Origin of the sequence: Salinispora sp. H7-4 (assembly GCF_013416675.1) — a bacterium.
GTDB lineage: Bacteria > Actinomycetota > Actinomycetes > Mycobacteriales > Micromonosporaceae > Micromonospora > Micromonospora vitiensis.
The window spans coordinates 1-57,179 of record NZ_JABZED010000033.1; the positions used below are offsets into that span (position 1 = coordinate 1).

Sequence of the window (57,179 nt, forward strand, 5' to 3'; positions counted from 1 at the left end):
TGGCTTTCCAAACACCCTGTTGAGTTCTCAAAGAACAACCACACACCATCCGAACCCCAAAGGGCCCCTCCGGAGGCAACCGCTCCAGCCCGCCACTCTCGCGCCAGGCACTTTTACTACGTTACCCGGTGGTTTCTGCCGTGTCAAACCGCTTTGCTGCGATCTGTCGACTTCGTCCACTATTGGGCATCACAACATCAACGACTGTCCGTCGCCTCCGTCGTGATTTCGGCAGACCGGCCGCTTGCGGTTTCCCGCTAGCGCGCCCGGCTCCTGCCGGCGGCTAACCTTACCCGGTCGGTTTCGCCTCACCAAATCCGCCTATCGGCGAGTCTGGGGCACCGCCCAAGCGAACAGTCCGGGCCATGAGGCTCGGTCAGTCCGAGAGGTTGCTTCCAGCGCTCCGGCCGCTCGGGGCGACCGCCCCGTTTCTGTCCGTTCCGCGCTGGCAGAGAGAAAGTTACGCGTCCGAGGGAGTTGCCGTCAAATCCGCCGGACGCGTCCCCGGTCACATCATCAGGATCTCGCTATTTTCGCAGCTCAACACCGGCGAAGGAACGCTTCCCCCGACGCAGGACCAGGTAGCGGCCGTGCAACAGGTCCGCCGGGGTGACGACCGCGTCGGTCGAGGACACCCGGTTGTTGTTCAGGTAGGCACCCCCCTCGGCGATCACCCGACGGGCCTCCTTGTTGCTCGGCACCAGACCAGACTCCTTGAGCAACCCGACCACGTCGGGCAGCTCGTCGAGGTGGACCAGGCCCGCCTCGGCCAGGGCGGCGCGCAGCGTCGCGGGTGCGAGTTCCGCCAGCGACCCCCGCCCGAACAACGCCTGGCTCGCGGCGACCACCTGGGCCATTTCCCGCTCGCCGTGCACCAGGGTGGTCAGCTCCTCGGCGAGCGCCCGCTGGGCGACGCGTGCAGCGGGTCGCTCCACGGCCTCCTTCTCCAGGGCCTCCAGTTCGGCCCGGGAACGGAAGCTGAAGTAGCGCAGGTAGCGGACGACGTCGCGATCATCCGCATTGACCCAGAACTGGTAGAACGCGTACGGACTGGTCAGCTCCGAGTCGAGCCAGATCGCCCCGCCCTCGGTCTTGCCGAACTTCGTACCGTCCGACTTGGTGACCAACGGCGTGGTGAACGCCTCCACCGGCCCCGCGCCCCGGCGACGGATGAAGTCGACGCCAGCGGTGATGTTGCCCCACTGGTCGGAGCCGCCGAACTGCAGCTGACACCCGTGGCGTCGGTGCAGTTCAAAGAAGTCGTTGGCCTGGAGCAGCTGGTAGCTGAACTCGGTGAAGCTGACCCCGCTCTCCAACCGGGCCCGGACCACCTCGCGCGCCAGCATCCGGTTGACCGGGAAGTGCTTGCCGACGTCCCGCAGGAACTCCACCACCGACATCTCGCCGGTCCAGTCCAGGTTGTTGACCAGCTGCGCCGCGTTCGCACCCTGGTACGACACGAAGGGGGCCAGCTGGTCCCGAATCCGGGCCACCCATCCGGCCACCACCTCGGGCGGGTTGAGAACCCGCTCGGCGCTCTCCTTCGGGTCGCCGATCTGCCCGGTCGCCCCGCCCACCAGCAGCAGCGGCCGGTGGCCGGCGAGCTGGAGCCGCCGGGCGGTGACGACCTGCATGAGGTGACCGACGTGCAGGCTCGGCGCGGTCGGGTCGAAGCCCACGTAGAAGGCCGCGCCCGGCCCGTCGAGCAACGCGCGCAGCTCGTCGAGGCCGGTGGAGTCCTGGATCAGGCCACGCCACCGCAGGTCATCGAAGAGTGTGTCCCGCTCTGCCGGCGGGGGGTTGGTGTCGGTCACAGTCTCCGATTCTCCCCCATGACCAGCCGGCACGGCGATCGGGATTACCGGCCCGCTATGCTGGCCGCCCCGCAATGACGAAGGGCTATGCCGTGGACGAGCCAGATCTGACCGGCGGCTTCGTCGGCCTGTTGGGATTGAACTACGAAGAGGTCAGCGCCGACCGGGTGATCCTCCGCTGGCAGGTCCGCCCCGAGCTACACCAGCCGTACGGCATCCAGCACGGCGGCGTCTACTGCTCGGCGGTCGAGACGGCGGCGAGCATCGGCGGGGCCACCTGGCTGGGCGACCGGGGGCAGGTCGTCGGCGTGTCGAACCAGACCGACTTCCTGCGCGCGGTCCGGTCGGGTGAACTGACCGCCGTTGGCACCCCGGTCCACCGCGGCCGTAGTCAGCAGCTGTGGCAGGTGGAGATCACCGATGACGGGGACCGGCTGGTGGCACGCGGCCAGGTCCGGCTGCAGAACCTGACGGCGACCGGATAGCCACAACCGGTGGCCCCCGCTATGCGGCGACGGGGAGGTCCAGCACGTACGCGTCGCCCTGCCGGCGGAAGCCGAGCCGGTGATAGTAGGGGGCGACCATGCCGGGCGGGGTGACGACCTGCCGGAACCCCTTGTCGGTGAAGAGGCGGCTACGCCGGTACACGAACTCGCCCGGGGTGAAGTCCCGGAACCGCTGGGTGACATAGTCGAGGTCGACCTGGGCCACCCCGCCCGGCTCCGCGTGCGCCAGCACCACCCCGACCACCTCGTCGGCCTTGACGACCAGGAACGCGGACCGCTGCTCGCTTCGGTGCCAGGTGAAGCCGGGGTTGAACCGGGCGATGTCGGCGGCGTGCACCCGCAGCGTGTGAGCCAGAAACTGGTCGTCGACGCCCACCTCGACCACCTGGTAGGTCGCGGCGTCGTGGCGGGTCGTCAGCATGCCACGCAGGTGCCACACATTGATGACAGCCAGCACGACGTTCAGGCCAACCATCGGCCACACCGGGACCGCCGCGTTGTAGCCGATCAACACGACGCACCCGACCAGGTTCAGGGCGCGCAGCCGGAGAACAGCGGTCTGCAGCAGCGACCAGACCAGCACCGCGGATCCGGTCCAGCCGATCAGTTCCAGCCAGTTCACCTCGGAGAGAGTAGTACCTCAGCTCCGCGCGGGTGCCGGGGCCGGGCCGGCGAGCTCCAGGATCCACTCCTGGACCTCCACGCCCCGCCCTGGGGCGTACCCCTGATCCTCGCCGGTGACGACGAAGCCGCACTTGCGTAGCACGGCGAGGGAGGCGCGGTTGTCCTTGGCCACGCGGGCGTGCACGGGCCGGCGGGGCAGCTCACCCAGGAGGACGACGAGCGCACCGGTCGCGTACCCCCGGCCCCAGCGACCCGGGTCGATCCAGTAGCTGACCTCGGTCCGTCCGTCGGCGGGGAAGGCGTTCACGTGGCCTACCACCTCATCGACGACCACCACCGTCCGCGACACCACCGTCGAGTCGGCGCGGATCCGCGCCCAGTGCGCGTCGAACGCGGTGCGGTCGGCGGGGTCGGCCGGGCCGAACGCCGCCATCCAGTTGGCCTCGGTGTCCTGCTGGTGGGTGAAGAAAGACGGAAGATCACTATCGAGTACGGGACGCAGGCGCAGATCGGTGGGCATCGCGCGATGGTAGCGCCGTTCGAGGCTGCCCCGGCGGGGGACCAATGGCCCCCGGCTCGGGCCGACCGCCCCTGATTGGGCGGCTACCGGACCGGCAGGCTGAGGGTGAGCCAGCTGAAGGAGGCAGACATCATGACGAGAAACGCCGGAGCCCCGGTCGTGGTGGGCGTGGACGGTTCCGCCGCCGCGCTGGACGCCGTCCGGGTAGCGGTGCGCGAGGCGGAGTCGCGGCAGCGCCCGCTCCGGGTGGTGCACGCCTTCATCTGGCCGTTGACCGGTGCCCCGTTGACCCCGGTTCCCGGCGCCCCGGTCACCGCCGGGCTACGCAACCAGGCCGAACAGTACGTGCGGGAAGCGGTGGAACAGGCCCGCAAGATCTCCCCCGAGCTGCGGATCACCGGCGTCGTGGTGGACGGTGCGCCGACCCCGGTGCTGGTCGAGGAGGCGCAGGAGGCGGTGCTGACGGTGCTCGGCCACCGGGGTCTGGGCGGCTTCGCCGGGCTGCTACTCGGCTCGGTCACCGTGCAGGTCGCTGCCCGGGCGAAGGGCCCGGTACTGGTCGTCCGCGGCGAGCCGCGGGCGGACGGCCCGGTCGTGGTGGGTGTGGACGGTTCGCCGCTGTCCACCGCGGCAGTCGCCTTCGCGTTCGAGGAAGCGACCCGCCGGGACACTCCGCTGCTCGCCCTGCACGCCTGGCTCTTTCCCACCCCGGTCGGACCGGGGGACATCCTGCCCCTGGTCTACGACCTGGACGCCGTCGAGGGCGAGGAGGAGCGGACCCTCGCCGAGTCGCTCGCCGGCTTCGCCGAACTGTATCCGCAGGTGCAGGTGCGGCACCGGGTCGTACGTGGCTCGCCGGCCCGGGTGCTGGTGGAGGCGTCGAAGGGCGCGCAGCTGGTGGTCGTCGGCGCACACGGGCGTGGCGCCCTCGGCGGGCTGCTGCTCGGCTCGGTCAGCCACGCCGTCCTGCACCACGGGCACAGCCCACTGGCCATCGTCCGGCACCCCGCCGGATGACCGCACCGGCGCGGTGAGCGGCTACGTACCGGTGTGGACCACGCCCTGACAGCCGCCGCTGACGTCGTTGCCGGTAACCGGGTCAGCCACGCCGGCCCGGGGGACAATAGGTTCGATCGAGCCTGAAAGAGGTGCTGATGAACCGAGCCGTGGTGGTAGGGGTGGATGGCTCGCCGCCGAGCCTGGTGGCGGCGGAGCACGCCGCCCGCGCCGCGATGCGGCGATCGCGTCCGCTGCACCTGGTGCACGGCTACCTGCACCCGTCCGGGTACGGGGTTCCCATCAACCCGTACGAGTTCGGAGTTCCGGCCCCGAACGACGACGCGCAGTCGATGCTGGACCGGGCCGCGACCGAACTGGCCGACCGCTGGCCCACGCTGACCATCCACGCGCGGCAGGTCGCCGGCGGGCCGGGAGCCACGCTGATTGAGGAGTCCCGCCGGGCGGAGCTGGTCGTGGTGGGTAGCCGGGGGCACGGCGGCTTCGCCGGGCTGCTGCTCGGCGCGGTCGGTTCGCAGGTCGCGGCGCACGCGCACTGCCCGGTACTGGTGGTCCGGCCCACCGAGAAGCCGATCGGGGCGGGCGGACCGGTGCTAGTCGCGGTGGACGGGTCGGAGTCGGCGGAGGTGGCGGTCGGGCAGTCCGCCGACGAGGCCACCCGGCAGCAGACCGAGCTGGTGCTGGTGCACGTGCACACCCCCGGTGCGACCGACGCCACGAAGGTGCTGGACACCGCGGTGGCGTCGGCCCGCGGCAGCCATCCGGGGCTGACCGTGACCGCCCGACAGCTACGGGCGGAGAAGCCGGACCAGGCACTGATCGACGCGAGCCGGGACGCTGCCCTGATCGTCGTCGGGAGCCGAGGGCGAGGCGGATTCACCGGGATGGTGCTCGGCTCGGTCAGCCAGTCCCTGGTGCAGCACGCCCACTGCCCGGTGCTGGTGGCGCACGCGTACGGCCGAGGACGCTGACCGGTTGGCCTTCAGACCCACGAGAGGAAGCGGCGATAGAGGTCGGATGCTTTATTGACCTGCGAAAGTTGTGCATCCGCCTCGGCCAGTAGTGCGCTCAGATAGACACGCAGCGCAACCAGGTTGTCGCGGTACTCGATCAGAAGGGCGGCCCGGGCCGACTGGCAGGGCCACTCGGCCCGGCAGGTGCCGCAACCCCACAGGGGACGCATGGGTAGGTGTGGCCGGTCGGCGACGTGGTCGCCCGGTTCTGGGCGTGGGACCTTCGGGCTGGTCGTCATCGCAGCACCCGGAGCACGATGGCGGCCACAATGATCGCCAGGATGAGCGCCGCGATCAGTTGGTGCCGGGTGGTGGCTGACGGCGGGGGCGTGTTTGGCGGCCTCGACCGCACCCGGTCGCCGTCGGGCAACGGCGGCGTGCCGTACGGGTCGGGATGGGCGCGCCGGTCGGCGGGCGGGGTGTCGTCGGCCATCACAGCCTCCTCAGCCCGTTGAGCACAGCCTCAAGGATATCGATACCCGGGTGCGAGGTGTAGTACACCCGCGCACGACCCACGGCACGACCGTGAGCCCCGGCACTCAGCAGCTGCCCTGAATCCTTTTCCGGCCCCGCATCCTTCGGTCCGTTGTGGTTGATCGAATAAGTGGGAGCGGTCCCGGTGATCCCAACTGGTAGCTGTTCGGCTGTGGCTGGCAAAGCAGACTCCCGGACGTGAGTGGATGTTGATGGACCGCTCCCACACCCGCTGGATATGGGAGCGGTCCGACAGCACCTCCGGCGGGCTCGGACACCTCCACCGGCTTGCGCCGTCTACGAAGCACCATGGCGGAGGGTTGTGGCGCAGCAACACCGCGTAGCACTATGTGCTCAGAACATCTGGGACGAACACAATGGGGTCTGGAATGAACCGTGTCGTACAGATTGCAATGGCCGAGGCGGGCGAAACCGCCGACAGCATCGCTGCTCAGGTTGGAGTTGACCCGAAGACCGTTGCCCGTTGGGTAACCCAGGGACGGATCCCACAGACGCGGCACCGTGCCCAGGTAGCCGAGATCCTCAAGCGGGACGTATTGGATCTCTGGCCGGACGCCCAGAGGCGCAAGGAGCCCGTCTGGTTCCGACCGTGGGCCGAAGTCGAACGAGACGCCGTAGGGCTACGGTGGTTTGAGTCGGCTGTGCTGCCTGGGCTGCTACAAACCGAGGAGTACGCCCGCGCCGTCCTCAGCAGCGGCCCCCTGGTCAACGATGTGGAGAACTACCTCGGCAACCGACTGCAGCGGCAGGCCGCCGTGTTCGAGCGTCCCCGACGGCCGCTGTCCGTTTTCGTGATCGACGAGGCCGCTCTGCGCCGTGGCACACGAGACATCATGGAGCCTCAGCTTGATCACCTCATGATGATGGCCCAACAACCCAACATCATGGTGCACGTACTACCGCTTGACGCCGGCCTACACCCAGGGCAAGCCGGACCGTTTGTCATCGCCACCTCACCGGACGGTGATGATATCGGCTACGTGGACGACCAGGCCGCAGGCCGCATCACCAAGGACGTTGCGATGCTGTGGGCGGTCTGGGATACCGTAAGGTCGGTTGCGCTTCCGCGTAGCCAAACCATCGATTTCCTGGGAGCGCGATCATGGTTGACCTGAGCAGCGCCCAGTGGCGCAAGAGCACCCGTAGCAGCTCCAATGGCGGGGCATGTGTCGAGGTCGCCGACAACCTTGCCGGCATCGTCGGCGTCCGGGACAGCAAGGACCCGACCGGACCAGCACTGGTCTTCGGGCCGGCAGCATGGCGGGCATTCATCGCGCGGCTCCCCGAACAGCACTGACCCACCATCAGCGCGAAGGCCCGGCCCGTGCGAGCCGGGCCTTCGCACCAGTGTCCTGAGTCGTTTGGTTCGGCTGCGGTATGTGGCGAGGTGGGTGCGCTGAACCCGCTGCCGTTCAGGTCCAGCCCTCAACCTGCTGCGACGCGGATACCGAGACCGACCAGGATCGCACCGGTCAGCCGGTCGAGCGCCCGGCGCGCCCGCAGGGTACGCAGCAGCCGGGCCGCCGTGCCCGAGACGACGGTCCAGCCGGCGAGCCAGCAGGTGTGCAGCACCGCGTGCGCCGAGGCCAGTATCAGCATCGGGATCAGCACCGAGCGGTGCGGGTCAAGGAACTGCGGGGCAAGGGTTAGATACACGGCGGCAGCCTTGGGATTGAGCACGTTGCCGAGCAGCCCCTGCAGGTACGGGTGGTGCCCGCGCCACGGCAGCCGCCGAGGCCGACGGGTGGACAGGTCGTCCAGCGTGGCCGAGTCGGTCGGGTGCCGGCGAGGGTTCGCCGACCAGAGCAGCCAGAGACCGAGCCCGACCAAATAGCCAGCGCCAACCAGCTTCACCATCCAGAACGCCTGCGACGAGCGCAGCACCAGCGCGGCGAGACCGACGGCAGCGAGAGTCGCGTGCACGTAGATCCCGGTGACCGTACCCACGATCACCCACCAACCCTGCCGGCGCCCACCGGCGGCGACCCGTGCTACGACCAGGGTGAGGCTGGTCCCGGGCGTCATGGTGATCGGTGCGAGGGCAACCAGGAAGCCGAGTACGGAGATCCCCTGCATACTCAGACCACCACCCGGTAGTGGGTGGTCAGCAGCCCCTCGTCGTCGTAGACGTGGAAGGCCACCCCGGGCGGCTGCCGCAAGTCGACCAGCGGCCCGTCGCCCTCCCAGGGCAGCCGGAGCGTGGAGACGACGCCGGGCGCGATCCGCAGTGGCCGACCGGCGAAGGTGCTCGCGGCGGCGGTGTGGAAGTGCCCGGTCAGTACCGCGACGACCTGCGGATGGGCGGCCAGCAGTTCGGCCAGCGGCTCGGCGGGAAGCAGCCGTATCGAATCGATGACGGGGTGGTGTAGTTCGACCGGCGGATGGTGGAAGGAGACGAAGACCGGTGTCCCAGCCGGCACCGAGCCGAGTTGATCGGCGAGCCAGTCCATGGTCTCCGCGTCGAGGTGACCGTCGCCCCTACCCGGAATCGACGAGTCCGCGAGCAGGAAGACCGCGCCGGCGAGGTCGATTCGGGTGTTGATCGGGCCGCTGCCGCCAGCCTCGTCACCGAGCAGGCCCTTGCGGTACGCGTCGCGGACATCGTGGTTACCGGGACAGACCAGGACAGGTAGTGGTGACGAGAAGAGCTTCGCGGCGGTCCGGTACTCGGCCACCTCGCCGTGGTCGGCGATGTCCCCGCTGATCAGGATCGCGTCAACCGGTCGCGGCAGGGCGTGCAGGTAATCCATCACCCGGGCGGTCCGTTCGGCCGACCGGGGATGACTGTCGACGTGCGTGTCACTGAGGTGCGCGATGACGAGCAAGACGTCCCCCTAATGGTTTTCTCCATCTCAAACATTAGGGACGCTACACTCGATCAAGCCAGGCACGTCAAGCAGATTCCAGAGAAGGTCCGATGCCACAGCAACTCACGCTCGCTCTGGTCAGCACCATCCGGCACGACGGCACCGGAGGCGTCACAGATGACCTCGCCGACGTCGCCGGGCTGACAACCTGGCTCCGGAAGCACGCCGATCAGCTACGGGAGCACGCCGCCGAACCCGGGCCGTACGCCAGCACGTCCGACGAGCGACTCCGCCTCGACGTGGTCGCGCTGCGACGCGCCGTGCGTACCCTGTTCGCGCATGCGGTCCATCCCGGGCCACCGAGCCGGGCCGACTCCTCAACACTGCTACCCGTGCCGGACGCCATCGATCAACTCAACCAGGCCGCCGGCCGGCTGCCGGTCCGGCCCATACTGAACTGGCCGGACGAGTCGACACCGACAGTCGCCTGGCGCTGCGCACCAGGCGACGCCCGAATGCGACTCACGGCGGCGCTGGCCCGGGCCGCAATCGAGTTCCTCGCCAGCCCGGCCCGGGCCCAACTGCTCGCCTGCCCGGCGCCACGCTGCGTGCGTTACTTCGTCAAGGAACATCCGCGCCAGGCGTGGTGCAAGCCGTCCTGCGGCAACCGCGCCCGCGTGTCCCGGCACTACCAGCGCCACGCCGCTAACCCGTCGGACCACCCCAGCTGAGTCATCTCCGCGATAAGCGGGGCGACCTGTTGGCCGTGCCCGCGTTAGGCAGCGGTACGACGGCTCGGTCATCGGCGCCGTCTACTTTCGGCGCTCGGTTACGCGGGGCGACCGACCGGCGGCGGTAATCACCGCACGGTGGGCCCGCCATGGCCGTCCTGGTGCTGGCCTCGAAGCTGACATACGGACCTGGATCGAGGCATGGAACACCCACCCGAGACCGTTCGTCGGGACCAGAACCGCAGACGAGATCCTCAACAGCCTCGCCACATACTGCAGCCGAATGAGCGACTCAGGTGCAGATCACCGCAGTCCACCAGCAAGAGCACCCGTAGCAGCTCCAATGGCGGGGCATGTGTCGAGGTCGCCGACAACCTTTCCGGCGTCGTCGGCATCCGGGACAGCAAGGACCCGACCGGACCAGCTCTGGTGTTCGGGCCGGTGGCATGGCAGGCGTTCGTCGCGCGGCTCCCCGGGCAGCACTGACCCACCGTCAACGCGAAGGCCCGACTCGCAGGGAGTCGGGCCTTCGCGCTAGAAGCTTCAGCTACTGTGGGCGCCCTCGGACAAGGGCCCAGAGCCCGCCGGTACAAATCACCGCGGTCCACCAGAAGGCCTTGGCCAGTGGCGAAGCCTTGCGAATCACGGTTGACATCACGTCACCTCCTCGCCTCCACAACCCCATGGAGGCTATCGGGCGCAACGTCTCCGATCGATCGACCATCCGGCGGTCCCGGGGCCCCGAACGGCCCACCTCCCCGTACCGTTCTTCGGCTCGACATGCACCATGTTGAGCCGCTGCTAACCCAGATCGATGCGGCCCTCCGGCGGCGCTACCAGGCGAAGCTGCTCAGGCACCGGGGTGAGCGGAGCGTCGCCGGGGGACGTGGCGGCGGTAGGTGCTGACGGTCGGGTCACCGGCGACCCAGAACCGCCACGGCACGTCGTGCGCCCCGGTGACGCCGACCCGGGGCCCGGCCGCTATCGCCGCTTCCGGCATTGGTTCGCGGGGTGGACGCAGCCGGATCGGGCCGTCGCCGAGCAGGTACTGCCCGTACGCCGACCGGCCGACGTCCAGTGCGACGCAGAGCCGGGCCGGCCCCCGGGCAAGGTCGCGGTCGGATCGCGCCGTCTGACGGCGGGACCGGGCCGGGGCGTGGCCGGCGACCACTTCCCCCGCCCGCACCAGCACCGCCGCGGCCTCCCCCTCCGACCCGGTCACCACGTTCAAGGCCCAGTGAATCCCGTACGTGAAGTAGACATAGACGTGCCCGGATGGGCCGAACATCGCCGCGTTGCGCGGAGTGCGCCCCCGGTTGGCGTGCGAGGCCGGGTCCTGGGCGGTGCCCGCGTACGCCTCGACCTCGGTGATCCGCACGGTGACCCCGCCCGCGGAAAGGCGGGCGCCGAGCAGGCCGCGCGCCGCCGGTACGACCGGTCCGCCGAGCAGGACGGCTAGTCGCGCGAGATCATCCACGGCTGCGACCCTATCCCGGGGTGATGCGGGTCGCCAGAGCTATGGATTAGGTCAGCCTTACCTTAGAGTCGATGCTCGTGACTTCCGCATCCGCCCTGTTCCCGGCCGTGCAGGTGCCGTTCGTCCGCAACCTGGCAACGCATGGCGAACGCACCGCGATCGTCACCCGGGACGGGGAGATCTCGTACACCGACCTCGCCGCCCGGGTCGCGCGAACCGCCGAGCAGCTTGGCGTGGGGCGACGGCTCGTGCTGGTCGTCGGCGCGAACACGGTCGACTCGCTGGTGGCGTACCTGGCCGCGATGCACGCGGGTCACCCGGTCCTGTTGGTGCCCGACGACCGGGCCTCGGCGCTCGCCGGCCTGATCGAGGCGTACGACCCGGACGTGCTGGTCAGCGGCGCCGAAGAGGGCTGGCGGATCGAGCACCGCCGCGCCACCTCCCGGCATGATCTGCACCCCGACCTGGCCCTGCTGCTCTCCACCTCCGGGTCGACCGGCTCCCCGAAGCTGGTCCGGCTCTCCCGCACCAACCTGCAGGCCAACGCGGAGGCGATCGGCGAGTACCTGGGCATCCGCGACACCGACCGGGCGGCCACCAGCCTGCCACTGCACTACTGCTACGGCCTGTCGGTGGTCAACAGCCACCTGGCCCGAGGCGCCGCGCTGGTGTTGACCGACCTGTCGGTCGCCGACACCTGCTTCTGGGAGCTGTTCCGGGAGGCCCGGGCCACCACCCTCGCCGGAGTGCCGTACACCTTCGACCTGCTGGACCGGGTCGGCTTCGCCGCCATGGACCTGCCACACCTGCGCTACGTCACCCAGGCCGGTGGTCGACTCGCACCGGAGCGGGTACGTCACTACGCCGAGCTGGGTCGGGGCGCGGGCTGGGACTTCTTCGTCATGTACGGGCAGACCGAGGCGACCGCGCGGATGGCGTACCTCCCGCCGGACCTCGCCCTGGACCACCCGGCGGCGATCGGAGTGCCGGTGCCCGGCGGCGACTTCCGGCTCGCCCCGGTCGCCGACCATCCGGACCCGGAGGTCGGCGAGCTGGTCTACGCCGGCCCGAACGTCATGCTCGGCTACGCCCACTCTCCCGCCGATCTGGCGCTGGGCCGCACCGTGGACGAGCTGCACACCGGCGACCTGGCTCGGCGTACCGCAGCCGGAGTGTGGGAGATCGTCGGCCGCCGCAGCCAGTTCGCCAAGATTCTCGGGCTACGGGTTGACCCGCAGCAGATCGAGGCGCTGCTGTCCGCGCACGATGTCACCGCCAGCTGCGTCGGCGGTGACGACGAACTGATCGTGGCGACCGCCGGCGCCGAAGACCCACGCCGGGTGCGCCGCCTGGTCGCCGGGGAGGTGGGGCTGCCGCCTCGGGCCGTGCGGGTGCTCCCCCTGGCCGAGTTGCCCCGGCTCGCCTCCGGCAAACCCGACCTGGCGACGCTGCGTGGGCTCGCCGCCGAGAGCTCGCCACCGCCGGCGGCGCCGGCCGGCGACCTCTGCACGCTGTATGCGGAGGTGCTCGACCGCACCGACGTCACGCCGGATCGCAGCTTCGTCGACCTCGGCGGGGACTCCCTGTCGTACGTCGAGATGTCGGTGCGGTTGGAGCGGGAGCTGGGTGGCCTGCCGGCGAACTGGCACACCCTGCCGATCGCGGACCTGCGCCGATCCACCGCGGCTCCCGGAAACGCTTCCCGGCCACGCCGGCGGCGTTCGCTGGAGACCAGTGTGGCGCTGCGGGCGGCGGCGATCGTGCTGATCGTCGGCTCCCACATCCCGATGTTCACCATCACCGGTGGGGCACACCTACTGCTCGCGGTAGCCGGCTTCAACTTCGCCCGGTTCCAGCTCACCACCGCCGGGCGGGGAGAGCGACTGCGGCAGATCGGCCTCAGCCTGCTGCGCATCGTGCTGCCCACGATGGCGTGGATCGGTGCGGTGATGCTGGTCGACGACCAGTACCGACTGAGCACCCTACTGCTGGTCAACAGCATTCTGCGGCCCGATGACGCCACCCACGGCTGGCACTTCTGGTTTATCGAGGCGGTGGTCTACCTCCTGGTGGCGCTGGCCGCGCTCCTCGGCCTGCGCCGGGTCGACCGCTGGGAGCGGCGGTACCCGTTCGCGCTTCCGCTGGGGCTGACCGCGGTCGCGCTGCTCGGCCGGTACGACGTCTTCGGCCTCGACGCGGCCCACGACCTGCCGGCGGCGCTCGTGGCCGGCTGGCTGTTCACGCTCGGCTGGGCGACCGCCCGAGCCGACGGGGTACGGCAGCGGCTGGTGGTCACGCTCGCCGCGATGGCCACCGTGCCGGGCTTCTTCGGGGAGCCGGCCCGCGAAGCCCTGATCGTAGCCGGCTTCGCATTACTGACCTGGCTGCCGACCGTGCCCAGCCTGGGCGTGCTGAACAAGGTGGCCGGGGTGCTCGCCGGTAGCTCGCTCTACATCTACGTGACCCACTGGCAGGTCTACCCGCACCTGCGGGAGCTGCCGTTGGTCGCCCTCACCGCGTCGCTCGCGCTCGGCATCGCGTACGCCGCGCTGGTCGGCCGCGTCTGGCGTTGGGCTACCGCCCGCCGTCCGGCCCTACTGCGCTGACGCTGCGCGACGGGCGGGGCGGTCCGCTTCGCGGACCGCCCCGCCCGTCGATGAACTGGTCAGGTGAACCGGTCAGCGGGGAACGACCTGCTCGGCGGCCCACTCCCGCCAACCCGCGAGCTGGTCGGCGGCGGCGGCGAGCTGCTCGGCGACCGGGCCCGGGCCGGTGGAGCCCGGGGTGGTGCGGGCGGAGAGCGCGCTCTGGACCGACAGCACGTCCCGCACCGACGGGTCGAGGTGCTCGCTGACCGCGGCGAGGTCGTCGTCGGAGACCTCGTCGAGCGCGCAGTCCCGGGCCACGCAGAGCGCCACCAACCGTCCGGTGATCTCGTGCGCCTCGCGGAACGGCACCCCGCGGCGGACCAGCCAGTCCGCCACCTCGGTGGCGAGCGAGAAGCCCTCCGGCGCGGCGGCGACCAACCGGTCGGCCCGTACCGTCATCGTGGAGATCATCCCCGCGAGGGCCGGCAGGAGCAGCTCCAGCGTGTCCACCGCGTCGAAGGCGGGCTCCTTGTCCTCCTGCATGTCCCGGTCGTAGGTCATCGGCAGGCCCTTGAGCATGGTGAGTACGCCCACCAGGCCCCCGACGAGCCGGCCGGACTTACCTCGGGCCAACTCGGCGATGTCCGCGTTCTTCTTCTGCGGCATGATCGACGAGCCGGTGGCGAAGGCGTCATCCAGCTCCACCCAACCGAACTCCGGCGACGTCCAGAGCACCACCTCCTCGCCGAGGCGGGACAGGTGCACGCCGACCAGCGCGGTGGTGAAGAGGAACTCGGCGACGAAGTCGCGGTCGGCGACGGCGTCCATCGAGTTGGCGAAGGACGTACGGAAGCCCAGTTCCCGGGCGACCGCCACCGGGTCCAGCGGCAGGCCGGAGCCGGCAAGCGCACCGGCGCCGAGCGGACTGATCGCGGTGCGGTGGTCCCAGTCGCGCAGCCGCTGTAGGTCGCGCAGCAGCGGCTGCACATGGGCGAGTAGCCAGTGCCCGAAGGTGACCGGCTGGGCGGGCTGCAGGTGGGTCATGCCCGGCGTCGCGGTGTCCACGTGCCGCCCGGCCTGCTCGACCAACGCCTCGGCCAGCTCCACCAGCCGCGCGGCCACGCCCCGGGCGTGGTCCCGCAGGTAGAGCCGCAGGTCCGTGGCGACCTGGTCGTTGCGGGAACGGCCGGCCCGCAGCTTGCCGCCGAGCCGGCCGAGCCGCTCCAGCAGCCCCCGCTCCAGGGCGGTGTGCACGTCCTCGTCGTCGATGGTGGGCCGGAACGTGCCGGCGGCGCAGGCGGCCTCCAGGTCGTCCAGGGCCGCCAGGATCTGCCCCAGCTCCTCGGCGTCCAGCAGGCCGGCACCGGCCAGGACCCGGGCGTGCGCCCGGGACCCCGCGAGGTCGTAGGGGGCGAGCCGCCAGTCGAACTGCACGCTCACCGACAGCCGGGCGAGTGCCTCGGCCGGGCCGCCGGCGAAGCGGGCTCCCCACAGGCTGGTCCGGTTGGTGGCTGCGCTCACTGCGCCCCACCCAACCGGGCGTCCCGCTCCGCCGACATCTTGCTGGGCAGGCCCCAGAGCTGCACAAACCCCTTGGCCAGGGACTGGTCGAAGGTGTCACCGGTGTCGTAGGTGGCCATGCCGAAGTCGTACAGGCTGGCCTCGGACCGCCGGCCGGTGGCGGTGACCCGGCCGGAGTGCAGGGTGAGCCGTACCTCGCCGGAGACGTGCTGCTGCGAGTCGTCGACGAAGGCGTCCAGCGCGTCCTTCAGCGGGGAGAACCACAGGCCGTCGTAGACCAGCTCGCCCCAGCGCTGGTCCACGCTCCGCTTGAACCGGGCCAGGTCACGCTCGACGGTGACCGCCTCCAGCTCCTGGTGTGCGGTGATCAGTGCGATCGCGCCCGGCGCCTCGTACACCTCGCGGCTCTTGATCCCGACGAGCCGGTCCTCGACCATGTCCAGCCGGCCGACGCCCTGGGCGCCGGCCCGCCGGTTCAGCTCCACGATCGCCTGGTACGGGGTAACCGTCTCCCCGTCGATCGCGACCGGGTTGCCGGCGTCGAAGGTGATGACGACCTCGTCGGCGTCCCGCGGCTGGGCCGGGTCGGCGGTGTAGGAGTACAGGTCCTCGATCGGCGGGTTCCAGATGTCCTCCAGGAAGCCGGTCTCGACGGCCCGGCCCCACAGGTTCTGGTCGATCGAGTAGGGCGACTTCGCCGACACGTCGATCGGCAGCCCCTTCTCCTCGGCGAACGCGATCGCCTTGTCCCGGGTCCAGGCGTAGTCCCGGGCCGGCGCGACGATCCGCAGGTCCGGGGCGAGCGCCCCCAGGCCGACCTCGAAGCGCACCTGGTCGTTGCCCTTGCCGGTGCAGCCGTGCGACACGATGGTGCCGCCGTGCTTGCGGGCCGCGGTCACCAGGTGCTTGACGATCAGCGGCCGGGACAGGGCCGAGACCAGCGGGTACCGGCCCTGGTAGAGGGAGTTGGCCCGGACCGCGGGCAGGCAGTACTCGGCGGCGAACTCGTCGCGCGCGTCGACCACCTCGGACTCCGCGGCCCCACAGTCGAGCGCCCGCTGCCGGATCACCTCCAGGTCCTCACCGCCCTGCCCGACGTCGACCGCCACGGCGATCACCTCGGCGCCGGTCTGCTCGGCCAGGTACGGGATCGCCACGGAGGTGTCCAGCCCTCCGGAGTACGCCAGAACGACCCGCTCAGTCATGATGTGGTGCTCCTTTCAACGTTGTCTTCGCGGCGGGCCCAGCCGGCGAGTTGGTCGCCGAGCGCGGCTCCGCCGTCGGCCGCGCGGGCCACGACGAGGATGGTGTCGTCGCCGGCGATCGTGCCGACGACCTCGGGCAGGCCGGCGCGGTCCAACGCGCTGGCCAGGTACTGGGCCGCACCCGGTGGGGTACGGAGCACGGCGATGTTGCCGCTGGCGTCCACCCCGTTGAGCAGCTCACGCAGCAGGCGCACCAGACGCGCCGGCGCGGTCTCGGCCTCCCGCAACGGCCGCTGGCCGTCCTCCGGGATCAGGTAGACCCCGCGGCCGTCGCCACCACGCACGGTGACCGCGCCGAGTTCCTTGAGGTCGCGGGAGAGGGTCGCCTGGGTGGCCTGGATGCCCTCCCCCGCCAGCAGGTCGCCCAGCTCGGTCTGCGAGTGGATCGCCTTGTCCCGGATCAGTTCGACGATGCGGGCGTGCCGGGCGGCGCGGGTCAGCGGGGCGGTCATGCGCTCGGCCTGGTGGTGCTGCCGGATGCTGGCGCGTCCGGGGTCCCGAGGAGGAACGTCAGCAGCGCCTTCTGGGCGTGCAGCCGGTTCTCCGCCTGGTCGAAGACGGCGCTGCGCGGGCCGTCGAGCACCTCGTCGGTGATCTCGTCGCCGCGGTGCGCGGGCAGGCAGTGCAGCACGATCGCGTGCGGCGCGGCGTGTGCGAGCAGCGCGGTGTTGACCTGGTACGGCCGGAACGGGGTGACCCGGTCCAGCCCGTCGGACTCCTGCCCCATCGAGGTCCAGGTGTCGGTGGCGACGGCGTCGGCGTCGCGGACCGCCGCCACCGGGTCGGTGCCGGTACGCACCGACCCGCCGGTGCCGGCGGCGATCTTCTCCGCCCGGGCCAGCACCGCCGGGTCCGGGCTGAACCCGGCCGGCCCGGCGATCCGGACGTGCATGCCGGCGGCGGCGCCGGCCAGCAGGTACGAGTGGCACATGTTGTTCGCCGTGTCGCCCAGGTACGCCAGCGTCCGCCCGGCGGTACCGCCGAGGTGCTCGCGGATGGTGAGCAGGTCGGCCAGGAGCTGGCACGGGTGGTACGTGTCGGTGAGCGCGTTGACCACCGGCACGGTCGCGTGCGCGGCGATCTCGGCGATCCGCTCGTCCCCGTGGGTCCGCAGCACGATCGCCGCCACGTAGCGGGAGAGCACCCGTCCGGCGTCGGCGAGGGTCTCGCCCCGGCCGAGGTGGGTCACCTGGCTGTCCACCACCAGCGAATGTCCGCCCAACTCGGCGATGCCGACGTCGAAGGACATCCGGGTCCGCAGGCTCGGCTTGTCGAAGAGCACCGCCACCGCTCGCGGGCCGGCCAGGGGGCGGTACCCGAAGCGGTCCGCCTTCATCCCGGCGGCCAGGTCGAGCACGGTCGCCTGCTCGGCGGGGGTGAGGTCGTCGTCCCGCAGGAAGTGCCGGATCATGCCCTGGCCTCCGTCGTGGTTGGGGTGGTAGGGGTCGAAATTCTGGCCGGTTGGGCCGGCGGGCTGGGGTTGCCCCGGGCCGTTGACCGGGGTCCGGCGCCCGGGGTCGAGTCGGCGGCGGCGGCGCTGGTCGCGTCGAGGGCCGCCGGGATCGAGCTGGCAGCGTCGAGGGCCGCCGGCAGGGCCGCCAGGAAGGCGTCGGCCTGGTCGGCGGTGAGAATCAGCGGTGGGGCGAGCCGGATGACACCCGGCTGCACCGCGTTGGCCAGGAAGCCCGCCTCCCGCAGCGCCTCGACGGCGACCGCCGCGACCGGCGTGGTCAGCACGATCCCGAGCAGCAGGCCGGCGCCCCGTACCTCGGCGACCAGGGGATGGTGGAGCGCCTGGACGCCCCGGCGGAGCTGATCCCCGACCCGCTCGACGTGGTCGAGTAGCCCGGTGCCGGCGATCGTGGACAGCACCGCCAGCCCGGCGGCGCAGCTGATCGGGTTCCCCCCGAAGGTGGTGCCGTGGGAGCCGGGGCGCAGCAGGTCGGCCGTGGGGCCGAAGGCGATGCAGGCGCCGAGCGGCAGGCCGCCGCCGAGGCCCTTGGCGAGCGTCACCACGTCCGGTTCGATGCCCTCGGCCTGGTGGGCGAACCAGTGCCCGGTACGGCCGATCCCGGTCTGCACCTCGTCGAGCACCAGCAGGGCGCCGTGCTCGGCGGTGATCCGGCGGGCCTCGGCGAGGTAGCCGGCCGGCGGTACGACGATGCCGTTCTCCCCCTGGATCGGCTCCAGGATCACCATCGCGGTCGCGTCGGTGACAGCCGCCGCCAGCGCGGCGCTGTCGCCGTAGTCGACGTGGGTGACGGTGGTGGGCAGCGGACGGAACGGGTCGGCCTTGGCCGGCTGGCCGGTGAGGGCCAGCGCCCCCATGGTGCGGCCGTGGAAGCCGCCCCGGGTCGCGACGACCTCGGTCCGCCCGGTGAGCCGGGAGATCTTGAACGCCGTCTCGTTCGCTTCGGCGCCCGAGTTGGCGAAGAAGACCCGTCCCGGTCGGCCGGCGAGGGCGAGCAGCAGCTCGGCCAGGGCCACCGGCGGCTCGGCGGCGTACAGGTTCGACACGTGTCCCAGCGTGGCGACCTGCTTGGAGACGGCGGAGACCACCGCCGGGTGGGCGTGGCCCAGGGTGTTGACGGCGATGCCGCCGAGCAGGTCCACGTACTCCCGGCCGGTGTCGTCGACCACCACGGCGCCAGCGCCGCCGACCAGTGCGAGCGGCGGGGTGCCGTAGCTGTCCATCATGGACTCTTGCCAGCGGTCACGGAGCGGGCTCATCCGGGAATCACCATGGTTCCGAAGCCTTCCGAGGTAAAGATCTCCAGCAGGGTCGAGTGCGCGACCCGCCCGTCCACGACGTGCGCGGCGGGTACGCCCCCGCGCACCGCCCGCAGGCACGCCTCCATCTTGGGAACCATCCCCGACTCCAGGGACGGCAGCAGCTTCTCCAGCTCCTTCGCGGTGACCTCGCCGACCAGGCTGGACCGGTCCGGCCAGTTGGCGTACAGCCCCGGCACATCGGTCAGGACGACCAGCTTGCGCGCCCGCAGCGCGACCGCCAACGCCGCCGCGGCGGTGTCCGCGTTCAGGTTGTGCGGCACGCCGTCCGCATCCGGGGCCACCGTCGAGAGCACCGGAATCCGGCCGGCCTCGAGCAGGTCGGTCACCACCGAGATGTCCGCCGACTCCACATCGCCGACCTGGCCGATGTCGACCGGCAGCCCGTTGACGTACGCCGGGCGTCGGACCGCGGTGAACAGACCCGCATCCTCGCCGGAGAGCCCCATCGCGAACGGACCGTGCGCGTTGATCAGCCCGACCAGTTCCCGGCCGACCTGCCCCAGGAGCACCATCCGGGCCACGTCCATCACCTCGGGCGTGGTGACCCGCAGCCCGCCCCGGAACTCACTGTCGATGCCGAGGCGGTCCAGCATCGCCGAGATCTGCGGTCCGCCACCGTGCACCACGACCGGCTTCAGGCCGGCGTAACGGAGAAAGACCATGTCCGCGGCGAACGCCCGCCGCAGCTCCGGATCAGTCATGGCGTTGCCGCCGTACTTGACCACGACGGTCGAGCCGGCGAACCGGGCCAGCCACGGCAGCGCCTCGATCAGCGTGGCGGCCTTGGCCTGGGCGCCGGTGAGATCCGCGGTGATGCTCATGCCCGAACCTGCCTTCCGTCTCCGGTCTCGGTGCCGCACCACGCGGCGATCCCCGTGCTCACGACGAGTACGCCGAGTTCTCGTGCACGTACCCGTGTGACAGGTCGTTGGTCCAGATCGTCGCCGCGGCCGCGCCCGCCCCCAGGTCGATGCAGATCGTCACGTCCATGCCCCCGAGGTCGACCTTGGACCGGTCCTCGGCGGCGGCGCCGCCCCGGCACACCCACACCCCGTTCACGGCCACATCGACCCGCTCCGGCTCGAACGCCGCAGCGGTGGTGCCGACGGCGGCGAGGATGCGCCCCCAGTTCGGGTCGTTACCGAACAACGCGGTCTTGACCAGGTTGTTCCGGGCCACGCTCCGGCCCACCTCGACGGCGTCGTCCTCGCTCGCCGCGCCGACCACCTCGATCGTGATCTGCTTGGTGGCGCCCTCGGCGTCGGCGACGAGCTGCTGCGCGAGGTCGTGCGCGACGGCGGTGACCACGGCGGTCAGCTCGGCCTCGGTGGGCGCGACGCCGCTCGCACCGCTGGCCAGCAGCAGCACCGTGTCGTTGGTGGACATGCACCCGTCCGAGTCGACCCGGTCGAAGGTGACCCGGCAGGCGGCCCGCAGCGCCGCGTCCAGGGTCTGCGGGTCGGCGACCGCGTCGGTGGTGAGCACGCTGAGCATCGTGGCCATCGCCGGCGCAAGCATGCCCGCGCCCTTGGCCATCCCACCGACGGTGAAGCCCGTACCGTGACCGACCGCGTTCTTCGGCCGGGAGTCGGTGGTCATGATGGCCTCGGCGGCGGCCGGTCCGCCGTCCTGGCGCAACGCCTCGACCGCCGTAGCGACCCCGGGCAGGAGCCGGTCCATGGGCAGCCGCTCGCCGATCAGACCGGTGGAGCAGACGGCCACCTCGCCCGCGCCGAGGGCCAGCCCGGGGGCGACGGCGGTCAGTGCCGCCGCGGTGTGCTCCGCGGTGGCGTGGGTGTCCTGGAAGCCACCGGGACCGGTGCAGGCGTTGGCGCCGCCCGAGTTGAGGATCACGGCGCGGACCAGACCGCCCCCGACGACCTGCTGGGTCCAGAGCACCGGCGCGGCCTTCACCCGGTTGGCGGTGAAGACACCGGCCGCCCCGGCGTGCGGGCCGTCGTTGACGACCAGGGCGACGTCGGCCGCCCCGCCCTCCTTGAGCCCGGCGGACACCCCGGCCGCCCGGAATCCACGGGGAGTGGTGACGCTCACGGGGTGACCCCCCAGACGGACAGGCCGGTGGCCTCCGGCAGGCCGAGCATGATGTTGGCGTTCTGCACCGCCTGGCCGGCCGCGCCCCGCCCGAGGTTGTCCAGGCCGCTGACCACGATCAGCCGTCCGGCGTCAACGTCAACGGTCGCCTGCAGGTGGCAGGAGTTGGAGCCGAGGGTCGCGGCGGTGTGTGGCCACCGTCCCTCGGGCAGCACGTGCACGAAGGGCGCGTCCGCGTACGCCTCGGCGAGCACCGCCTGCGGGTCGACCTCCCGTACGGGCACGGCGGTGACGGTCGCGAGGATCCCCCGTGGCATCGGTGCCAACACCGGGGTGAACGACAGGCTGGTCGCCCCGGTCGCCTGCTTGATCTCCGGAACGTGCTGGTGCGCACCGACCCGGTACGGCGACAGGTCCCCCATGACCTCGCTGGCGAGCAGGTGCGCCTTGGCGGCGCGGCCGGCGCCCGAGGTCCCGGAGGCGGCCACCACCACCACGTCGGCGGGCTGGGCCGCACCAGCGGCGATCAGCGGGGCGAGCGCCAGGATGATGGCGCTGGCGTAGCAGCCGGGGTTGGCCACCCGGGTCGCGGCGGCGATCCGCTCGCGCTGACCCGGTAGCTCGGGCAGGCCGTAGGTCCACTGCCCGGCGTGGGTGCCGCCGTAGTAGTTGGCCCAGGCGTACGGGTCGGCCAGCCGGTGATCAGCACCGAGGTCGACCACGCGCACCTCCGGCGGCAACTGCGCGGCCAGCGCCGCCGACTCGCCGTGCGGCAGCGCCAGGAAGACCAGGTCGGCATCGGCCAGGGCCGCCGGGTCGGTCTTGGCCAGCACCAGATCCAGCCCGGTCAGCTGCGGGTGCACGGTGTCCAGCCGGTGCCCGGCCTGGCTGTGCGCGGTGGCAGCGACCAGGTCGAACTCCGGGTGCCCGGCGATCAGGCGCAGCAGTTCACCCCCGGCGTAACCGCTCGCCCCAGCGACCGCAACTCGGATCCCCATACCTACCTCCGTATGACAATGCAGGGAAGGTTAACAGTGACTGCATGATCATACAAAGCAGTGCATGGTGATGAGGCTATGTTCTGGATCACCGTCCGCTACCCACCGGAAGGGCCCGCGTCGCGATACGCGACGCGGGCCCTTCAGCGGAAAGCGGGAAGCGGCGAGGTCTGCCCTCACACGCCGCGGAGAGTAGCGCCGAAGCGCTCCGCGGCGCAGGCCACCGCCGCGTCCCGCGCCGCGACCGCCTCCTCCACCGTCAACGTCCGGTCCGGCGCCCGGAAGATCAGCTGGTACGCCAACGACCGACGACCCGCGCCGAGCTGCGCACCGACGTACACGTCGAAGAGCCGAACCGACTCCAACAGCGCACCGGCCCCCGCCACCAGCGCCCCCTGCACCTCGGCCACCGGCACGTCGACCTCGACCACCAGCGCCACATCGATCAGGGCGGGCGGGAAGGACGAGAGCACCGGGGCCTGCCGCACCGGGGCCGCCGGAACCGCGTCCAGGTCCAGCTCCATCGCGGCCGTACGGCGGGGCAGCTCCAGCTCGGCGACCACCGCCGGATGCAGCTCGCCCGCGAACCCGACCGCCACGCCATCCACCACCAGAGACGCACAGCGCCCGGGGTGCCAGGGGGCGTGCTCCACGGCTCGCACGGTCACCCGGTCCGCGGGAATGCCAGCGGCGGCGAGCACCGACCGGGCCGCCGCGACCGCATCCGCCCAGCCGGCCGGGCGTCCCTCGCCCCACCAGCCACCCGGCTCGACCTCACCGGCGAGCACCACGGCGACATGCCGCGGCTGCTCCGGCAACACCGCGTCGGCGGCGGCGAACTCCGCGTCCGACGGCCGGTGCTCCACCCCCATCGCCGGCGGAGAACCGGCCGCCGCCCGCGGATGGAAGACCGTACCGATCTCGTACAGCGCGAGGTCCCGCTGGCCTCGGCCCAGGTTCCGTCGGAGCGCCCCGAGCAGCGGGCCGAGCAACGTCGTCCGCAGCGCCGGCTCCTCCTCCGACAGTGGGTTGGCCAGCCGCACCGCCCGCCGCCGGGCATCATCGGCCGGCAGGCCCAGCTGGTCAGCCAGCTCGACCGACACGAACGGCGCCGAGAGCACCTCCACGTACCCCTGGTCGGCGAGCATCCTGGCCACCGCCCGCTGGCGCCGCTGCTGCCAGGTCAGGCCCCGGCCGGCGGGGGCCACCGGCAGCACCGCCGGCACCCGGTCGTAGCCGTCGAGGCGAACCACCTCCTCGACCAGGTCGGCCGGGTCGGTCAGGTCCGGCCGCCAGGTCGGCGGAGTAACCAGGAACGACACCGCGCCACCGGCGGCGACGCCCACCGCACCCGGATCCGCGGCGAGCCGATCCGGGCCGGTCACGACCGTGCAGCCGACCTCGGTGAGCAGGGCAGCCACCCGGTCCGGCGAGTAGGCCACCCCGACCCGTCGAGCTGGCAGATCCGCCGGCAGGACCACCGGGGTCGGCGCCGACACATGATCGATATCGAGGATCTCCGCACCGGCCGCGCCGCCGCCATGCTCCACCAGCAGCCGCACCGCCCGCTCGACGGCGACCAACGGCAGGGCCGGGTCAACACCCCGCTCCCACCGCTTGGCCGCCGCGCTGAACAGCCGGTGCCGGCGGGCCGTGCGCCCCACCATCACCGGATCCCAGTGGGCGGCCTCGAACAACACGTTGTTGGTCTCCGCGACTACCTCGCTGCTCTCCCCGCCCATCACGGCGGCGAGCGAGATCGGCACACCGGCGTCCGCGCCAGCAGCCGGGTCCGGGTTCGGCAACCCGGCGTCACAGATCACCATGTCCTCGGCGACCAGCGTGCGCGCCACCCCGTCCAGGGTGGTCAACCGCTCCCCCGCCACCGCCCGGCGGACCACCAGCGAGCCGGTGATCCGGTCGGCGTCGAAGGCGTGCATCGGCTGGCCCAGCTCGAGCATCACATAGTTGGTGATGTCGACCGGCAGCGAGAGGCTGCGGATACCGGCGGTGGTGAGCCGCTGGACCATCCAGGCCGGCGACGGCGCGGCCGGGTTGACACCGCGTACCATCCGCGCCGCGAACCGGTCACAGCCGACCGGATCCCGCACCTCCACCGGGTACGCGGGCGCCTCGGTGCCGGCCGGGGCGGACGCGAGCCCCGGGTCCCGGAACGCCACCCCGAAGGCGTGCGACAACTCCCGGGCGATCCCCCGCACCGACATCTGGTAACCCCGGTCCGGGGTCAGCTCCACCTCGACCACCACGTCGTCGAGGCCCACCACGGGGCGGGCGTCGTCACCCGGCTTGGCGGGGCTGGAGTCGGGCAGCACGATGATGCCGGCGTGGTCGTCGCCCAGGCCCAACTCCTTCACCGAGCAGATCATGCCCCTGGAGTTGCGCCCGTACGTCCGGCGCGCCCCGATCGCGAAGTCTCCGGGCAGCACCCCGCCGGGGAGGATCACCACCACCCGGTCGCCGACCGCGAAGTTACGCGCCCCGCAAACGATCTCCTGCAACTCGCCGGTGCCGTTGGCGTCCCCCACGTCCACCCGGCAGAAGCGGATCGGCTTCTTGAAGCCGGTCAGCTCCTCAATCTCCCGCACCTCGCCGACGACCAGCGGCCCGGTGACCGTAGCGGCCAGGTCCACGACGGACTCCACCTCGAGACCGAGGCCGACCAGGGACTGCTCAAGGTCGGCCGGGGTCAGGTGCGCCGGCAGGTCAACGTACTCACGCAGCCAACTGACAGAAACTCGCATGACTCAGATCACCGTCTTCGTAACTCGTGCCCGCGCCTACGCGCCGTACCCGAACGCCCGGGCGAACCGGACGTCCCCCTCCACCAGGTCCCGCATGTCGCCGACGCCGTGCCGGAACATGACCGTACGGTCGATGCCCATGCCGAAGGCGAATCCGGAGTAGACCTCCGGGTCGATGCCGCAGGCCCGCAACACCCGCGGGTTCACCATGCCGCAGCCACCCCACTCGACCCACTGCGCACCCCTGCGGTGCTCCGGGAACCACACGTCGAACTCCGCCGACGGCTCGGTGAACGGGAAGTAGTGCGGCCGGAAGCGGGTTCGCGCCTGTGGCCCGAACATCTCCCGAGCAAAGTGGTCCAGCGTGCCGCGCAGGTGCGCCATCGTGATGCCACGGTCCACCACCAGGCCCTCGACCTGGTGGAAGACCGGCGCGTGGGTGGCGTCCAACTCGTCGGTCCGGTAGACCCGGCCCGGGCAGATCACGTGGATCGGCGGCGTACGGGTCAGCATCGTCCGCGCCTGCACCGGCGAGGTGTGGGTCCGCAGCACCATGCCGGAGTGCTCCGGCGCGACGTGGAAGGTGTCCATCAACCCCCGCGCCGGGTGGTCCGGCAGGATGTTGAGCGCGTCGAAGTTGGTCCACTCCAACTCGACCTCGGGGCCCTCGGCCACCTCATAGCCCATTCCGACGAAGAAGTCGGTGATCTGCTCCATCAACGTACTGACCGGGTGGCGCGCGCCGACCGGACGCCGGTCGGACGGCAGGGTGACATCCACCCGCTCCTCGACCAGCATTCGCTCGGCCTGCTCCCGCTCCAGTACCTGCGCGCGCGCGGCGTAGGCGCTCTCGATCGACCGGCGGGCCTCGTTGACCCGCTTGCCGGCATCGGCCTTGGCGGCCGGTGGCAACGCGCCGATCTCACGTCGGGCCAGCGACGCCGGGGCCCGGTCCCCGAGGTGGGCCGGGCGCAGCGCGGTCAGCTCATCCGGATTGGCGGCGGCGGCGAACGCCACCTCGGCGGTGGCGACAGCCTCAGCCAGTGCGGCCGGGTCGAGCAGGGCAACCTGCTTCGGGTCGTACGGGTCGTTGCGGTAGGACATGGCGTACAGGCACTCCCTCACGGCGGCGCCGGCCCTTGTCAGGCGGCGAAGCGAGTCTACGGACGTGCGGCTGTGCCGCAGCCCGCCGGTGGGAGTCGTGCGGAGAGCGGGTCAGGCCCGCCGCCCGCCGGCACCGGCGGGCTGGCTAAACGAACGCCGTTGCGCGTTCACGGGCGGCCGCTCTCCTCTACGGTCTCGATCGCGGTTCCTGCCTCCACCGCGGCTACTTCCTCAACCGCTGCTGCTTCCTCGACCGCAGGTGTGGCCTCGGCCGGGTGCGGGGACAACGGCCGGCGCTGCGCTCTCGCTGAAGCGTACAGGCACACCGCCGCCGCGGCAGCCAGGTTAAGGCTCTCCGCCCGCCCATGCAGTGGTACCCGGACCCGGGCCGCGGCGGCCGCGGTCAACTCGGCGGGCAGTCCGTGCGCCTCGGAGCCAAAGACCCAGGCGGTGGGGGCGGCCAACCGGCCGGCATCAACCAGGTCGTCCAGGTCGTCCGCGCCGTACCCGGTGGTGGCCAACACGGCGAGCCCGGCGGCCCGCAGGTCGGCGAGCACCTGCAGCGGATCGGGCGCCCGCACCACGTCCACATGGAACAGGCTGCCCGCCGACGCCCGCACCACCTTGCCGTTGTAGGGGTCGACCGCCGTACCGGCGAAGACCACCGTCTGGGCTCCGGCCGCGTCAGCGGTACGCAGAACCGTGCCGGCGTTGCCCGGATCGCGGATGTCGGCGAGGACGGTGACCAGCCGCGGCGCTCGCGCGAGAGCGGTGGCCAGCGGCAGGTCGAGATGTTGACAGACGGCGATCAGGCCCTGGGGCGCGACCGTCTCGGCGAGACCGGCGAGCGCCGCGTCGGTTACCTCGGAGACGGGTAGGTCAGCGGCGTCGGCCTGGGCGGCCAACTCCCGGTACCGGTCCAGGGCGGCCGGCGTACCGAAGAGTTCCAGGACCGTGCCCGACCGAGCCAGCGCCTCGCGGACCGCCTGTGGTCCCTCGGCCAGGAACCGACCGGTGGCTTCACGGTCCCGGCGGCGGTGCAGCCGGCGGGCCGCCACGATCCGAGGGGTGCGGGGGGTGAGTGGTCCGGAGACGGCGTCGAGGCGCCTCCCGTGCGATCGTGACTGCATGGGAGACGCCTCGCGCTGCCGTGGGTGGATCAGGCGGCCTGGGCCCCGGCGCCGCCGGTGCCCTGCTCCGCGACGGCCGCACGGGCCTTCTCGACGATCGCCGCGAAGGCGGCGGCGTCGTTGACGGCCAGGTCGGCCAGGATCTTCCGGTCGACCTCGATGCCGGCCAGCTTGAGGCCCTGGATCAGGCGGTTGTAGGTGAGCCCGTTGGCGCGGGCACCCGCGTTGATCCGCTGGATCCACAGCTGCCGGAAGTCGCCCTTGCGGTCGCGACGGTCCCGGTAGGAGTACTGCATCGAGTGCAGCACCTGCTCCTTGGCCTTGCGGTACAGCCGCGAGCGCTGACCGCGGTAGCCACTCGCGGTCGCGAGCAGGGTACGGCGCTTCTTCTGGGCGTTCACAGCCCGCTTGACGCGTGCCATCTCAGCTCCTTCGTTGGTTCAGGGTGGCGCGCGTCAGCGGCCGAGCAGCTTCTTGATGCGCTTGACATCCGACTTGGCCACCTCGACCCGCCCGGTCAACCGGCGGGTACGGGTGGAGGACTTCCCCTCCAGGAGGTGGCGCAGGCCGGCCTGCTGCTTCACGATCTTGCCTTTGCCGGTCACCCGGACGCGCTTGCCCATCCCGGTGTGGCTTTTCATCTTCGGCATGTGGAACGTCTTCTCCCCTGCTACTCGCCGGCAGTTCCGGCGGGTCCGGCCGCCTCGGCCGGCGGTGCTGCCGCGGCGGCACCGGACTCCCGCTCGCCCCGCGGCAACGCGCCGCCGCGGGCCGCCGTGGCGGCAGCCTTGGTGGCGCGGTGCGGTGCGAGCACCATGATCATGTTTCGACCGTCCTGCTTCGGCGCGGCCTCGACGTACCCCAGCTCCGAGATCTCGGACTCGAGCCGACGCAGGAGCCGGTAGCCCAGCTCCGGGCGGCTCTGCTCGCGACCCCGGAACATGATCGTCACCTTGACCTTGTCGCCCGCCTTGAGGAACCGCACCACGTGACCCTTCTTGGTCTCGTAGTCATGCGGATCGATCTTAGGCCGCAGCTTCATTTCCTTGATGACGGTCTGCTGCTGATTACGCCGCGCTTCGCGCGCCTTCAGTGCGCTCTCATACTTGAACTTGCCGAAGTCCATGAGCTTGCACACCGGCGGGCGCGCCATTGGCGCAACCTCGACCAGGTCCAGGTCGACGTCCGCGGCCAGCTGAAGGGCGCGCTCCAGCGGGACGATGCCCACCTGCTCACCCTCGGGGCCGACCAGTCGGACCTCACGTGCCCGGATCTGCTCGTTCACGCGTGGTTCGACGCTGATGGGGCCTCCTCGAGTCGAGTCTTCTGCATTGCCGACCCGGCGGCTCCCGGGTGGGAGCCGACCCGGAAAGCAGAAGGCCCCGGCAGCTGCCGGGGCCCGCTCGACCGGTCGACACGACCAGATAGTCGCGCATCCGACACCGAGGCGTGCTCGGAATCGGGGACCGGACCCGGCCGCCGCGCGGCGACTCAGGTGGGAGCAGGCGCTCCGCTTTCAAAGCCAGCCGCGAAGCCGCAGCTAGCCTGGTCGTTTCCCGTAGCCTACACCCCGCGCCGGTCCACCCCAAACCGGGCATCAGCCCCGCGCCGCCGACCGCCGCTGTCAGTGGCCGGCAGGGTCAGTGGCGGCCAGGGTCAGTGGCCGCCGGGGTCAGTTGCGGCGGTGCCCGCAGCCAGCCGGGCCTGGTGCAGCCGGCGCAGCCGGCGGACCGCGTCCACCGCAAGCTCCTTGTCGGCGGCCTGGAGAGCAAGCATCGGCACCAAGTCGTCATCGTGCAGCTCAAGGCTGGCCCAGGGCGCCCCGCGGTCGAACCGGACGCCACGGACAAGCTCCCAGGGCAGCTCGTACGAGCCGATCACGTTCTGCACCCGGACCCGCTGCGCGTCAGCCTCCACCCGCGGCCGGGTGAAGAGCAGGAAGGCAAGCGCGCCGAGCACACCGAGACCGACCATGCCGAGTTGGTCGCCGCGCTGAAACGAGCCATAGCCGCTGCCGGTCGCACCGTGCAGCGACGTCGCCAGCACCGTGAACAGCAGCACCAGGGCAATCGCCGAGGCCCAGCAGACCAGCCGGATGCGCCGGGGCCGAATCCGGAACGCTTCGGTTTCGCTCACCGCACCAGTCTGCCACCCACACCCGGGCCGCCCGCGCCCGGCACACAGCCGGGCGCGGCGAGACGCCGGCGGGGGCAGCTCACCACGGCCGGAGGCGGGCCGGCACGGCGGCCCGTCCGGGGACGGAAGTCCCGGCTGCTCCCGGCCCGGCTTCGCATTCCCAGCCCGGCTTCGCATTCCCGGCCCGGATCAGAGCCGGCAGGCCTGAATGTCCGTGACCAGGATCGCGCGGGCGCCGACCTGGTACAACTCGTCCATGATCCGGTGCACATCGTCGCGGAGCACCATCGCCTGCACCGCTACCCAGCCCTCCCGGTGCAGCCGGGAGACGGTGGGCGACTCGATGCCCGGAGTCAACGAACTGGCCCGAGCCAACAGGTCGGCCGGGACGTCGTACGTCAGCATCACGTAACGCCGGGCGACGAGCACGCTCTGCAGACGGCGGAGCAGCAGCTCACACTGCGGGTGGGGCGGCGCGGCAGAGCGGCAGACCAGGACGGCGGACGAACGCAGCAGCGGCTCACCGAAGACCACCAGGCCGGCCTGACGCAGCGTGGCACCGGTCTCCACCACATCGGCGACCACGTCGGCGAGGCCCAGCCGGATGGCGTTCTCCACCGCGCCGTCCAGGCGGATCACGTCGGCCTTGACGCCCAACTCGGCGAGGTGCCGCTCCACCAGGCCGGGGTACGCGGTAGCGACCCGACGCCCGTCCAGGTCCTGCCCCGAAGCGATGTCCTCGGGGCGGGCGGCGAATCGGAAGGTGGCCTGGCCGAAAGCCAGGTCGACCACCTCGGTGGCGGGCGCACCGGAGTCGACCAGGAGGTCCCGGCCGGTGATGCCGACGTCCAGGTCCCCGGAGCCGACGTAGGTGGCGATGTCCTTGGGACGCAGGTAGAAGAACTCAATGTCGTTCGACTCGTCCCGGCAGACCAGGTCCTTCGGGTCGGTTCGCTGGCGGTAGCCCGCCTCGCGCAACATCTGAGCGGCCTTCTCGGCCAAGGTCCCCTTGTTGGGTACCGCGACTCGCAGCATGGCGGAATGCTCCTTGTCGAAAAAGCGGGAGGGTCGGTCGGCACGGGGACACTCACAGATGTCGGTAGACGTCCTCGAGGTCGAGGCCAGTAGCGAGCATCAACACCTGCACCTGGTAGAGCAGCTGGGAGAGCTCCTCGGCGGTCCGCTCGGGCCCCTCGTGCTCGGCTGCCATCCAGGACTCGGCCGCCTCCTCGACGACCTTCTTGCCGACGAAGTGCACCCCCTTGTCCAGGGCTGCGACGGTGCCCGAGCCGGGGGTGCCGGCAGCGGCCTTGGCCTGCAGCTCGGCAAACAACTCCTCGAACGTCTTCACAGGGTCGATTCTTGCAACCGGCCGGCCACCGCTGCTCCACCGGGACCGGTGTGTCCCACGATGCCGAAGCGTCAGGCGCCGAAGCCCACCCGCGGGGCGGCGCCAGCCAGGCCCCGAACCGCGAGCGCCGCGTCGAGGACCGCGACGGTCGTCGCCCAGCCCTTGTCCTCCGCCGACCCGGGCAGCCCGGCCCGGTCCCGAGCCTGCTCGATCGTCTCCACGGTCAGCACACCGTGCCCCACCGGCTTCCCCTCATCCAGGGCGACCCGGGTAAGCCCATCGGTAACCGACCGGCAGACGTAGTCGAAGTGAGCGGTGGCCCCCCGGACCACCACCCCGAGCGCCACCACCGCGTCGCAGCGCCGGGCGAGCGCCTGCGCCACCACGGGTAGCTCCACCGAGCCGGCCACGCGGGCCACCGTGGCACCGGCCCCACACGCTTCGGCGGCAGCAACTGCCCGGTCGAGCATGTGGTCGGTGAGCTCGCCGTGCCAGCGGGCAGCGACCACCCCAACGGTCATACCCGCGGCAACAACAGCATCGATACCCGGTTCCCCGAAGCCCGCCATCCCTATGCTCCAATCCCATCACCGACGACGGTGCGGCCCGTCGGCGCCTCGACAACCTCGTCGAACTCCAACAGATGTCCCATCCGGTCCCGCTTGGTTCGCAGGTAGTCCACGTTCTCGGGGTGCGGGCGAACCGGCAGGTCCAGGCGGCCGGTGACGGTCAGGCCGTACCCCTCCAGGCCAGCCCGCTTGGCCGGATTGTTGGTCAACAGCCGCATCGACCGCACCCCCAGGTCGTAGAGGATCTGCGCCCCGGTGCCGTAGTCCCGCGCGTCCGCGGGCAGGCCGAGCTCCAGGTTCGCGTCCACGGTGTCCCGGCCCAGGTCCTGCAACTGGTACGCCTGGAGCTTGTGCAACAGCCCGATGCCGCGCCCCTCGTGGCCACGGAGGTAGAGCACGACTCCGCGGCCTTCCTGGGCGACCCGCTCCAGGGCAGCGTCCAGTTGCGGGCCACAGTCGCAGCGCAACGAGCCGAAGACGTCACCGGTGAGGCACTCGGAGTGCACCCGTACCAGCACGTCCCGCCCGTCGCCGAGATCACCCAGCACCAGGGCGACGTGCTCGGCCGAGTCGTAGTCGCCGCAGTACCCCAGTGCCCGGAAGACCCCGTGCCGGGTGGGGAGCCGCGCCTCGGCGACCAGCTCGACCTGCTTCTCCGTCCGCCGGCGATACGCGATCAGGTCCGCGATGGTGACCAGGAGCAGCGAGTGCTCGGCGCAGAACCGCTCCAGGTCCGGGCCCCGCATCATGGTGCCGTCGTCGTTGACCAGCTCGCAGAGGACGCCCACGGGGCGTAGCCCGGCCAGCCGGGTGAGGTCGGTCGCGGCCTCGGTGTGACCGGGCCGGCGCAACACACCCCCCTCGCGGGCCCGCAGCGGGACCACGTGACCGGGCCGGGCCAGATCCTCCGGCCCGGTGCCGGGGTCGGCGAGCAGCCGGATCGTGTGTGCCCGGTCGGCGGCGGAGATGCCGGTACTCACGCCCTCCCGGGCATCCACGGTCACCGTGTAGGCGGTGCCGCGCCGGTCCTGATTGGTGTGGTGCATCGGCGGCAGGTCCAGCCGCTCACACTCACCCTCGGTCAACGCCGCACAGATGTAGCCGGAGGTGTAGCGGACCATAAAGGCGACCAGCTCGGGCGTGGCCAGCTCGGCCGCGAAGATCAGGTCGCCCTCGTTCTCCCGGTTGGCGTCGTCGACCACGACGACGGGCCGGCCGGCGTTGATCTCCGCCATCGCTCGTTCGATCCTGGCAAAAGTGGTCACGCCGCAGCCTCCGCATAGCTCGATGGAATCGGCACGAGGTCGGTACGAGCAGCACGCGACGTCCGCCACCAGGCGGCGAGTCCCCAGACGCAGAAGGCGCCGTAGACGAGGTACATGGCCGCCGAAGGGTAGAACCCGCCGCGCAGCAGCAGTGGCAGTCCGACCACGTCGACGGCGATCCAGATCAGCCAGAAGTCCACATATCCACGGGCCATGCCGTACGTGGCGAGCAGGCTGCCGGTCAGGATCCAGGCATCCGGCAGCGGCCCCCACGAGCCCAGGGCGGCGAGGACCGGGTAGCTGACGGCGATCCCGACGATGGCAGCCACCAGCAGTACGAGCCGCTCCCGCCCGGTGGCCCAGCGGGGCTCCACCGCAGCGGCGGAACCGTCGCCGCCCCGGCGGCGATTCCGTGACCAGCGCCACCAGCCGTAGAGGCCGATCCCGAAGAAGAAGACCTGCCGGCCCGCCTGGCCGTAGAGGTCATGTGCCTGTGGGGTGGCGAACGCTCCGCCGAGGAAGACGGTGAACAGCAGCGCGTTACCGATCATGCCGACCGGCCAGGCCCACACCACCCGGCGCAGGCCGAACATCGCAGCGGCCAGGCCGAAGACGTTGCCGACGATCTCGCGGACCAGCACCGGCGAGCCGGCGAGGCTCACCTGCGCGTCCAGCAGCCAGCCGAGCGGCCCCATCACGCCGGCCCGCCCACCGGCGCGGTACCGGGCCGGTCAACAGCGGCGGGCAGGTCAACAGCGGCGGGCAGGTCGTCAGCGGCGGGCAGGTCGGCCGGCCCGGCCAGCTGGCCACCGCCGAGCAACCGCTCGACGTATTTGGCCAGGACGTCGACCTCGAGGTTGACGATGTCGCCGATGCTCCGGGAGCCCAGTGTCGTCAGCCGCAGGGTGGTGGGGATCAGGCCCACCTCGAACCAGTCGGGCCCGACACCCGCCACGGTCAGGGACACCCCGTCAACGGTGATCGACCCCTTCGTCACCACATAGCGAGCCAGGTCGGTGGGCAGGCGGAAGCGGACCGTCTCCCACCGCGCGGCCGGTTCCCGGGCCAGCAGCTCGCCAACACCGTTGACATGCCCCTGCACCAGGTGGCCACCGAGGTGGCTGCCGAGGATGGCGGCCCGCTCCAGGTTCACCCGGTCACCGACGCGCAGCGCGCCGAGCGCGGAGCGCCGCAACGTCTCGCCCATCACGTCGGCGGTGAAGGTACCGCCGGCGAGTTCCACCACGGTCAGGCAGACTCCGTTGACCGCGATGGAGTCACCGGGCTTGGCGTCGGCGACGACCAGCGGGCCGTCGATGGTGACCACCGCGGAATCCTCCGCGCTCTCCGCGATGCGGATGACCGCACCGAGTTCCTCGACGATGCCGGTGAACATCTCAGCCCTCCCTCTTCCGGGGCAGTGCGGTGATCCGCAGGTCGGGACCAACCTGGGTAACGTCCACGACCTCACAGTCGATGGCATCAGTGATCGTGGTCACCCCCGCGTCCGCCAACGCGGTAGGGCCGGCACCGAGCAACCGGGGCGCGACGTAGCCGACGATCTTGTCTACCAACCCGGCGGCGAGGAAGGCGCCGGCCAGCCGCGGCCCTCCCTCCAGCAGCGCGGCGCGCACCCCGCGCTGGTGAAGCGCGGCGAGCAGCGCCGACAGATCGACTCGGCCCACCGAATCGGTACCAACCTCCTCGGCGGTGGCGATCCAGGTGGACGCGGCGTCGTCGCGGACCCGGGCTCCGGCCGGGGTCCGGCCCGCCGAGTCCACCACCACCCGCAGCGGCTGCCGGATGGCGAGGCTGCCGTCGCGCAGGTTCCGAACGGTCAGGCGCGGGTCGTCGGCGAGGACGGTACCCACCCCGGCGATAACGGCATCCACCGTGCCGCGCAGCGCGTGTACATCCATCCGGGCCGCCTCGGAAGTGATCCACATGCTGGTGCCGTCGGCCGCGGCGGACCGCCCGTCCAGCGTCGCCGCGTACTTCCAGACGAGGTACGGCCAGCCCCGACGCGTTGAGGTCAGCCACGCGATGTTGCCCGCCTCCGCCTCAACGGCGCGTACGCCCAGGTCGACCCGGATCCCGGCGGCCCGCAGCGTGGCGGCACCACCGGAGGCAGCCTGGTTCGGGTCGGGTACGGCGATCACCACCCGGGCGACGCCCGCCTGCACCAGAGCGGTGCTGCACGGGCCCGTACGGCCGGTGTGATCGCAGGGTTCCAGCGTGACCACCGCGGTGCCGCCCCGCGCACGCTCCCCCGCGTGGGCGAGCGCGACGATCTCGGCGTGCGGCCCACCGGCGTACGCGTGGAAGCCCTCACCGACGACCTGACCGCCCGGGTCAAGCAGCACGCAGCCGACGACCGGGTTGGGGCTGGTGGTACCGAGGCCGCGCGCGGCAAGTTCAACTGCGCGACGCATCGCCTCATCTACGGAGACGCCGGCCATGCCTTGCCCTCCCGCCCGCCGGTCGGTGCGCGGGCGGCGATGGGAGCGGCGGCATCGGGCCGCAGGCGTGCGGTGGCGGAAATCCGGGAACGGCACAGCCGCCCCGGGAGGACCGCACGGCACGCCGAAACCGGCGGCCGGGCAGGGCCCGTCCGTCCCGCGCGCTGTCTCCCATCCGGACTGTCTGGACGCGGGCAGGCCCGCACCCAACCGTCGGCCCCGGATTTTCACCAGGTCCACCGGGCGGACGAACCGCTCCCGGGTCGCGGGCTTACCACGGTCAGGCCGTGGATCACCGCCGGTTCGGAATTACACCGAGTCCCGCCAGCGCGTGGTGGGTACTACCCGAAGTCTTACACGTTCTGGGGGGCCAACGGCTACCCCCAGCGCGCTACTTCACAGAACGATGACTCGAATCCGACACCCCGCGACGCCGGTCCACCGCCACGTACGACCCCGGCTGGCTCTTGGCCACCGACTTCATCTCGGAGGCGATCGTCATCGCCGCCAGTGGATTCGTGAGCCGTTTGTCGGCATCCGAGACCGAGACGCCGATCGAGAGGGTGACCAGCGCGGCGCGGCGTAGGTTGCCCCGCCGATCCTTGAGCTCCACGTAGCCGCGGGCAGCGTCGGGCGGGTCGTACAACGCGTCGGCCGCCTGCTCGAAGTCCGAGGAGACCTGCGAGGTCAGTTGCCGGACCTGTTCCGGCGTGCTGACGAAGATGAAGTCGTCGCCGCCGACGTGGCCCAGGAAGGCCGGTGGCAGCCCCACCGAGACGACCGCCTGGTGCAGGCTGCGGGCAAGCGCGGAGATGAAGTCGTCACCGCGGACGAACCCGTAGACGTCGTTGACGCTCTTGAAACGGTCAATGTCGATGTAACCGACCGCGTAGTCGGCCCCGACCCGGATCCGGTCGGCGATCTCCCGACGGATCCGGCTGTTGCCGGGTAGCCCGGTCAGCGGCGAGACCTCGCGGAACTCCTTGTTCCGGCGCAGCGTGGAGCTGACCCGGGCCACCAACTCGGCAGTATCGAAGGGCTTGACCAGGTAGTCGTCGGCACCGGCGCTGAGGCCGTGCACCTTGTCCACGGTCATCCCCTTGGCGGTCAGCATGATCACCGGGAGGGCGGCGGTCATCGGGTTGGCCCGAAGCCGTCGGGTCAGCTCCAACCCGTCCATCCGGGGCATCATCAGATCGACCACGGCCAGGTCGGGGCGGTGCCGCGCGATCACCTCAAGCGCCGCCTGGCCGTCACCGGCATGGATTACCTCGTAACCGTGCAACCGCAGGTTGAACTCGACGAACCGGGCGATGTCCTCGTCGTCGTCAACGACCAGAATGACGTCCTGGCGATCCCCGTCGGGCTCCACGTCAGGCCCGAGGCGCCGCGCACCGGGCCAGGGAACGCAGCCGGCGTACGGCCTCGGCCGGGTCGTCGGCGCCGAAGACGGCGGTGCCGGCGACGAAGGCGTCCGCGCCCGCCTCGGCGGCCTCGGCGATGGTGTCCACGGCGATCCCACCGTCGACCTCGATGCGCAGCTCCAGGTGACCAGCGTTGACGTGTCGACGGGCGGTGCGCACCTTGTCCAACAGGTTCGGAATGAACCGCTGCCCACCGAACCCTGCCTTGATCGTCATGATCAACAGAGTGTCGAAGCTGGGCAGCAGGTCCAGGTACGGTTCGATCGGGGTGTCCCGGTCAATCGCCAACCCCGCCTTCGCACCGGCCGACCGGAGCTCCTTGGCCAGCGCTACCGGGTCGGCACAGGCCTCGGCGTGAAACGTCACGTTGTACGCCCCGGCGTCGGCGTAGCCGGGCGCCCACCGCCGCGGATCCTCGATCATGAGGTGCACGTCAAAGGGAAGCCGGGTGGCGGCCCGCAGGCTCTGCACGACCGGCAACCCGATCGTCAGATTCGGCACGAAGTGGTTGTCCATGACATCCACGTGCACCCAGTCGGCGGTGTCTTCGATGGCACGGACCTCGTCGGCGAGACGGGCGAAGTCGGCGGCCAGAATGCTCGGAGCGACGATTGGCAGCGGTACGGTCACGAGGCCAGTGTACGAACGCAGCCCCCCGTCGCCACCGGTGCGGCCCCCACCGGGCCGTTCAGGTGCGCCTCGCGGCTACCCGAAGGAAACTCACCATTGTGGCCGGGACGCCCGGCGACGCCGTCGCTCCACAACGGTCGTGGACGGGCGATCCGGCGGACGGGCGACGCCTACCGAGGTTTGCCGGCGGCACACCGGAACCGGTTTGCCACGTGCCGTAAGCTGCCGCACCGTGGCGTGTTCGACGCCATACCTACCGCGCCCGGGGAGGCCGCCGGATGAAACGAGTCACGCTGTCCGCCACCGTGGTGGCCCTGACGCTCGCCGGATGTGCTGCCGCACCGCCGGGAACCGACGGCGACCTGGTTGACGACTGGGCCCCCCTCGCCGCCGCTACGGGTTTCACGCCCGAGGCGGGCACCTGCCATCCCACCATAACCGAGGTCGGCTACCGCAGCGCGTACACGCCGACTCCCTGCGACCAGCCGCACATCTTGGAGACCCTGTACGTTGGCACGCTGACCGGGGCCGACGCGACGGGCACCCGGCCACCGAAAGCCGGCTCGGCCGAGATGCACACCGCCTACGCCACCTGTGAGCAGGAGGTGAACGAGGCACTGGGCGCCGACTGGCGCAGCGGACGGATCGGCCTCGGCGTCATTTTCCCATCGCGAGCTGGATGGGAGGGTGGCTTCCGCTGGTTCCGCTGCGACGTCGGCGAGCAGGAGAGCCTGGACGATCCGAGCGCGGTGTCCCGCACCGCCAGCCTGGTTGGCGCGCTCAAGGGCGACTCCCCGCTTCGGCACACCTGCTTCGAGCCGACCCTGAACGACGACCAGGTCGACACGATGGCACCGGTGGCCTGCACCAAGAAGCACCACGCCGAGTTCGTCGGCGCCTGGACCGCACCGGACACCGACTACGCCGAGTTCGAGGACAACGAGGACCGGACCGGCAAGGACTGCTACAAGCTGATTGCCGAGTACGCCGGGGTGCCCCGCAGCGACGTGGAGTACCGCACCGGCTACATCTACTACAGCCCGTCGGAGGATCAGTGGCTCACCGGCAACCGGGGGGTGCAGTGCTTTCTCTGGCTCGACGAGCGGAACCTGACCCGGTCGATGAAGGACGCGGGCAAGGCCGGCCTGCCGCTGTAGTGCAGACCGCTGTTTGCGGGCCGCGTCCGGGACGGTTGACGGCCCGGGCTGGCCGAACCGGGGTGGTCACGCCGCGCATCGCGCGGACTGACCACCCCGGCGGGTCAACGGAACGCGCCCGACCGAACGGCACGGGACCAGCTCAACCCCGGCGCAGCACCGCCAGGGTCAGCCGCGACCCAGCACCGCCAGGGTCAGCCCCGGCGCAGCACCGCCAGGAACATGGCGTCGGTGCCGTGCCGGTGCGGCCACAGCTGCACCGTCGGCCCGTCACCGAGCCCCGGCATTCCCGTCGGCAACAGCGGACGGGCGTCAACGAAGTCGACCGGCACCCCCGCGCGGCGCGCCGCCTCGGTCACCGTCACGTGCGTCTCGACGACGTGCGGCGAACAGGTCACGTATGCCACCAGGCCACCCGGGCGGACCGCCCGCAGCCCCGCGCTGAGCAGTTCCCGCTGCAACCGGGTCAACGCCGGCAGGTCCGACGGCTGCCGGCGCCAGCGTGACTCGGGTCGCCGGCGCAGCGAGCCCAGACCGGTGCAGGGCGCGTCCACCAGCGCCCGGTCGAAGTGCCCCTCCGCGAGCTTCGGCGTCGCGCCGACGGTACGACCATCCGTGTTGAGCACGGTCACCGGCAGATCGCGGGTGGCCTGCTGGACAAGACGGGCCCGGTGCTCGGACACCTCCACCGCGGTCAGGCGCGCACCACGCTGGGCGGCGATGGCACCGAGCAGGCCGGACTTGCCCCCGGGCCCCGCGCACAGGTCGAGCCAGCGACCGTCGGGGCCGTCCAGCGGCGCCACCGTGAGAGCGTCGGCCACCAGTTGAGAGCCCTCGTCCTGGACATGGGCCCGCCCCTCGATGAGCGCCGGCAGGTCGCCGGGGGCGCCCCCACCGGAGTAGACCGCGTACGGGGAGAAGGCACCCGGGGCACCGCCGACCTCATCGGCCAGGGCCACCGGATCGGCCAACCCCGGGCGGGCGCAGAGGTGCACCGGCGGACGCTCGTTGTCCTCGATCAGCAACCGGGTGGTCTCACCGAGGTCGCCGCCGAGCGCCTCGGCGAACGCCCGCACGATCCACTGCGGATGGCTGTACGCGAGTGCCAGGTGCCCGATCGGGTCGGTCTCCAGCGGCGGGGCGAGCCGGGCCACCCAGGCGTCGTTATCCCGGCTGGCGACCACTCGGAGCACCGCGTTGGCGAAACCCGTCGCCCCCGGTCCGACCGAGCGGACCAGGTCAACCGTTGCCGAGACCGCGGCGTGGGCGGGCACCCGGGTGTGGAGCAGTTGGTACGCGCCGAGCCGCAAAGCGTCCCGAACCGGCGGATCGATGCGGGACACGTCCCGGCCGGCGGCCTCGGTGAGGATCGCGTCGAGGGTTCCGAGCCGGCGCAGCGTCCCGTACGTCAGCTCGGTGGCGAAGGCGGCGTCCCGGCCGACCAGACCCGCGTCGCGCAGGATCGCCGGGAGCACAAGGTTGGCGTACGCGTCGTCCCGGTTGACCGCGGCGACCGCCTGATACGCGGCGTGCCGGGGCAGGTCAGCGGCGCTCCGGCCGGTGGGGCGGCCGCGCCCGCCTGCCGTCGGCCGCTCGCCGCCACGACCCCGCCGCTCCGGGCGGCGCTCGGGTCCGGCACCGGAGCGACCGCGGCCGGCGGCGGGACGACCGGCCCGGAAACCACCGGCCCGGTCCACGTCCTGGCCGTCTACCGGGCCCGTCATGCCAGGACCTCCCCAGCGCTCACCCGGACGCCGCGTGCCCAGTCACTCGCCGGCATCGCCTTCTTGCCCGCCGCCCGGATCTCACCGAGCGCAACCGGGGTGGTGGCGGTGCCGGCAAGCACCCGGGCTTTCTCCACCAACAGCTCACCGGGCTTCAGCTCGGGGCCATCGGCGACGAGGGTGACCGGGCCGAGCTTGACCCGCTCGTCGCGGAAGGTCGTCCACGGGCCGGGAGCCGGGGAGCAGGCCCGGACGCGCCGGTCCACGGCGAAGGCGGGGTCACCCCAACGCACCCGGGCGTCCGCCACGGTCAGTTTCGGCGCCAGGCTCACCCCGTCGTTCGGTTGCGGCTGCGCCCGTGCGCCGCCCGCCTCGATCGCATCCAGCACCGCGATCAGCAGCTCGGCGCCGGAGTGCGCCAGCCGCTCCAGCAGGTCGCCCGAGGTGTCGGCGGGCCGAACCTCGTCGGTGACGGTGCCGTACACCGGGCCCGTGTCCAGGCCCTCCTCGAGCTGGAAGACACTGGCACCGGTCACCTCGTCGCCGTGCAGCAGGGCGTGCTGCACGGGAGCCGCGCCGCGCCAGGCGGGCAACAGGGAGAAGTGCAGGTTGACCCAGCCGTGCCGCGGAATCTCCAGGGCGGCCGGCGGGACCAGCGCGCCGTACGCGACGACGGGCACACAATCCGGTGCCAGGGTGCGCAGCCGGTCGAGGAACTCCGGCTCCCGCGGCCGGGCCGGGGTGAGGACCTCGACGCCGTGCTCGTCGGCCCAGGCGCCCACCGGGGAACGGGATAGGCCCCGGCCCCGGCCCGCCGGAGCATCCGGGCGGGTGAGAACCGCTACCAGTTCATGCCGGGAGGCGGCCACCGCGGCGAGGGTGGGGACGGCGACAGCCGGCGTGCCGGCGAAGATCACGCGCATCGGCCGGTCACCGCCCCAGGCCGAACGGGTTGGCGGCGGCGTGCGGGCTGAGCTTCACCGTCGGCGGGGCCGCCGGGTCGTACCACTCGGCCCGGCGGATCTCCTTCATCGCCGCCTTGCGGCCGGCCGGATCGAGCCGGTCGATGAACAACACCCCGTCCAGGTGGTCGGTCTCGTGCTGCACGCAGCGGGACATCAAACCGGTACCGACGATCTGCACCGGATCGCCGTAGCCGTTGAAGCCCTTGGCAACCACGTTCTGCCGGCGCTTCGTGTCGAAGTACAGACCCGGCAGCGACAGGCAGCCTTCCGGGCCGTCCTGCTCCTCGGCGTCGGGGAACTCCAACACCGGGTTGACCAGGTGACCGACCATGTCGTCCACGTCGAAGGCGAACACCCGCAGGCCCACGCCGAGCTGCGGCGCGGCCAGACCGGCGCCGTTCTGCTCACGCATCGTGTCGATCAGGTCAGCGACAAGCTTGCGCAGTTCGACATCGAAGTCGACCACCGGGTCGGCCGGCGTGCGCAGCACCGGGTCGCCGAAGAGGCGGATGGGCTGGACGGTCACGCGGATTGGCTCCTTCGTGGGCTTGGCAACGGGCGTGCCGTACCAGTCTACGGAGTGCCCAGAGCGACCCCGGCCGGCGTACCGTGATCAGCGGCTACGGCACCGACGGTCACCGGAAGCGTCTCGTAGCCACGCAGGGTCAGCCGGTTCCGGCGGGTGGGCTCGCCGGCCAGCGCGAGCTCGGGCAGCCGGCGCAGCAACAGCGGAAAGGCGACCTGGGCCTCCAGCCGGGCCAGCCCGGCGCCGAGGCAGTAGTGCGCGCCGGCGCCGAAGGACAGCGGGGGCGACTGGGCCCGCCGCGGGTCGAACCGAGCCGGATCAGTAAACCGCGCCGGGTCGCGGTTGGCCGCGCCGAGCAGCACCAGCAGCCAGCTCCCCGCGGGCAGCTCAACCCCGGCGAGAGGCACCGACTCGCGGATAGTACGGGTGGTCAACTGCACGGGTGAGTCGTACCGCAGCAGCTCCTCCACGTAGCCGGGAGCGAGCTCGGGCTGATCCCGCAGGGCGGTCACCGAGTCGGGGTGGTCCAGGAGCACGACCAGACCGTTGCCGAGCAGGTTCGTGGTGGTCTCGAAGCCCGCGACCAACAGCAACACGAGGTTGGCCAGCAGCTCCTCGCCGGACAGCCGGTCACCGTCGGCGTCGTGCGCCTGCACCAGGGCGGTGGTCAGATCGTCGGCGGGGGTTCGGCGGCGCTGGGCGACCAGCTCGGTGAAGTAGTCGCGCAGCTCACCGGCGCCAGCGTCGGCGACGGCCAACTCCTGCGGGGTGATCTCCGGCTCCAGAACGCCGGTCAGATCACTGGCCCAGCGCCGAAACTGAGCCCAGTCAGCCGCCGGTACCCCGAGCAGGGCGCAGATCACCGCGACCGGCAACGGATAGGCGAAGCTGCTCAGGAAGTCCACCGGAGCACCGCCCCGACCGGCCCGGATCATCTCGTCGACCAGACCGTCGGCCTGGGCGGCTACCACCTCGCGGAGGGCGGCGACCCGGCGCGGGGTGAACGCCTTCGCGGCCAACCGGCGCATTCGGCTGTGGTCCGGCGGATTGGCCCGGATCATCGACCGGGAGATCGACATCATCGCCGGGCTCTCCTGCCAATGCGGGAAGACACCGTCGCGCTCTTCGTCGTCCATCACCCCGAACCGGGGGCTTCGCAACACCGTGTCGGCCTCGGTGTACCCGGTGACCACGAAGAAGCCGGCCGCCGTCGGAACCACCGGTCCGTGCGCGCGCAACCGCTCGTACGTGGGATAGGGGTCGAGCCGGCCCGACGGTGACATCAGCAGTGTGACCGCCTCAGATGCATCCATTCGCCACCTCCTATATCAGGGTCAGGTGGCCCATCATGCACGCTCAGTCGGCGGGCCGTAACCCCCTGCGTCCGGGGTTGACGGGGATGGCGGCCTGGCGCTCAGACGCCGGGCTCCCCCGCCAACACCGCACCGCCGCCCAACAGGGCCGGTTCGGGCAGCGGCAGATCGATCCCGTGCGCGGCCGACCAATCGTGGATCATGCTGGGCCGGACCTGGGCCGCGAAGTAGTCGATCGCACTCATCCCACCGACGACGGGCTCGTCAACCTCGGCGACGAGCCGGGCGGGCACCAGCCGGCACCCGTCCTGCAACGCGGCGCTGAGTCGACGGTGCCCGTCCACAACGAAGAAGTGCTCCCCGGTGTAACCAATCCGCAGCGGCTCCAGCGGCTCGTCGCCAGCCGCGGCGGCATCGCCGCCGGACGCGTCGTCCCACCGGCCGCGGAGGGTGACGATGTCCTCGGTCGGGTACACCCGGGCCGGGTCGAGCAGCAGCAGCGGCGGAGCCTCCCGCAGCACCTCGGGGCAGAGCCGTCCTTCGTACGCGGCGACGATGTGCTCGATCACCTCGGCGGCGCCAGCCCGGGTGGTGTCACAGATCAGGTCGTAGTTGCGCAGCTGGGCCTTGTCCACGCCGTAGCGGATGATGAACCGGTTCCGCTCACTTTCGCTGCGCTCCATGAGCCGGGCCTTCGCCTCCTCCAGGGAGGTGTACTGCTCGGCCGGGCCAGATGGACGCAGCAGCACCCGCCGGGCAGCCTCCCCGGGCTCGGTGATCATGTGCACCTTGAGCGCGTCGGTGAAGAAGTGCCAGGCGAGCCGCGAGTCCATCACCAGGCACTCGCCGGAGGCCGCGATATCCCGTTGGAGTTGGTCGACATAGCCGTCCACGGCCTGATCCAGTTCGGCGTGCAGGTTGAGCTGGAGCGCGGTCATCTGCCGCTCCTGGGCCATCTGCCGGTAGAGATCACCCACGCTGACCCGACGCATGCCGAGGCGCTCGGCGATCTCCACGGAGACGGTGCTCTTGCCACTGCCGAGGTCGCCGTTGAAGACAATCGATTGAGGAACGATCACGACTGGTCCACCTATGATTGCGGGCTGTTAACACTCGCCGGCACCGCGCCACCCGACGCGCTCCGTCGCCATCGCCGTTGAACCGGCGCCGGCTCCGGCCGGGCGTATCGAACGACACACCATGACCTGAGCCTTTATCCGGCCCGACATGAGGGGCGATGCTACCACCCGGATCCGCCCCCATCCCCACACAGCGTGTCCGTCGCGACGACTTCGGCAACCCTCAGTAACTGTCGTCTTCCGCTGAGTTGTTGGATCAGAAGAGGGTCAGCGGGTCGACCTGGAGCCGGAGTGGATCAGCAGCCTTACGGGCGGTGCGCACCCCGGCCGCCGAGTGCAGGGCGGCGGCCAGGGCCGCGGCCCGGGCACGGGGAACCCGGACCAGCATCCGTTCCCGGTCGCCGTCGGCGGGCACCGGGCCCAGCAGCTCCGCCTCCGCCGGTAGCCGGGACTCGTCGAGCAACTCGGCGACGGCCGTCGGCGGCCCGGTGACGCTCGCCATCCGCACCGCCGGTGGAAAACCGAGCTCCCGGCGTTCGGCGAGTTCGCGGGCCGCGAACCAGCCAGCGTCCCAGCGGAGAAGTGCCTGCACCGGGGCGAGCGCACCGTCGGCGACCACCACCACCCGGCCGCCGTCCGACCCGGGGCGGGCCAGGGCGGCGGCGGCGAGCCAGCGCCGCAGCGCCTCCTCCCCCGCCCGCAGATCGGCCCGGGTCAACAGGGCCCACGAGTCCAGCAGCAACACCGCCCCATAACCGCCATCGGCCACCGGCTCGGCACCCGGGGTGGTGATGACCAACCCGGCGCCACCGGGGACCGTCGCGAGGACCTCCTCCCGCCCAGAGGTGCGCACCGGCACACCGGGAAAGGCCCGGCCCAGTTCCTCCGCCGTCCGTCGGGCACCGGTGACCGAGGCGCGTAACCGCCGGCCCCGGCACTCCGGACAGGCGTATGCGGCGGCGACGCGGGCGCACCAGCGGCAGACCGGCGCGCCCCGCGCCGAGGGAAGCGCGAGCGGCCCGGCGCAGTGCAGGCAGCGCGCCGGAGCCCGGCAGGTGGCGCACGCCACCGCCGGCAGATAGCCACGCCGCGGCACCTGGACGAGGACCGGCGCATCGGCGGAGAGGGCAGCGCGCGCCACGGTCCAGGCCAGGCTGGGCAACCGGGCGGTAGCTGCACCCGGGTCCCGGGCCAGCTGGGGGTCGTCGCCGGTGGGGGCGATCGCCGGCATCCGCGCCCGGACGGCGGCGCGGGCGGCCGTGACCTCGCGGGCCCACCCGGTCTCCACGAGCAGCTGCGCCTCGGCGGTTCGGGCATAACCGCCGATCAGGGCAGCGGCGCCAGTCAGCTGGGCGCGGGTCAGCAACACCTCGCGGGCGTGCGGGTAGGGGGCGCGGGGCTCGGCGTGCAGGTCGTCACCGTCGTCCCAGATGGCGACGAGACCGAGTCGCGGCACCGGCGCGAACATGGCGGCCCGGGTGCCGATCACCACCGGTACCTGACCCCGCCGGGCGGCGAGGAACGCCCGGTAGCGGCGGGCCGGACCGAGCGCGGCGGTCAGTTGGACGTGCCGGCCGGGGCCGAGCACGGCGGTCAACGCCGAGTCGAGCCGGTCGAGGTCCCGGGCGTCGGCGACGACCACGACCGCGCTCCGGCCACCGGCGACGGTCGCCGCGACCGCCTCGGCGTAGCGGGCGGGCCACTCCTCCCCCGGCAGAGCGGACCAGACCGCGCGGGGGGCACGGCCGTCGGCGAGGGCCCGCAGGAGGGCTGGGCCAGTCGGGTAGCCCGACCAACCAACCGGATCAACCGGCCCGATTCCCGCATCCGGCCCGATTCCCGCATCCGGCCCGATTCCCGCATCCGGCCCGGCCGGATCCGCCGCGGGGGGCGGTTGCGGCTCCTTCTCGACCCGGGCGTGCCGGGGCGGAACAGCGAGGCGAAGCACGTCGGCAAGGCTGCCGGCGTACCGGTCGGCGACGGCGCGGGCCAGGCGGGCGATCTCCGGAGCGAGGGCCGGCTCCGGGGAGACGACCTTCTCCAGGTACGCGAGCCGGGGGTGGGCGGATTCGCTCACCCGCTCCAACAGCCAGCCGTTGACGAGCTGACCGGCGAAGCGGACCTTCACCCGGGTGCCGGGAACAGCATCGACATCGAGCGCCTCGGGCACCAGGTAGTCGAAGGGTCGATCGAGGTGGGCCAGGGGAACGTCCACGCAGACACGAGCGACCGGCGACCCGTTCGCGGGCCGCCGGTCGCTACGCGGGGTATTACTCAGGCGCCCGCTACCGACTTGAGGTCAGCGGCGCGGTCGGTGCTCTCCCAGGTGAAGTCGGGAAGTTCTCGACCGAAGTGTCCGTACGCCGCGGTCTGCGAGTAGATCGGCCGCATCAACTTCAGGTCCCGGATGATCGCCGCCGGCCGAAGGTCGAACACCTCCGTCACCGCCTTCTCGATCCGCTCCACCGGCACCGTCTCGGTGCCGAACGTCTCCAGGAACAGGCTCACCGGCTGCGCCTTGCCGATGGCGTACGCCACCTGCGCCTCGCACCGCTCCGCCAGCCCGGCCGCCACCACGTTCTTGGCCACCCACCGCATCGCGTACGCCGCCGAGCGGTCCACCTTGGATGGGTCCTTGCCCGAGAACGCTCCGCCGCCGTGCCGCGCGTACCCGCCGTAGGTGTCCACGATGATCTTCCGGCCGGTCAGGCCCGCATCTCCCATCGGGCCGCCAACCTCGAACCGGCCCGTCGGATTCACCAGCAGCCGGTAGTCTTCGGTGTCCAGCCCCAGCCCGAGACTCTCGACCTCCGGTGCGATCACGTGCTCCCGGATGTCCGGCGTCAGCAGCGACTCCAGCGACACATCTGCCGCGTGCTGCGACGACACCAGCACGGTGTTCAGCCGCACCGGCCGCAGTCCCTCGTACTCCACCGTCACCTGCGTCTTGCCATCCGGACGCAGGTACGGCACCACACCGTCGCGCCGCACCTGTGCCAGGCGGCGGGACAGCCGATGCGCCAACGCGATCGGCATCGGCATCAACTCCGGGGTCTCCGAGCAGGCGAACCCGAACATCATCCCCTGGTCGCCAGCGCCCTGCGCATCCAACACGTGCTCGGACGCACCGGTACGCAGCTCAAACGCGTTGTCGACGCCCTGGGCGATATCTGCCGACTGTGACCCAATCGACACACTTACCCCGCAGGACGCCCCGTCGAAGCCCTTTCGCGACGAGTCGTAACCAATATCCAGAATCGTCCGACGCACGATCGACGGGATGTCGGCGTAGGCCTGGGTGGTTACCTCACCCGCAACATGCACCTGACCGGTTGTGATCAGCGTCTCCACTGCAACCCGGCTACGCGGGTCCTCTGCCAGCAACGCATCGAGGATCCCGTCACTGATCTGGTCAGCAATCTTGTCAGGGTGACCTTCGGTGACCGATTCGGAAGTGAAGAGGCGGCGTGTCACGGCACTCCTAAGTCAGGGAAACTCGTTCCGCGGCAGTTTAGTCACTCGCGCCCGGTACCGGATCCCCCTATCGCGCACTGATCCAGCTATCCGGGACAGCCGGCCAGCCGGGAGACGATGAGGTCCCAGACACCGTCGGCGAGGTCTTCCTTGGACTGCTCGGGCATCCGGCTGACCGATCCGTCCGCGCCGATGACAGTCGCCGCGTTGGTGTCGGCGCCAAAAACCCGGTCCGGGCCGACCTCGTTGATGACGATGAGATCCGCCCGCTTACGGGCGAGCTTGGCTCGACCGTTGGCCTCGGCGTCACTGGTCTCCGCGGCGAAGACCACCAGCACCTGCTCCGGGCGACGACGCTTCCCGAGCTCGGCGGCGATGTCCGGGTTCGCGACGAGCTCAATTGTGGGCGCGCTGCCGTCGTCCGACTTCTTGATTTTGCCAGTCGCGTACGTCGCCGGACGGAAATCGGCGGGAGCCGCCGCCAGCACCACCGCGTCCGCGCGGTCGGCAGCCGTCAACGTGGCGTCGCGCAGCTCGGCGGTCGTACCGACCCGTACCAGGTCCACGCCGGCCGGATCGGGCAGCGCGACGTTGGCGGAGACCAGGGTGACCCGGGCTCCTCGCGCCACCGCGGCGCGGGCGAACGCGTACCCCTGCTTGCCAGAGGAGCGATTACCGAGAAACCGGACCGGGTCAAGCGGCTCCCGGGTGCCCCCGGCGGTGACGAGCACGTGCTTCCCGGTGAGGTCCGCTGGGGCGGCGGCGTCGCGAGCGAGAACGCGTCGGGCCACGGCGAAGAGCTCCGCCGGGTCCGGTAGCCGCCCCTTGCCGGTGTCCGTTCCGGTGAGCCGGCCGACCGCCGGCTCGACGACCCGCACCCCACGGGAGCGCAGCGTCGCCACGTTGGCCACCGTCGCCGGATGTTCCCACATCTCGGTATGCATCGCCGGCGCCAGGACCACCGGGCAGCGAGCCGTCAGCAGAGTGTTGGTGAGCAGGTCGTCCGCGAGCCCATGAGCGGCCCGCGCGAGCAGGTCGGTGGTGGCCGGAGCCACCACGACCAGGTCCGCCTGCTGACCCAGCCGCACGTGCGGCACCTCGTGCACGTCGGACCAGACGTCGTCGGCGACGGGTTGACCGGAGAGCGCCGACCAGGTCGCGGCCCCGACGAAGTGGAGCGCCGATGCGGTCGGCACGACCCGGACGCGGTGACCGGACTCGGTGAAGAGCCGCAGCAGCTCGCAGGCCTTGTACGCGGCGATCCCGCCACCGACCCCGAGGATGATCCGGGGGGACATCGTTGGGTACGCGCTACGGCTGGTCGGTGGGCTCAGCGGTGAGCAGGCCCCCGTTGATCTCCCGCATGGCGATCGAGAGCGGCTTCTCCTGCGGGGTCGTCTCGACCAGCGGGCCGACGTACTCCAGCAGGCCCTCACCGAGCTGGCTGTAGTAGGCGTTGACCTGACGGGCCCGCTTGGCGGCGAAGATGACCAGCGCGTATTTCGACGTGGTCTTCTCGAGGAGCTCGTCGATCGGCGGGTTGGTGATGCCTTCGGGGTTGGTGGCGATGGATCCCACGTGTTGACCTCTGCGTCTGTGACACCGCTCGCGGTGCTGGCGGTCAACCGCGCACGCGCGGTCGCGCCGGAGCTATGAATGACGAACCGAACAATCCTACCAGCTCGTCCACGACCTGCGCAGTCCGGCCATGCACGATGGTATGCGCGAAATGCGGCTCGGTGACCGGATCGGTCACCGAGCCGGGTGGGTGCAGCAGCACCAACCGGGCCGTCGGCAACACGACCCGCAGCCGCAGCGCCCCGGCCAGATCCATCGGGAGCAGAGCCGGCGCCCCAGCGGCCAGTCGGGACCGCAGGGGTTGCCCCGGCGTACCGCGCCGGTACCGGCCGATCTGGCTCCATTCCAGCAGATCGCCGGCGGCCAGCAGCCGGTCGAACTCGGTCGGGTCGAGGAAGACCCGGTCGACCCCGGCCACCTCGCCATCCCGCCGGGGGCGGGTGGTCACCGGCACCGGCGTCCACACAGTAGGCAGGCGCGCCCGGACCAACCCAGCGACACCATCCCGACCGGAACCCGACGGTCCGGTCAGGATGGTGAGCCGGGCCGCCGGGCGCGCCTCACCATCCGTGCTCACTGCTCGTTTCTACACGGCTGCCGACCTCAGTTGGCGGCGAACTCCCCAAGCAGGGCCTTGCGCTGCTGTTCGCCGAGCCCACGCAGGCGCCGGCTATCGGCGATCTTGAGCTTCTCCATGATCTGGGTCGCCCGGATCTTGCCGATTCCCGGCATCGCCTGCAGGACAGCGGATACCTTCAGCTTGCCGACGACATCGTCGGACTCGGCCCGCTCGAGAACGGCTCCGAGCGTTGTCTTGCCCTGCTTGAGCTGCTCCTTCAGCTCAGCACGGGCCTTGCGGATCTCCGCGGCCTTCTCCAGCGCTGCTGCGCGCTGCTCAGGGGTCAGTGACGGGAGCGGCACCAGTTCTCCTCAGGTCCCTATCGCGACGGGCGAACGCACCGCCGCACTGTGAAACGTGGTGTCGCTGCGAACCAGGGAGGCCCAAGGTTCCCAGCGCCGGGAAAACTAGCGGTCAACGGCGCATTCGGCAACGTGGGCACGCGAAGATCGGCGGAAAGTGACCGAGCCGTCAGTCAGTTACGAACCGGTCAAAGCCGCTCGGCACTCGGCCAGGACCCGGTCCGCGGCGTCCCGAAGCGCCGCCAGATCGGGCCCCGCGGCAAGCACCTCACGGGAGTATGTGGGCAGTACGGCGGGCAGGCTGGAGCCGAAGACCACCCGGAGGTCAGCGGCGCTGGCGCCCTGCGCTCCCAGGCCCGGAGCGAGCAGCGGACCGTTGACCGCGGTGAGATCGTGACCCGTCGCACCGACGGTCGCCCCCACCACCAACCCCACGCTGCCCAGTGGTTGCGCACCCACGTTGAGCTGGGAAATCTCGTCGATGACCAGCTGTGCGACGGTCCGCCCGTCGGCGGTGCGAGCCCGCTGCACCGCGGTGCCCTCGGGATTGGAGGTGAGCGCCAGCACGAAGACTCCGCCGCCCTGCGCGGTGGCCAGCTCGAACATCGGGGCGAGCGCGCCCACCCCGAGATACGGGCTCACCGTCACCGCGTCGACATGCAGTGGGCTCGATGGATCGAGGTACGCGGAGGCGTATGCGGCGACCGTCGAGCCGATGTCGCCACGCTTGACGTCGAGGAGGACGAGCGAACCGGCCGCCCGTAACTGTCGGATAGTTGACTCAAGGACCGCCACGCCCCGAGACCCGAACCGCTCGAAGAAGGCCGACTGCGGCTTGACCACCGCGACCCGGTCCCCCAACGCCTCCACGACCGTGCCCGCGAACCGCTCCAGACCGTGAATGTCGTCATCAAGGCCCCACCGGGCAAGCAGACCCGGGTGCGGGTCGATGCCCACGCAGAGCGGACCCCGCTCGCCAACCGCCCGATGCAACCGGGCGCCGAAGCTCTCCATCGCAGACCTCCCTCTTGCGTGCCACGCACGCGTCGTCTCCGCGGGCGGCTGATGCCGCCCGCACCCGGCGGGCTCCGCACCGCCCACCCCACCCGGCGGGCTCCGCACCGCCCACCCCACCCGGCGGGGTTCGCACCGCCCGGCGGGGTTCCGCACGCCCCACCCGCTGCCCCGGCCCCGCTCGCCGCCGCAGCCGGCGGATCAGCCCGCCCGAGCCGCGGCGGCGATCCCCGCGGTGATCTGGGCCAGATCGGCGTCCGCGGTGACGTACGGGGGCATGGTGTAAATCAGATCCCGGAACGGTCGCAGCCAGACGCCGGCGGCGACCGCCGCGGCGGTCGCCGCCGGCAGGTCCACCTCATGGTCGAGCTGCACCACGCCGATCGCGCCCAGCACCCGGACGTCGGCGACGCCCGGCTGCGCCCGTAGCGGCTCCAGGCCGGACCGCAGACCCGTCTCGATCCGCGCCACCTGCGCCGACCAGTCCTCGGCCCGCAGCAGGCCGAGCGAGGCGTTGGCCACCGCGCAGGCGAGCGGATTACCCATGAAGGTCGGACCATGCGCCAGCACACCGGCCGCGGAGATCCCACGGGCGATCTCCGCGGTGCAGAGGGCGGCGGCCAGGGTGAGGTACCCCCCGGTGAGCGCCTTGCCCGCACAGAGCACGTCCGGCGTTACGCCGGCGTGCTCGGCGGCGAACATCGCCCCGGTCCGACCGAACCCGGTAGCGATCTCGTCAAAGATCAACAGAACCCCGTGGACCCGGGTGACCTCCCGCAGCACCTGTAGGTAGCGCGGGTGGTGGAACCGCATGCCACCGGTCCCCTGGACGACCGGCTCGACGATGACCGCGGCCAGTTCGTGGGCGTGCCGGGCGACCGCGTCCGCCAGGACGGCCTCGTACGCCGGATCCGGCGGTGCGGTGAACCCCGCGGGCGGCACCGGCGCGAAAACCTGCCGGGGCAGTAGCTCCCCCCAGAGGTGGTGCATGCCCCCCTCCGGGTCACAGACGCTCATCGGGTGGAACGTGTCGCCGTGGTAGCCACCCCGCCAGGTCCCCAGCCGACGGCGTTCCGGCCGGCCGGTGGCCCGCTGGAACTGCAGGCACATCTTCACGGCCACCTCGACACTCACCGAGCCGGAGTCGGCCAGGAAGACATGCTCCAACCCCTCCGGCGCCAGCTCGACGAGGGTGCGGGCCAGCGTGACGGCCGGCTCGTGGGTGAGCCCGCCGAACATCACGTGGCTCATCCGGCCGAGCTGGTCGGTCACCGCCGCGTCCAGCACCGGGTGCCGGTAGCCGTGGATCGCCGACCACCACGACGCCATCCCGTCAACCAGCTCCCGCCCGTCCGCCAGGCGCAGCCGCACCCCGGCGGCGCTCTCCACGACGTACGGCGGGGTGGCCGGCGGTAGCGCCGCGTACGGATGCCACACGTGGGCCGCGTCCGCGGCGCTGATCTCCTCCGGGGTCAACGACGTCGCCTCCTCACCAGCCGGTCACCGCGTCAACCGGCCCTCGGGTCCCAGTAGCCCGGCGCACGACCGGCGGGCGGTCCGCAGTCACCGGGCGAGTACCACCGGCACAGTGTCACGGCGTGCGGGCCGCCGCCGCGGCGGCCCGCACCAAGGCCGGCCCCCGGTAGATGAGACCGGTGTAGAGCTGCACCAACGACGCGCCCGCGTCGAACATGCGCTCGGCGTCGTCCGGAGTGAGAATGCCGCCGACGCCGACGATCGGCAGCCGGCCGCCGGTCTCGGCGTGCACGAAGGAGACCACCTCCCGGGCCCGCTGCGCCAACGGGCGGCCGGAGAGCCCACCCGCCTCGGCGCCGCCGGCCCGATCGACAGGGGCGAGGCCGTCGCGGGAGAGCGTGGTGTTCGTGGCGATCACCCCCGCCGCACCCCGGGCCAGGCAGACCTCCAGCAGCTCCGCGATGGCCGGATCCGGAAGGTCTGGGGCGATCTTCACCAGTACCGGCTTCTCGCCGACCAGAGCGGCCAACAGGGCGTCCAGATGCGCCCGGTCCTGCAGCGCACGCAGCCCCGGCGTGTTCGGCGAGGAGACGTTGACCGCGAAGTAGTCGCCGTACCCGCGCAGGGCCTGATACGACGCCTGGTAGTCCGCAACCGCCTCCTCGAGCGGGGTGACCTTGGACTTGCCGAGGGAGATGCCCAGCGGCACCCCGAGCGGGCGGGGCAGCGCCGCCAACCGTGCCGCGAGCGCGTCGGCGCCGGCGTTGTTGAAGCCCATCCGGTTCACCACCGCCCGGCTCTCGGGAAGCCGAAACAGCCGCGGCCGCGGGTTGCCCGGCTGCGGGTGCGCGGTGACCGTACCCACCTCGACGAAACCGAAGCCCAACGCCGGCCAGGCCGGCAGCGCCACCCCGTTCTTGTCCATCCCGGCGGCCAACCCGACCGGGTTCGGGAAGCGGAGCCCGAACACCGTTCGGGGAGCCGAAACGCCGTACCGGGCCCGGAGCACGGCCAGCGCCGCGGGCACCCGAGCCAGGCCGGCCAGCCGCCGTACCGTGAACTCGTGCGCCGCCTCCGCGTCCCCGCCCCCCAGCCGGAACAGCCGTGGCCGCACCACCCGTTCGAAGATCACCCCATCCTCCCCGGGCGGATGAACGACCTCGGGCCGCTCGGGCTCACCGGGCGCTCCGCAGCGAGGCGTGCAGCGCCTGCAGCGGCCGGACCACCATGTCACCACGGATCCGGGCCTCAACCGCCATCACCACGGCGGCGGCGCCGGGGACGGTGGTGATGCAGGGGATGTCCGCCGTCACGGCGGCACTGCGGATCTCGTAGCCATCGGAGCGGGCGCTCGCTCCCGAACCCTGGGGGGTGTTCACCACGAGCACCACCTCGCCGGAGCGGATCAGCGAGACCGCGTCCTCGCTCTCCCCCGACTCGTAGTGCTTGCGGATCTGCTCGCAGGCGACGCCGTGCCGGCGCAGCACCTCGGCGGTGCCGGTGGTGGCGATCAGCTGGAAGCCCAGGTCGGCCAGGCGCTTGATCGGGAAGATCATGCCACGCTTGTCCCGGTTGGCGACCGACACGAAGATCTTCCCGCTGGTCGGCAACGAGCCGTAGGTGGCCGACTGCGACTTGGCGAAGGCGTACCCGAAGGCCGTGTCGATGCCCATCACCTCGCCGGTGGACTTCATCTCAGGTCCGAGCAGCGAATCGATCCCCTTCCCGGTCGGAGTGCGGAACCGCTTGAACGGGAGCACCGCCTCCTTGACCGCGATCGGGGCATCCGCGGGGAGGGTCCCGCCGTCGCCGTCGGCGGGGAGCAGGCCCTCGGCGCGCAGCTCGGCGATGGTGGCTCCGAGCGCGATCCGCGCCGCCGCCTTGGCCAACGGCACCGCGGTGGCCTTGGAGACGAACGGCACGGTCCGGGACGCACGCGGGTTGGCCTCGAGCACCCAGAGCTGGTCGTCCTTGAGGGCGTACTGCACGTTGAGCAGGCCCTGCACGCCGACGCCCCGGGCGATCTCCTCGGTGTACCGACGGACCTCCGCGACGTGCGAACCGGCCAGGGTGATCGGCGGCAACGCGCAGGAGGAGTCGCCGGAGTGGATCCCGGCCTCCTCGATGTGCTCCATCACCCCGCCGAGGTAGACCTCACCGGCGGCGTCGCAGAGCGCGTCCACGTCGATCTCGATGGCGTCATCGAGGAACCGGTCCACCAGCACCGGATGATCCGGGGAGATGTCGGTGGCCCGGCCGATGTAGTCACGCAGCGTGGCGTCGTCGTAGACGATCTCCATGCCCCGACCACCGAGCACGTACGAGGGGCGGACCAGCACCGGATAACCGATCTCGACGGCGATCGTCTTCGCCTCGTCGTACGAGATGGCGGTGCCGTGTGCCGGCGCCCGCAGCCCGGCGCGGGCCAGCAGCGCGCCGAACGCCCCCCGCTCCTCGGCGAGATGGATCGACTCCGGGGAGGTACCGACGACCGGCACCCCGGCGTCCTTGAGCCGCTGCGCCAGCCCCAACGGGGTCTGACCACCAAGCTGCACGACCACCCCGACCACGCCGGGGCCACCGGCCGCCCGGCCGGTGGAGTCCTCGGCGTGCCACACCTCGAGGACGTCCTCGAAGGTCAGCGGCTCGAAGTAGAGCCGGTTCGCGGTGTCGTAGTCGGTGGAGACGGTCTCCGGGTTGCAGTTGACCATGACCGTCTCGTATCCGACGTCCCGCAACGCCATCACGGCGTGCACGCAGGAGTAGTCGAACTCGATGCCCTGCCCGATCCGGTTCGGCCCCGAGCCGAGGATCAGCACCTTGGGCCGGTCCGACCCGACCACCTCGGTCTCCGCGTCGTAGGTGGAGTAGTGGTAGGGCGTCGTCGCCTCGAACTCCGCCGCGCAGGTGTCCACGGTCTTGTACACCGGCCGGACACCCAACCGGTGCCGCAGCGTCCGAACCCCGTCCTCGGCGGCCAGCTCCGGGCGCAACGCGGCGAGCTGCCGGTCGGAGAGCCCCGCCCGCTTGGCCCGGCGCAGCAGGTCGGCATCGAGCACCGGGGCGTCCACGATCTCGGCCCGCAACTCCACCAGGCCGGCGATCTGGTCGAGGAACCACGGGTCCATCCCACCGGAGGCCGCCGCCACCTCGGCGATCGAGGCGCCGAGCCGCAGCGCCCGTTCCACCGTGTAGAGCCGCCCGTCGTGCGGCACCCGCAGCGCCGCGAGGGTGTCCTCCCGGGTGGCACCGGCCGGGTCGGGCACGGTCCAGAAGCCGGCCGCCTTCGTCTCCATCGAGCGCATCGCCTTGTTCAGCGCCTCGGTGAAGTTGCGGCCCAGGCTCATCGCCTCACCGACCGACTTCATGGTGGTGGTCAGCTCCGGGTCGGCGCCGGGGAACTTCTCGAACGCGAAGCGCGGAATCTTGACCACCACGTAGTCCAACGTCGGCTCGAACGCGGCCGGCGTCTTCAGGGTGATGTCGTTGGGGATCTCGTCGAGGGTGTAGCCGATGGCCAGCCTCGCGGCGATCTTCGCGATCGGGAAGCCGGTCGCCTTCGAGGCCAGCGCCGACGAGCGGGAGACCCGGGGGTTCATCTCGATCACGACGATCCGGCCGTCGGCCGGGTTCACCGCGAACTGGATGTTGCAGCCTCCGGTGTCCACCCCGACCTCGCGCAGCACCGCGATGCCGAGGTCCCGCAGGCGCTGGTACTCCCGGTCGGTGAGAGTCATCGCCGGCGCCACGGTGACGCTGTCGCCGGTGTGCACGCCCATCGGGTCGACGTTCTCGATCGAACAGACCACCACGACGTTGTCGTGCCGGTCGCGCATCAGCTCGAGCTCGTACTCCTTCCAGCCGAGCACGCTCTCCTCGATGAGCACCTCGTGCACCGGGCTGGCGGCCAGGCCGGCACCGGCGATGCGTTCCAGGTCCGTATCGGTGTGGGCCATGCCGGAGCCGAGGCCGCCCATCGTGAACGACGGCCGGATCACCGCCGGCAGGCCCAGTTCGGCGACCGTCTCGCGGACCTCGTCCATCGAGTGGCAGACCCGGGACCGCGGCACCAGCGTCGCCGGGTCCTCGACCCCGATCCGGACCCCGGCCTTGGCGACGACGTCCTTGAACAGCTGCCGGTCCTCACCGCGGCGGATCGAGTCGATGTTCGCGCCGATCAACTCGACGCCGTACTTCTCCAGTACCCCGGCCTCGTGCAGCGCGACCGCCGTGTTCAGTGCGGTCTGGCCACCCAGGGTGGGCAGCACCGCATCCGGCCGCTCCTTGGCGATGACCAGTTCGACGAACTCCGGGGTGATCGGCTCGACGTACGTGGCGTCGGCGAACTCCGGATCGGTCATGATCGTCGCTGGGTTCGAGTTGACCAGGCTGACCCGGATCCCCTCGCTGCGTAGTACCCGGCACGCCTGGGTGCCGGAGTAGTCGAACTCGCAGGCCTGCCCGATCACGATCGGCCCGGAGCCGATCACCAGGACGTGTTTGAGGTCGGTCCGCTTAGGCATTCGTGCGCCCCCCGCTGTGGTTGCGACCCTCGATGAGCTCGGCGAAGCGGTCGAACAGGTAGTCCGCGTCGTGCGGACCGGCCGCCGCCTCCGGGTGGTACTGAACGGTGAAGGCGGGCACGTCGCGCGCCCGCAGCCCCTCGACCACGTTGTCGTTGAGGCAGACGTGTGAGACCTCGATCCCGCCGAACTCGGACTCGATCACCCGGTCCGGCACGACGGCCCCCGGCTCGACACCAGGGAACGCGACGGCGAAACCGTGGTTGTGGCTGGTCACCTCGACCTTGCCGGTGGCCCGGTCGAGCACCGGCTGGTTGATCCCGCGGTGGCCGTAGCCGAGCTTGTACGTGCCGAATCCCAGCGCCCGACCAAGGATCT

The 57,179-nt window shown here is 71.4% G+C and carries 57 protein-coding genes (1 of these 57 running past the window's edge); 9 read left to right on the plus strand and 48 right to left on the minus strand.

Features of this window, described 5'->3' with window-relative positions:
- Positions 1–527: 527 nt before the first annotated feature.
- Positions 528–1,814, minus strand: a complete 1,287-nt coding sequence (tyrS, locus tag H0524_RS14480; protein ID WP_180199111.1) for a tyrosine--tRNA ligase — start codon at positions 1,812–1,814, stop codon at positions 528–530.
- 74 nt (positions 1,815–1,888) lie between these two features.
- On the opposite strand from tyrS, the gene H0524_RS14485 reads away from it, so the two are divergent.
- Entirely contained in the window at positions 1,889–2,299 is a 411-nt protein-coding gene (locus H0524_RS14485; RefSeq protein ID WP_180199112.1) for a PaaI family thioesterase, read from the plus strand.
- A 19-nt stretch (positions 2,300–2,318) separates the two neighbouring features.
- On the opposite strand, the gene H0524_RS14490 is transcribed toward H0524_RS14485, so the two are convergent.
- Together H0524_RS14490 and H0524_RS14495 are read right to left on the minus strand one after the other, a co-directional pair.
- Entirely contained in the window at positions 2,319–2,942 is a 624-nt protein-coding gene (locus tag H0524_RS14490) for a hypothetical protein (protein WP_180199113.1), read from the minus strand.
- An 18-nt stretch (positions 2,943–2,960) separates the two neighbouring features.
- Entirely contained in the window at positions 2,961–3,464 is a 504-nt protein-coding gene (locus tag H0524_RS14495; RefSeq protein ID WP_180199114.1) for a GNAT family N-acetyltransferase, read from the minus strand.
- A gap of 132 nt (positions 3,465–3,596) precedes the next feature.
- Here H0524_RS14495 and H0524_RS14500 point away from each other — a divergent pair, with 132 nt between their 5' ends.
- Both H0524_RS14500 and H0524_RS14505 read left to right on the plus strand, forming a co-directional pair.
- Positions 3,597–4,481 (plus strand): universal stress protein, encoded by an 885-nt coding sequence (locus tag H0524_RS14500; RefSeq protein ID WP_180199115.1) that lies wholly within the window; start codon positions 3,597–3,599, stop codon positions 4,479–4,481.
- 131 nt (positions 4,482–4,612) lie between these two features.
- Positions 4,613–5,452, plus strand: coding sequence for a universal stress protein (locus tag H0524_RS14505; RefSeq protein ID WP_180199116.1), 840 nt, complete (start codon positions 4,613–4,615; stop codon positions 5,450–5,452).
- Between the two features lie 11 nt (positions 5,453–5,463).
- Here H0524_RS14505 and H0524_RS14510 read toward each other — a convergent pair whose 3' ends face one another.
- The gene (locus H0524_RS14510) at positions 5,464–5,733 is read right to left on the minus strand and encodes a flavin reductase (protein WP_180199117.1); all 270 of its coding nucleotides are present in this window, start codon (positions 5,731–5,733) and stop codon (positions 5,464–5,466) included.
- Entirely contained in the window at positions 5,730–5,927 is a 198-nt protein-coding gene (locus H0524_RS14515) for a hypothetical protein (protein ID WP_180199118.1), read from the minus strand. Before H0524_RS14515 ends, H0524_RS14510 begins: the two co-directional genes overlap by 4 nt.
- A 430-nt stretch (positions 5,928–6,357) precedes the next feature.
- Between H0524_RS14515 and H0524_RS14520 the strand changes: the two genes are divergently transcribed.
- Both H0524_RS14520 and H0524_RS14525 read left to right on the plus strand, forming a co-directional pair.
- Positions 6,358–7,104: a Scr1 family TA system antitoxin-like transcriptional regulator gene (locus tag H0524_RS14520; RefSeq protein WP_180199119.1), complete on the plus strand. Its 747-nt coding sequence runs from the start codon at positions 6,358–6,360 to the stop codon at positions 7,102–7,104.
- Entirely contained in the window at positions 7,092–7,286 is a 195-nt protein-coding gene (locus H0524_RS14525; RefSeq protein WP_180199120.1) for a DUF397 domain-containing protein, read from the plus strand. The genes H0524_RS14520 and H0524_RS14525 overlap by 13 nt, the downstream gene beginning before the upstream one ends.
- Before the next feature lie 128 nt (positions 7,287–7,414).
- Here H0524_RS14525 and H0524_RS14530 read toward each other — a convergent pair whose 3' ends face one another.
- Both H0524_RS14530 and H0524_RS14535 read right to left on the minus strand, forming a co-directional pair.
- Complete coding sequence (locus tag H0524_RS14530) at positions 7,415–8,065, minus strand: LysE family translocator (protein ID WP_180199121.1); 651 nt, start codon at positions 8,063–8,065, stop codon at positions 7,415–7,417.
- Between the two features lie 2 nt (positions 8,066–8,067).
- On the minus strand, positions 8,068–8,814 hold the full coding sequence (locus tag H0524_RS14535) for a metallophosphoesterase (protein WP_180199122.1): 747 nt from the start codon (positions 8,812–8,814) through the stop codon (positions 8,068–8,070).
- Positions 8,815–8,906: 92 nt separating this feature from the next.
- On the opposite strand from H0524_RS14535, the gene H0524_RS14540 reads away from it, so the two are divergent.
- Entirely contained in the window at positions 8,907–9,527 is a 621-nt protein-coding gene (locus H0524_RS14540) for an ABATE domain-containing protein (RefSeq protein ID WP_180199123.1), read from the plus strand.
- A 273-nt stretch (positions 9,528–9,800) separates the two neighbouring features.
- Positions 9,801–10,013: a DUF397 domain-containing protein gene (locus tag H0524_RS14545; protein WP_180199256.1), complete on the plus strand. Its 213-nt coding sequence runs from the start codon at positions 9,801–9,803 to the stop codon at positions 10,011–10,013.
- Positions 10,014–10,377: 364 nt separating this feature from the next.
- On the opposite strand, the gene H0524_RS14550 is transcribed toward H0524_RS14545, so the two are convergent.
- Positions 10,378–11,004, minus strand: a complete 627-nt coding sequence (locus tag H0524_RS14550; protein WP_180199124.1) for a DNA-3-methyladenine glycosylase — start codon at positions 11,002–11,004, stop codon at positions 10,378–10,380.
- 71 nt (positions 11,005–11,075) lie between these two features.
- Here H0524_RS14550 and H0524_RS14555 point away from each other — a divergent pair, with 71 nt between their 5' ends.
- Positions 11,076–13,610, plus strand: coding sequence for an AMP-binding protein (locus tag H0524_RS14555; RefSeq protein WP_180199125.1), 2,535 nt, complete (start codon positions 11,076–11,078; stop codon positions 13,608–13,610).
- A 72-nt stretch (positions 13,611–13,682) separates the two neighbouring features.
- On the opposite strand, the gene argH is transcribed toward H0524_RS14555, so the two are convergent.
- The 24 genes from argH to rpe all read right to left on the minus strand — a co-directional run bounded on the left by argH (position 13,683) and on the right by rpe (position 37,051).
- Positions 13,683–15,113: an argininosuccinate lyase gene (gene argH, locus H0524_RS14560; RefSeq protein WP_180199126.1), complete on the minus strand. Its 1,431-nt coding sequence runs from the start codon at positions 15,111–15,113 to the stop codon at positions 13,683–13,685.
- Positions 15,110–16,318, minus strand: coding sequence for an argininosuccinate synthase (locus tag H0524_RS14565; protein WP_180199127.1), 1,209 nt, complete (start codon positions 16,316–16,318; stop codon positions 15,110–15,112). The genes argH and H0524_RS14565 overlap by 4 nt, the downstream gene beginning before the upstream one ends.
- Positions 16,315–16,830, minus strand: a complete 516-nt coding sequence (locus H0524_RS14570) for an arginine repressor (RefSeq protein ID WP_180199128.1) — start codon at positions 16,828–16,830, stop codon at positions 16,315–16,317. Before H0524_RS14570 ends, H0524_RS14565 begins: the two co-directional genes overlap by 4 nt.
- Positions 16,827–17,789 (minus strand): ornithine carbamoyltransferase, encoded by a 963-nt coding sequence (gene argF, locus H0524_RS14575; protein WP_018725705.1) that lies wholly within the window; start codon positions 17,787–17,789, stop codon positions 16,827–16,829. Before argF ends, H0524_RS14570 begins: the two co-directional genes overlap by 4 nt.
- Complete coding sequence (locus H0524_RS14580) at positions 17,786–19,108, minus strand: acetylornithine transaminase (RefSeq protein WP_180199129.1); 1,323 nt, start codon at positions 19,106–19,108, stop codon at positions 17,786–17,788. Before H0524_RS14580 ends, argF begins: the two co-directional genes overlap by 4 nt.
- Positions 19,105–19,992: an acetylglutamate kinase gene (gene argB / locus H0524_RS14585; RefSeq protein ID WP_180199130.1), complete on the minus strand. Its 888-nt coding sequence runs from the start codon at positions 19,990–19,992 to the stop codon at positions 19,105–19,107. Before argB ends, H0524_RS14580 begins: the two co-directional genes overlap by 4 nt.
- Before the next feature lie 58 nt (positions 19,993–20,050).
- Positions 20,051–21,223, minus strand: coding sequence for a bifunctional glutamate N-acetyltransferase/amino-acid acetyltransferase ArgJ (gene argJ / locus H0524_RS14590; RefSeq protein WP_180199131.1), 1,173 nt, complete (start codon positions 21,221–21,223; stop codon positions 20,051–20,053).
- Positions 21,220–22,221: an N-acetyl-gamma-glutamyl-phosphate reductase gene (gene argC / locus H0524_RS14595; RefSeq protein ID WP_018725701.1), complete on the minus strand. Its 1,002-nt coding sequence runs from the start codon at positions 22,219–22,221 to the stop codon at positions 21,220–21,222. The genes argJ and argC overlap by 4 nt, the downstream gene beginning before the upstream one ends.
- A gap of 176 nt (positions 22,222–22,397) precedes the next feature.
- On the minus strand, positions 22,398–24,983 hold the full coding sequence (gene pheT / locus H0524_RS14600) for a phenylalanine--tRNA ligase subunit beta (protein WP_180199132.1): 2,586 nt from the start codon (positions 24,981–24,983) through the stop codon (positions 22,398–22,400).
- 36 nt (positions 24,984–25,019) lie between these two features.
- Positions 25,020–26,087, minus strand: coding sequence for a phenylalanine--tRNA ligase subunit alpha (gene pheS / locus H0524_RS14605; protein WP_180199133.1), 1,068 nt, complete (start codon positions 26,085–26,087; stop codon positions 25,020–25,022).
- Positions 26,088–26,254: 167 nt separating this feature from the next.
- Positions 26,255–27,217 (minus strand): RNA methyltransferase, encoded by a 963-nt coding sequence (locus H0524_RS14610; protein WP_180199134.1) that lies wholly within the window; start codon positions 27,215–27,217, stop codon positions 26,255–26,257.
- A gap of 29 nt (positions 27,218–27,246) precedes the next feature.
- Positions 27,247–27,639, minus strand: coding sequence for a 50S ribosomal protein L20 (gene rplT, locus H0524_RS14615; protein ID WP_018215009.1), 393 nt, complete (start codon positions 27,637–27,639; stop codon positions 27,247–27,249).
- Positions 27,640–27,672: 33 nt separating this feature from the next.
- A complete protein-coding gene (gene rpmI, locus H0524_RS14620; RefSeq protein ID WP_018722829.1) occupies positions 27,673–27,867 on the minus strand; it encodes a 50S ribosomal protein L35 in 195 nt (64 codons plus the stop codon).
- Between the two features lie 20 nt (positions 27,868–27,887).
- Positions 27,888–28,502, minus strand: coding sequence for a translation initiation factor IF-3 (infC, locus tag H0524_RS14625; RefSeq protein ID WP_011905774.1), 615 nt, complete (start codon positions 28,500–28,502; stop codon positions 27,888–27,890).
- 371 nt (positions 28,503–28,873) lie between these two features.
- A complete protein-coding gene (locus H0524_RS14630) occupies positions 28,874–29,353 on the minus strand; it encodes a PH domain-containing protein (RefSeq protein WP_180199135.1) in 480 nt (159 codons plus the stop codon).
- Between the two features lie 189 nt (positions 29,354–29,542).
- Complete coding sequence (gene hisG / locus H0524_RS14635) at positions 29,543–30,388, minus strand: ATP phosphoribosyltransferase (protein WP_180199136.1); 846 nt, start codon at positions 30,386–30,388, stop codon at positions 29,543–29,545.
- Positions 30,389–30,440: 52 nt separating this feature from the next.
- Positions 30,441–30,704, minus strand: coding sequence for a phosphoribosyl-ATP diphosphatase (locus tag H0524_RS14640; RefSeq protein ID WP_018725694.1), 264 nt, complete (start codon positions 30,702–30,704; stop codon positions 30,441–30,443).
- A 71-nt stretch (positions 30,705–30,775) separates the two neighbouring features.
- Entirely contained in the window at positions 30,776–31,273 is a 498-nt protein-coding gene (ribH, locus tag H0524_RS14645) for a 6,7-dimethyl-8-ribityllumazine synthase (protein WP_180199137.1), read from the minus strand.
- A 2-nt stretch (positions 31,274–31,275) separates the two neighbouring features.
- Complete coding sequence (locus H0524_RS14650) at positions 31,276–32,538, minus strand: bifunctional 3,4-dihydroxy-2-butanone-4-phosphate synthase/GTP cyclohydrolase II (protein WP_026322388.1); 1,263 nt, start codon at positions 32,536–32,538, stop codon at positions 31,276–31,278.
- Positions 32,535–33,233, minus strand: a complete 699-nt coding sequence (gene pnuC, locus H0524_RS14655; RefSeq protein ID WP_180199257.1) for a nicotinamide riboside transporter PnuC — start codon at positions 33,231–33,233, stop codon at positions 32,535–32,537. Before pnuC ends, H0524_RS14650 begins: the two co-directional genes overlap by 4 nt.
- On the minus strand, positions 33,233–33,934 hold the full coding sequence (locus H0524_RS14660; RefSeq protein ID WP_180199138.1) for a riboflavin synthase: 702 nt from the start codon (positions 33,932–33,934) through the stop codon (positions 33,233–33,235). Before H0524_RS14660 ends, pnuC begins: the two co-directional genes overlap by 1 nt.
- Position 33,935: 1 nt before the next feature.
- Positions 33,936–34,997, minus strand: a complete 1,062-nt coding sequence (gene ribD / locus H0524_RS14665; RefSeq protein WP_180199139.1) for a bifunctional diaminohydroxyphosphoribosylaminopyrimidine deaminase/5-amino-6-(5-phosphoribosylamino)uracil reductase RibD — start codon at positions 34,995–34,997, stop codon at positions 33,936–33,938.
- Between the two features lie 391 nt (positions 34,998–35,388).
- Positions 35,389–36,369 (minus strand): response regulator, encoded by a 981-nt coding sequence (locus H0524_RS14670; RefSeq protein WP_018725688.1) that lies wholly within the window; start codon positions 36,367–36,369, stop codon positions 35,389–35,391.
- Position 36,370: 1 nt separating this feature from the next.
- Positions 36,371–37,051: a ribulose-phosphate 3-epimerase gene (gene rpe, locus H0524_RS14675; RefSeq protein WP_180199140.1), complete on the minus strand. Its 681-nt coding sequence runs from the start codon at positions 37,049–37,051 to the stop codon at positions 36,371–36,373.
- Between the two features lie 278 nt (positions 37,052–37,329).
- Here rpe and H0524_RS14680 point away from each other — a divergent pair, with 278 nt between their 5' ends.
- Entirely contained in the window at positions 37,330–38,208 is an 879-nt protein-coding gene (locus tag H0524_RS14680; RefSeq protein ID WP_180199141.1) for a septum formation family protein, read from the plus strand.
- 194 nt (positions 38,209–38,402) lie between these two features.
- Here H0524_RS14680 and H0524_RS14685 read toward each other — a convergent pair whose 3' ends face one another.
- The 16 genes from H0524_RS14685 to carA all read right to left on the minus strand — a co-directional run.
- Entirely contained in the window at positions 38,403–39,932 is a 1,530-nt protein-coding gene (locus tag H0524_RS14685) for an RsmB/NOP family class I SAM-dependent RNA methyltransferase (protein ID WP_180199142.1), read from the minus strand.
- Complete coding sequence (fmt, locus tag H0524_RS14690) at positions 39,929–40,855, minus strand: methionyl-tRNA formyltransferase (RefSeq protein WP_180199143.1); 927 nt, start codon at positions 40,853–40,855, stop codon at positions 39,929–39,931. The genes H0524_RS14685 and fmt overlap by 4 nt, the downstream gene beginning before the upstream one ends.
- A 7-nt stretch (positions 40,856–40,862) precedes the next feature.
- Positions 40,863–41,423 (minus strand): peptide deformylase, encoded by a 561-nt coding sequence (gene def / locus H0524_RS14695; RefSeq protein ID WP_180199144.1) that lies wholly within the window; start codon positions 41,421–41,423, stop codon positions 40,863–40,865.
- A 47-nt stretch (positions 41,424–41,470) separates the two neighbouring features.
- The gene (locus H0524_RS14700) at positions 41,471–42,736 is read right to left on the minus strand and encodes a cytochrome P450 (protein WP_180199145.1); all 1,266 of its coding nucleotides are present in this window, start codon (positions 42,734–42,736) and stop codon (positions 41,471–41,473) included.
- Between the two features lie 101 nt (positions 42,737–42,837).
- Complete coding sequence (locus tag H0524_RS14705; RefSeq protein ID WP_180199146.1) at positions 42,838–43,815, minus strand: AAA family ATPase; 978 nt, start codon at positions 43,813–43,815, stop codon at positions 42,838–42,840.
- A gap of 256 nt (positions 43,816–44,071) precedes the next feature.
- Complete coding sequence (locus H0524_RS14710; protein WP_180199147.1) at positions 44,072–46,030, minus strand: primosomal protein N'; 1,959 nt, start codon at positions 46,028–46,030, stop codon at positions 44,072–44,074.
- A gap of 59 nt (positions 46,031–46,089) precedes the next feature.
- Positions 46,090–47,289: a methionine adenosyltransferase gene (metK, locus tag H0524_RS14715; protein WP_018725679.1), complete on the minus strand. Its 1,200-nt coding sequence runs from the start codon at positions 47,287–47,289 to the stop codon at positions 46,090–46,092.
- Positions 47,290–47,375: 86 nt separating this feature from the next.
- Entirely contained in the window at positions 47,376–48,587 is a 1,212-nt protein-coding gene (gene coaBC, locus H0524_RS14720; protein ID WP_180199148.1) for a bifunctional phosphopantothenoylcysteine decarboxylase/phosphopantothenate--cysteine ligase CoaBC, read from the minus strand.
- A gap of 13 nt (positions 48,588–48,600) precedes the next feature.
- Positions 48,601–48,867, minus strand: coding sequence for a DNA-directed RNA polymerase subunit omega (rpoZ, locus tag H0524_RS14725; RefSeq protein WP_011905754.1), 267 nt, complete (start codon positions 48,865–48,867; stop codon positions 48,601–48,603).
- A gap of 43 nt (positions 48,868–48,910) precedes the next feature.
- Positions 48,911–49,444: a guanylate kinase gene (locus H0524_RS14730; protein ID WP_180199149.1), complete on the minus strand. Its 534-nt coding sequence runs from the start codon at positions 49,442–49,444 to the stop codon at positions 48,911–48,913.
- A 26-nt stretch (positions 49,445–49,470) separates the two neighbouring features.
- Positions 49,471–49,788, minus strand: coding sequence for an integration host factor, actinobacterial type (gene mihF / locus H0524_RS14735; protein ID WP_007458370.1), 318 nt, complete (start codon positions 49,786–49,788; stop codon positions 49,471–49,473).
- Positions 49,789–49,965: 177 nt separating this feature from the next.
- The gene (gene pyrF, locus H0524_RS14740; RefSeq protein ID WP_180199150.1) at positions 49,966–50,802 is read right to left on the minus strand and encodes an orotidine-5'-phosphate decarboxylase; all 837 of its coding nucleotides are present in this window, start codon (positions 50,800–50,802) and stop codon (positions 49,966–49,968) included.
- Positions 50,803–51,003: 201 nt separating this feature from the next.
- Entirely contained in the window at positions 51,004–52,278 is a 1,275-nt protein-coding gene (locus tag H0524_RS14745) for an adenosylmethionine--8-amino-7-oxononanoate transaminase (protein ID WP_180199151.1), read from the minus strand.
- Between the two features lie 115 nt (positions 52,279–52,393).
- On the minus strand, positions 52,394–53,410 hold the full coding sequence (locus H0524_RS14750; protein ID WP_180199152.1) for a quinone-dependent dihydroorotate dehydrogenase: 1,017 nt from the start codon (positions 53,408–53,410) through the stop codon (positions 52,394–52,396).
- Between the two features lie 43 nt (positions 53,411–53,453).
- Entirely contained in the window at positions 53,454–56,801 is a 3,348-nt protein-coding gene (carB, locus tag H0524_RS14755) for a carbamoyl-phosphate synthase large subunit (protein WP_180199153.1), read from the minus strand.
- Positions 56,794–57,179, minus strand: the 3' portion of a protein-coding gene (carA, locus tag H0524_RS14760) for a glutamine-hydrolyzing carbamoyl-phosphate synthase small subunit (RefSeq protein WP_180199154.1). It continues 775 nt past the right edge of the window; 386 of the gene's 1,161 nt are visible here — the last part of the coding sequence; the start codon falls outside the window, past its right edge; the stop codon is at positions 56,794–56,796. The genes carB and carA overlap by 8 nt, the downstream gene beginning before the upstream one ends.

Excerpts from the sequence above, each read along its gene's own strand:
- rpmI (WP_018722829.1), bottom strand. The coding sequence starts at position 27,867 with ATGCCGAAGATGAAAAGCCACACCGGGATGGGCAAGCGCGTCCGGGTG.
- H0524_RS14700 (WP_180199145.1), bottom strand. The coding sequence starts at position 42,736 with ATGGATGCATCTGAGGCGGTCACACTGCTGATGTCACCGTCGGGCCGG.
- ribD (WP_180199139.1), bottom strand. The coding sequence starts at position 34,997 with ATGGCCGGCGTCTCCGTAGATGAGGCGATGCGTCGCGCAGTTGAACTT.
- H0524_RS14555 (WP_180199125.1), top strand. The coding sequence starts at position 11,076 with ATGCTCGTGACTTCCGCATCCGCCCTGTTCCCGGCCGTGCAGGTGCCG.
- H0524_RS14540 (WP_180199123.1), top strand. The coding sequence starts at position 8,907 with ATGCCACAGCAACTCACGCTCGCTCTGGTCAGCACCATCCGGCACGAC.
- H0524_RS14515 (WP_180199118.1), bottom strand. The coding sequence starts at position 5,927 with ATGGCCGACGACACCCCGCCCGCCGACCGGCGCGCCCATCCCGACCCG.
- argB (WP_180199130.1), bottom strand. The coding sequence starts at position 19,992 with ATGAGCATCACCGCGGATCTCACCGGCGCCCAGGCCAAGGCCGCCACG.
- argF (WP_018725705.1), bottom strand. The coding sequence starts at position 17,789 with ATGATCCGGCACTTCCTGCGGGACGACGACCTCACCCCCGCCGAGCAG.
- hisG (WP_180199136.1), bottom strand. The coding sequence starts at position 30,388 with ATGCTGCGAGTCGCGGTACCCAACAAGGGGACCTTGGCCGAGAAGGCC.
- H0524_RS14580 (WP_180199129.1), bottom strand. The coding sequence starts at position 19,108 with ATGAGCCCGCTCCGTGACCGCTGGCAAGAGTCCATGATGGACAGCTAC.
- argC (WP_018725701.1), bottom strand. The coding sequence starts at position 22,221 with ATGGGGATCCGAGTTGCGGTCGCTGGGGCGAGCGGTTACGCCGGGGGT.
- H0524_RS14525 (WP_180199120.1), top strand. The coding sequence starts at position 7,092 with ATGGTTGACCTGAGCAGCGCCCAGTGGCGCAAGAGCACCCGTAGCAGC.
- pnuC (WP_180199257.1), bottom strand. The coding sequence starts at position 33,233 with ATGGGGCCGCTCGGCTGGCTGCTGGACGCGCAGGTGAGCCTCGCCGGC.
- H0524_RS14500 (WP_180199115.1), top strand. The coding sequence starts at position 3,597 with ATGACGAGAAACGCCGGAGCCCCGGTCGTGGTGGGCGTGGACGGTTCC.
- rplT (WP_018215009.1), bottom strand. The coding sequence starts at position 27,639 with ATGGCACGCGTCAAGCGGGCTGTGAACGCCCAGAAGAAGCGCCGTACC.
- carB (WP_180199153.1), bottom strand. The coding sequence starts at position 56,801 with ATGCCTAAGCGGACCGACCTCAAACACGTCCTGGTGATCGGCTCCGGG.
- fmt (WP_180199143.1), bottom strand. The coding sequence starts at position 40,855 with ATGCGCGTGATCTTCGCCGGCACGCCGGCTGTCGCCGTCCCCACCCTC.
- H0524_RS14530 (WP_180199121.1), bottom strand. The coding sequence starts at position 8,065 with ATGCAGGGGATCTCCGTACTCGGCTTCCTGGTTGCCCTCGCACCGATC.
- ribH (WP_180199137.1), bottom strand. The coding sequence starts at position 31,273 with ATGGCGGGCTTCGGGGAACCGGGTATCGATGCTGTTGTTGCCGCGGGT.
- H0524_RS14520 (WP_180199119.1), top strand. The coding sequence starts at position 6,358 with ATGAACCGTGTCGTACAGATTGCAATGGCCGAGGCGGGCGAAACCGCC.
- coaBC (WP_180199148.1), bottom strand. The coding sequence starts at position 48,587 with ATGTCCCCCCGGATCATCCTCGGGGTCGGTGGCGGGATCGCCGCGTAC.
- H0524_RS14510 (WP_180199117.1), bottom strand. The coding sequence starts at position 5,733 with ATGACGACCAGCCCGAAGGTCCCACGCCCAGAACCGGGCGACCACGTC.
- H0524_RS14570 (WP_180199128.1), bottom strand. The coding sequence starts at position 16,830 with ATGACCGCCCCGCTGACCCGCGCCGCCCGGCACGCCCGCATCGTCGAA.
- pheT (WP_180199132.1), bottom strand. The coding sequence starts at position 24,983 with ATGCGAGTTTCTGTCAGTTGGCTGCGTGAGTACGTTGACCTGCCGGCG.
- H0524_RS14680 (WP_180199141.1), top strand. The coding sequence starts at position 37,330 with ATGAAACGAGTCACGCTGTCCGCCACCGTGGTGGCCCTGACGCTCGCC.
- H0524_RS14565 (WP_180199127.1), bottom strand. The coding sequence starts at position 16,318 with ATGACTGAGCGGGTCGTTCTGGCGTACTCCGGAGGGCTGGACACCTCC.
- pheS (WP_180199133.1), bottom strand. The coding sequence starts at position 26,087 with ATGTCCTACCGCAACGACCCGTACGACCCGAAGCAGGTTGCCCTGCTC.
- pyrF (WP_180199150.1), bottom strand. The coding sequence starts at position 50,802 with ATGGAGAGCTTCGGCGCCCGGTTGCATCGGGCGGTTGGCGAGCGGGGT.
- H0524_RS14495 (WP_180199114.1), bottom strand. The coding sequence starts at position 3,464 with ATGCCCACCGATCTGCGCCTGCGTCCCGTACTCGATAGTGATCTTCCG.
- H0524_RS14685 (WP_180199142.1), bottom strand. The coding sequence starts at position 39,932 with ATGACGGGCCCGGTAGACGGCCAGGACGTGGACCGGGCCGGTGGTTTC.
- H0524_RS14660 (WP_180199138.1), bottom strand. The coding sequence starts at position 33,934 with ATGTTCACCGGCATCGTCGAGGAACTCGGTGCGGTCATCCGCATCGCG.
- H0524_RS14485 (WP_180199112.1), top strand. The coding sequence starts at position 1,889 with ATGACGAAGGGCTATGCCGTGGACGAGCCAGATCTGACCGGCGGCTTC.
- H0524_RS14610 (WP_180199134.1), bottom strand. The coding sequence starts at position 27,217 with ATGCAGTCACGATCGCACGGGAGGCGCCTCGACGCCGTCTCCGGACCA.